The sequence below is a fragment of the Herbaspirillum camelliae genome, assembly GCF_001929405.1.
Taxonomy (GTDB): Bacteria; Pseudomonadota; Gammaproteobacteria; order Burkholderiales; family Burkholderiaceae_D; genus Herbaspirillum; species Herbaspirillum seropedicae.
Genome location: NZ_KV880769.1, coordinates 3,622,992 through 3,669,522, shown reverse-complemented (window position 1 = coordinate 3,669,522; position 46,531 = coordinate 3,622,992). Strand labels below are relative to the sequence as shown.

General features: G+C 54.2%; 39 protein-coding genes and 9 pseudogenes (1 of these 48 running past the window's edge). 15 read left to right on the top strand and 33 right to left on the bottom strand.

Translation table 11 applies throughout. The features are described from left to right. Window positions 1–37: 37 nt before the first annotated feature. A complete protein-coding gene (locus BGK68_RS16395; protein ID WP_083657825.1) occupies window positions 38–661 on the bottom strand; it encodes a class I SAM-dependent methyltransferase in 624 nt (207 codons plus the stop codon). Window positions 662–731: 70 nt separating this feature from the next. Next, window positions 732–1,082 (bottom strand): NirD/YgiW/YdeI family stress tolerance protein, encoded by a 351-nt coding sequence (locus BGK68_RS16390; RefSeq protein WP_075257921.1) that lies wholly within the window; start codon window positions 1,080–1,082, stop codon window positions 732–734. Window positions 1,083–1,245: 163 nt separating this feature from the next. Here BGK68_RS16390 and BGK68_RS16385 point away from each other — a divergent pair, with 163 nt between their 5' ends. Next, entirely contained in the window at window positions 1,246–1,908 is a 663-nt protein-coding gene (locus BGK68_RS16385) for a response regulator (RefSeq protein ID WP_075257920.1), read from the top strand. After that, window positions 1,905–3,263: an ATP-binding protein gene (locus tag BGK68_RS16380; RefSeq protein ID WP_075257919.1), complete on the top strand. Its 1,359-nt coding sequence runs from the start codon at window positions 1,905–1,907 to the stop codon at window positions 3,261–3,263. Before BGK68_RS16385 ends, BGK68_RS16380 begins: the two co-directional genes overlap by 4 nt. 47 nt (window positions 3,264–3,310) lie before the next feature. Here BGK68_RS16380 and BGK68_RS27855 read toward each other — a convergent pair whose 3' ends face one another. From BGK68_RS27855 to BGK68_RS16360, 4 genes and pseudogenes are all read right to left on the bottom strand, one after another. After that, window positions 3,311–4,015 (bottom strand): DDE-type integrase/transposase/recombinase, encoded by a 705-nt coding sequence (locus BGK68_RS27855; protein WP_075257959.1) that lies wholly within the window; start codon window positions 4,013–4,015, stop codon window positions 3,311–3,313. Next, a pseudogene (locus BGK68_RS16370) lies at window positions 4,012–4,326 on the bottom strand (transposase). The gene BGK68_RS27855 and the pseudogene BGK68_RS16370 overlap by 4 nt, the downstream one beginning before the upstream one ends. Before the next feature lie 47 nt (window positions 4,327–4,373). Next, window positions 4,374–5,585, bottom strand: a complete 1,212-nt coding sequence (locus BGK68_RS16365) for a methyl-accepting chemotaxis protein (protein ID WP_083657831.1) — start codon at window positions 5,583–5,585, stop codon at window positions 4,374–4,376. Window positions 5,586–5,709: 124 nt separating this feature from the next. Next, window positions 5,710–5,991: pseudogene (locus BGK68_RS16360) on the bottom strand (IS3 family transposase); the annotation flags it as partial. A 59-nt stretch (window positions 5,992–6,050) separates the two neighbouring features. Here BGK68_RS16360 and BGK68_RS16355 point away from each other — a divergent pair. Then, window positions 6,051–7,427: an IS30 family transposase gene (locus BGK68_RS16355; RefSeq protein WP_083657723.1), complete on the top strand. Its 1,377-nt coding sequence runs from the start codon at window positions 6,051–6,053 to the stop codon at window positions 7,425–7,427. A 7-nt stretch (window positions 7,428–7,434) separates the two neighbouring features. Here BGK68_RS16355 and BGK68_RS27555 read toward each other — a convergent pair. Together BGK68_RS27555 and ltrA are read right to left on the bottom strand one after the other, a co-directional pair. Further along, a pseudogene (locus tag BGK68_RS27555) lies at window positions 7,435–7,620 on the bottom strand (DDE-type integrase/transposase/recombinase); the annotation flags it as partial. 79 nt (window positions 7,621–7,699) lie between these two features. Continuing rightward, on the bottom strand, window positions 7,700–8,941 hold the full coding sequence (ltrA, locus tag BGK68_RS16345) for a group II intron reverse transcriptase/maturase (RefSeq protein ID WP_075257957.1): 1,242 nt from the start codon (window positions 8,939–8,941) through the stop codon (window positions 7,700–7,702). 653 nt (window positions 8,942–9,594) lie between these two features. On the opposite strand from ltrA, the pseudogene BGK68_RS16335 reads away from it, so the two are divergent. Beyond that, window positions 9,595–10,295: pseudogene (locus tag BGK68_RS16335) on the top strand (IS3 family transposase); the annotation flags it as partial. Window positions 10,296–10,712: 417 nt separating this feature from the next. Here the strand turns inward: BGK68_RS16335 and BGK68_RS16330 are convergent. From BGK68_RS16330 to BGK68_RS16310, 3 genes and pseudogenes are all read right to left on the bottom strand, one after another. Then, a protein-coding gene (locus BGK68_RS16330) for an IS3 family transposase (protein ID WP_143433002.1) occupies window positions 10,713–11,842 on the bottom strand; the annotation gives its coding sequence in 2 pieces (ribosomal slippage) (window positions 10,713–11,590 and window positions 11,590–11,842; 1,131 coding nt in all). A gap of 222 nt (window positions 11,843–12,064) precedes the next feature. Then, window positions 12,065–13,200 (bottom strand): IS3 family transposase gene (locus tag BGK68_RS16320; RefSeq protein WP_198937215.1). Its coding sequence is split into 2 segments (ribosomal slippage): window positions 12,065–12,948 and window positions 12,948–13,200, totalling 1,137 coding nucleotides; the frame shifts between segments, so codons are not numbered across the junction. A 296-nt stretch (window positions 13,201–13,496) separates the two neighbouring features. Further along, a pseudogene (locus tag BGK68_RS16310) lies at window positions 13,497–13,694 on the bottom strand (DUF2274 domain-containing protein); the annotation flags it as partial. Here BGK68_RS16310 and BGK68_RS27550 point away from each other — a divergent pair. Beyond that, on the top strand, window positions 13,671–14,009 hold the full coding sequence (locus BGK68_RS27550; RefSeq protein WP_143433083.1) for a hypothetical protein: 339 nt from the start codon (window positions 13,671–13,673) through the stop codon (window positions 14,007–14,009). The pseudogene BGK68_RS16310 and the gene BGK68_RS27550 overlap by 24 nt on opposite strands. Before the next feature lie 711 nt (window positions 14,010–14,720). Here BGK68_RS27550 and BGK68_RS16305 read toward each other — a convergent pair. Beyond that, a complete protein-coding gene (locus tag BGK68_RS16305) occupies window positions 14,721–15,611 on the bottom strand; it encodes a LysR family transcriptional regulator (protein ID WP_075257956.1) in 891 nt (296 codons plus the stop codon). A 190-nt stretch (window positions 15,612–15,801) separates the two neighbouring features. Here BGK68_RS16305 and BGK68_RS27215 point away from each other — a divergent pair. Together BGK68_RS27215 and sbnA are read left to right on the top strand one after the other, a co-directional pair. Next, window positions 15,802–16,824: pseudogene (locus BGK68_RS27215) on the top strand (IS5 family transposase); the annotation flags it as partial. Between the two features lie 322 nt (window positions 16,825–17,146). Then, window positions 17,147–18,106: a 2,3-diaminopropionate biosynthesis protein SbnA gene (gene sbnA / locus BGK68_RS16290; protein WP_075259862.1), complete on the top strand. Its 960-nt coding sequence runs from the start codon at window positions 17,147–17,149 to the stop codon at window positions 18,104–18,106. 83 nt (window positions 18,107–18,189) lie between these two features. Here sbnA and BGK68_RS28705 read toward each other — a convergent pair. The 5 genes and pseudogenes from BGK68_RS28705 to BGK68_RS27850 form a co-directional block, all read right to left on the bottom strand. Further along, window positions 18,190–18,465: pseudogene (locus BGK68_RS28705) on the bottom strand (hypothetical protein); the annotation flags it as partial. Further along, entirely contained in the window at window positions 18,423–18,773 is a 351-nt protein-coding gene (locus BGK68_RS28040; RefSeq protein WP_407645731.1) for a PLP-dependent transferase, read from the bottom strand. The pseudogene BGK68_RS28705 and the gene BGK68_RS28040, both read right to left, overlap by 43 nt. A 96-nt stretch (window positions 18,774–18,869) precedes the next feature. Further along, window positions 18,870–19,928: an extracellular solute-binding protein gene (locus tag BGK68_RS16275; protein WP_075257951.1), complete on the bottom strand. Its 1,059-nt coding sequence runs from the start codon at window positions 19,926–19,928 to the stop codon at window positions 18,870–18,872. After that, window positions 19,925–20,767, bottom strand: coding sequence for an ABC transporter permease (locus BGK68_RS16270; RefSeq protein ID WP_075257950.1), 843 nt, complete (start codon window positions 20,765–20,767; stop codon window positions 19,925–19,927). Before BGK68_RS16270 ends, BGK68_RS16275 begins: the two co-directional genes overlap by 4 nt. Further along, a complete protein-coding gene (locus tag BGK68_RS27850; protein WP_158035469.1) occupies window positions 20,764–20,907 on the bottom strand; it encodes a hypothetical protein in 144 nt (47 codons plus the stop codon). The genes BGK68_RS16270 and BGK68_RS27850 overlap by 4 nt, the downstream gene beginning before the upstream one ends. Before the next feature lie 106 nt (window positions 20,908–21,013). Between BGK68_RS27850 and BGK68_RS16255 the strand changes: the two genes are divergently transcribed. Together BGK68_RS16255 and BGK68_RS16250 are read left to right on the top strand one after the other, a co-directional pair. Next, window positions 21,014–22,149 (top strand): IS3 family transposase gene (locus BGK68_RS16255; RefSeq protein WP_198937215.1). Its coding sequence is split into 2 segments (ribosomal slippage): window positions 21,014–21,266 and window positions 21,266–22,149, totalling 1,137 coding nucleotides; the frame shifts between segments, so codons are not numbered across the junction. Between the two features lie 311 nt (window positions 22,150–22,460). Further along, a complete protein-coding gene (locus BGK68_RS16250; RefSeq protein WP_075257946.1) occupies window positions 22,461–23,153 on the top strand; it encodes a Crp/Fnr family transcriptional regulator in 693 nt (230 codons plus the stop codon). A gap of 56 nt (window positions 23,154–23,209) precedes the next feature. On the opposite strand, the gene BGK68_RS16245 is transcribed toward BGK68_RS16250, so the two are convergent. Further along, entirely contained in the window at window positions 23,210–24,865 is a 1,656-nt protein-coding gene (locus BGK68_RS16245) for an AMP-binding protein (RefSeq protein ID WP_075257945.1), read from the bottom strand. Between the two features lie 302 nt (window positions 24,866–25,167). On the opposite strand from BGK68_RS16245, the gene BGK68_RS16240 reads away from it, so the two are divergent. The 5 genes from BGK68_RS16240 to BGK68_RS16220 all read left to right on the top strand — a co-directional run bounded on the left by BGK68_RS16240 (window position 25,168) and on the right by BGK68_RS16220 (window position 29,509). After that, on the top strand, window positions 25,168–25,866 hold the full coding sequence (locus BGK68_RS16240) for a nitroreductase (RefSeq protein WP_233149322.1): 699 nt from the start codon (window positions 25,168–25,170) through the stop codon (window positions 25,864–25,866). Between the two features lie 26 nt (window positions 25,867–25,892). Next, window positions 25,893–27,242, top strand: coding sequence for an MFS transporter (locus BGK68_RS16235; RefSeq protein WP_075257943.1), 1,350 nt, complete (start codon window positions 25,893–25,895; stop codon window positions 27,240–27,242). Between the two features lie 20 nt (window positions 27,243–27,262). After that, on the top strand, window positions 27,263–28,027 hold the full coding sequence (locus BGK68_RS16230) for an SDR family NAD(P)-dependent oxidoreductase (protein ID WP_075257942.1): 765 nt from the start codon (window positions 27,263–27,265) through the stop codon (window positions 28,025–28,027). A 64-nt stretch (window positions 28,028–28,091) separates the two neighbouring features. Further along, window positions 28,092–29,285, top strand: a complete 1,194-nt coding sequence (locus tag BGK68_RS16225) for an acetyl-CoA C-acyltransferase (RefSeq protein WP_075257941.1) — start codon at window positions 28,092–28,094, stop codon at window positions 29,283–29,285. Then, on the top strand, window positions 29,282–29,509 hold the full coding sequence (locus tag BGK68_RS16220) for an enoyl-CoA hydratase-related protein (protein WP_075257940.1): 228 nt from the start codon (window positions 29,282–29,284) through the stop codon (window positions 29,507–29,509). The genes BGK68_RS16225 and BGK68_RS16220 overlap by 4 nt, the downstream gene beginning before the upstream one ends. A gap of 32 nt (window positions 29,510–29,541) precedes the next feature. Here the strand turns inward: BGK68_RS16220 and BGK68_RS28700 are convergent. The 4 genes and pseudogenes from BGK68_RS28700 to BGK68_RS28695 form a co-directional block, all read right to left on the bottom strand. Then, window positions 29,542–29,841: pseudogene (locus tag BGK68_RS28700) on the bottom strand (hypothetical protein); the annotation flags it as partial. A 45-nt stretch (window positions 29,842–29,886) separates the two neighbouring features. Continuing rightward, the gene (locus BGK68_RS16210) at window positions 29,887–31,893 is read right to left on the bottom strand and encodes an outer membrane protein (protein ID WP_075257939.1); all 2,007 of its coding nucleotides are present in this window, start codon (window positions 31,891–31,893) and stop codon (window positions 29,887–29,889) included. Continuing rightward, a complete protein-coding gene (locus tag BGK68_RS27540) occupies window positions 31,850–32,200 on the bottom strand; it encodes a hypothetical protein (RefSeq protein ID WP_143433081.1) in 351 nt (116 codons plus the stop codon). The genes BGK68_RS16210 and BGK68_RS27540 overlap by 44 nt, the downstream gene beginning before the upstream one ends. Window positions 32,201–32,278: 78 nt before the next feature. Further along, window positions 32,279–32,456 (bottom strand): annotated as a pseudogene (locus tag BGK68_RS28695) (transposase); the annotation flags it as partial. Between the two features lie 879 nt (window positions 32,457–33,335). On the opposite strand from BGK68_RS28695, the gene BGK68_RS16200 reads away from it, so the two are divergent. Then, window positions 33,336–33,650, top strand: a complete 315-nt coding sequence (locus tag BGK68_RS16200) for a transposase (RefSeq protein WP_075257938.1) — start codon at window positions 33,336–33,338, stop codon at window positions 33,648–33,650. 33 nt (window positions 33,651–33,683) lie between these two features. Here the strand turns inward: BGK68_RS16200 and BGK68_RS16195 are convergent, their stop codons facing one another. The 11 genes from BGK68_RS16195 to BGK68_RS16145 all read right to left on the bottom strand — a co-directional run. Beyond that, window positions 33,684–34,460: an IS3 family transposase gene (locus BGK68_RS16195; protein ID WP_075255802.1), complete on the bottom strand. Its 777-nt coding sequence runs from the start codon at window positions 34,458–34,460 to the stop codon at window positions 33,684–33,686. Window positions 34,461–34,501: 41 nt separating this feature from the next. Next, window positions 34,502–34,816 carry a transposase gene (locus tag BGK68_RS16190; protein WP_017455550.1) on the bottom strand — a complete coding sequence of 105 codons (315 nt, stop codon included), beginning with the start codon at window positions 34,814–34,816 and terminating at the stop codon, window positions 34,502–34,504. A 166-nt stretch (window positions 34,817–34,982) separates the two neighbouring features. Beyond that, on the bottom strand, window positions 34,983–36,497 hold the full coding sequence (locus tag BGK68_RS16185; RefSeq protein WP_075257937.1) for a leucyl aminopeptidase: 1,515 nt from the start codon (window positions 36,495–36,497) through the stop codon (window positions 34,983–34,985). Window positions 36,498–36,585: 88 nt separating this feature from the next. Next, window positions 36,586–38,058, bottom strand: a complete 1,473-nt coding sequence (gene tldD, locus BGK68_RS16180) for a metalloprotease TldD (protein WP_075257936.1) — start codon at window positions 38,056–38,058, stop codon at window positions 36,586–36,588. Window positions 38,059–38,100: 42 nt separating this feature from the next. Continuing rightward, window positions 38,101–39,438, bottom strand: a complete 1,338-nt coding sequence (locus tag BGK68_RS16175; RefSeq protein WP_075257935.1) for a TldD/PmbA family protein — start codon at window positions 39,436–39,438, stop codon at window positions 38,101–38,103. Window positions 39,439–39,752: 314 nt separating this feature from the next. Next, window positions 39,753–40,154: an ExbD/TolR family protein gene (locus tag BGK68_RS16170; RefSeq protein ID WP_075257934.1), complete on the bottom strand. Its 402-nt coding sequence runs from the start codon at window positions 40,152–40,154 to the stop codon at window positions 39,753–39,755. A gap of 1 nt (window position 40,155) precedes the next feature. Continuing rightward, window positions 40,156–40,875 carry a MotA/TolQ/ExbB proton channel family protein gene (locus tag BGK68_RS16165; RefSeq protein ID WP_143433077.1) on the bottom strand — a complete coding sequence of 240 codons (720 nt, stop codon included), beginning with the start codon at window positions 40,873–40,875 and terminating at the stop codon, window positions 40,156–40,158. A 43-nt stretch (window positions 40,876–40,918) separates the two neighbouring features. Next, window positions 40,919–41,680, bottom strand: a complete 762-nt coding sequence (locus BGK68_RS16160) for an energy transducer TonB (protein ID WP_143433075.1) — start codon at window positions 41,678–41,680, stop codon at window positions 40,919–40,921. Continuing rightward, window positions 41,677–43,461, bottom strand: coding sequence for an ABC transporter ATP-binding protein/permease (locus BGK68_RS16155; RefSeq protein ID WP_075257932.1), 1,785 nt, complete (start codon window positions 43,459–43,461; stop codon window positions 41,677–41,679). Before BGK68_RS16155 ends, BGK68_RS16160 begins: the two co-directional genes overlap by 4 nt. After that, window positions 43,458–45,203: an ABC transporter ATP-binding protein/permease gene (locus BGK68_RS16150; RefSeq protein ID WP_075257931.1), complete on the bottom strand. Its 1,746-nt coding sequence runs from the start codon at window positions 45,201–45,203 to the stop codon at window positions 43,458–43,460. The genes BGK68_RS16155 and BGK68_RS16150 overlap by 4 nt, the downstream gene beginning before the upstream one ends. A 141-nt stretch (window positions 45,204–45,344) precedes the next feature. After that, window positions 45,345–46,531, bottom strand: partial view of a TonB-dependent siderophore receptor gene (locus BGK68_RS16145; protein WP_075257930.1) — the 3' portion only. 1,285 nt of this gene lie beyond the right edge of the window; the window shows 1,187 of its 2,472 coding nt (coding positions 1,286–2,472); its start codon lies off the right edge, out of view; it ends in the stop codon at window positions 45,345–45,347.

Genomic DNA, 46,531 nt, shown 5'->3' with positions numbered 1-46,531 from the left:
CAAGATAAAAACACATTTTTTCGAATGTGAACATACCCTAACCTATCTTAAACAACACCACTCTTGCTGGAGGAAAATTAAGCCAAGCGATAGCAGAATCCTGAAAGGCGAAGCGAGATGATAGGTGACGCAATGGTCCCCACAAGGCATACGTGAACTGTACGAGCCACGCTCCATGTGGTGCTAGCTTGCACCACTGACTGACGATAGTCTCAGCATCTTCAAACGGTAGAGAGCGCAGTGGGATACTGGAAACTATCGCATCAATTTTGATACTAGCAGGAATAAAATCTCGGCAATCGGCGGCGTCCGCGAGCACGACGCGCAATTGTGGAAAGCGCTTTTGTAGATATTCAAAAAGCACTTGTGAACGCTCTACGATCAGTAGCCGCTCTGGCTCGACGCCGTGATCAAGCAAAGCTTGCGTAACTACCCCAGTTCCAGCCCCAAGTTCAACGATGAGACCCGATCCTCCCACTGGCATAGCGGCGGCCATCTTGATGCCAAGTTGACGAGAGCTTGGCCATGGGGCTCCTGTTGTTGCTGGATTAGAGAAGAGCTCGCGTATGAACAATAGCGGTCCAACGTTCTGTGCAAACACGAGAGTGCGATCTTTGCACTGTCGAAAAAATGACATCAATAAACTGCGCTGAAAGCGCATACCCTATCTCCGTAATCCATTAAACACCACAGCATTAATGCCATTTCTTCCAGAAGAACGCATCGACTTTTTATTGCAATACCTTGAACGAACGCACCTCAAGCTTGGAGTCGCCTACCATTTCTTTGTCATATTTACCCGTGAGTTCGACTACTGTCTTTTCGTTGACCGATACTCCTGCAGGCCAATGCTTTTTATCGATTTTGACGAGCACTTCGCCGGTCTCATCGCGGAAACGGTATGTTTCGTCCCCAAGCTGCTGGATTAGGTAGCCGCGTATCACTACGCGCTGGTCATCCTTAGCATTGGCGCTCAATTCCTTGGCCGTAATAACCGACGGCGTTGCGCCAGGACCGGCATATTGTGCGTTAGCGGACATTACTACGCATGTTAGTAAGCTCGCAAGAATCAAGGTTCGCATCGTTTTTGCTCCTTTAGGTGGATTGAAAAAATAAAACCGATGAAATGCATTCTAGAAAAACAAAAATGAAGCCTGACTTAAGAAAATCGTTTCAATATACTTCTTCAGTCAATCTGAAACGATCATGTTCTGAAATACCAAATTCAAAGCGGGAGAAACGACGATGCGAATTCTGTTGATTGAAGACGACCCAATCATTGGGAACGGTTTACAACTAGGTCTGCGCCGGCAAGGCTACGCTGTCGACTGGGTTCAGGACGGCGCGGCCGCCAGTCTCGCTAGGCGCACTGTCCCTTATGAATTGCTCTTGCTCGATCTAGGCTTGCCGCATCAGGATGGAATGTCTATCCTGATGCAGATGCGTAATACTGAAGATGCAACGCCCGTCATCATCATCACGGCACGTGATGCTGTCTCCGATCGTGTGACCGGACTGGACGGCGGCGCCGACGATTACCTCGTCAAACCTTTTGCATTAGAGGAACTGCTGGCACGCATCCGACTGGTTACCCGACGTCAGGTCGGACGCATACAGTCAGTTATGACAGCAGGCGTCTTGCGCATCGATACAGCGCAACGCCGTTGTTGGCAAGCTGAACAGGAAATTTCCATTACCGCGCGCGAGTTTTCACTCCTCGAAGCTCTGATGCGTGAACCCGGCACCGTGGTCAGCCGTGAGCAGTTGGAAGAAAGCCTTTTCGGCTGGAACGAAGAGGTGGAAAGCAATGCCATTCAGGTGCACGTTTACAACCTGCGGCGCAAGTTTGGAGCTGACGTTATCCGCAATGTACGCGGCGTCGGCTATCGGATCGGAGTAGATCAATGAACGCCATTCCATTGAGCATGCGTCAGTGGTACATGTCGTCACTTCGGCGTAGATTGCTGTTGTGGCTGGTGCCTGCAACGTTGGTGGCGGGTATGCTTGCAAGTGCGGCCACCTGGTGGAAGTCGGTGTCCGACTTGAACGATCTTCTCGACGACCAGATGAAAGTCATTGGACGGCATATCCAAGTGGACAAAGAGGGCAAGCTGAATCTGGTTGGGAAAGACCGCAAGGGCCGCCTCTCTGGCCAACGGGCCGATGGGGTACTGCTGCAAGTCTGGCATGGAGGGGAGCTTCGCTTTAGTTCAGATGACGACGCCACCCTCCCAGCCCCAGGTCAGACGGGGCTCAACGAGATAGAGGCCAACAATGTAGTCTGGAAGACTTATGTCAGTCGCACCGGCGACATCGCAATCCGCGTTGCCCAAGCCAAAAATGCTCGCTGGACCGCCATCGCTGAGGTAGCAGTACATCTGTTCTGGCCGGTGCTGTCTATCTTGCCCATAGTGGCCTTGCTGCTGTGGTTCGGCATCGGTTATGGCTTGCGCCCCTTGCGACAGGTTTCAAGTGGTCTGGAACATCGAGACGCGAACAATTTTCAGACTATCAGCACAGCAGGAATTCCTAGCGAAGTCATTCCTTTAGTCACCTCCATCAACGATCTCCTAGTGCGTTTAGAACGGGCGTTTACCACGCAGAAGAATTTCATCGCCGATGCAGCGCATGAACTACGTACCCCGATCACAGGGCTTAGTTTGCAGGTCGGGCTGCTACCCCAAGCGGCCAACGCCGAGGAACACCATGCCATTATGATGCAGATTCAAAATGGAACTGCAAGGCTTGGACGCCTGGCGTCACAATTGCTGACATTAGCCCGTCTGGATCCAGAAAGTCATACTATGTCCACCGGCAATGTCGACTTGCATATGCTGGCAAAAGCCGTGGTGGCCGAACGTTCGCTCATCGCGGAAGCCGTTCCTGTAGATCTCGGCATCGATGAGCTATCGCAAACAGTCCAAATCAACGGCAACAGCGAAGAATTGCGGATATTACTCAACAATTTGGTCGATAACGCCGTCCGCTATAGTGGTACTCACGCTAGGGTTGATGTCGGTGCATTTCGCTCCGGTGCGTTTGCAATCCTTCAAGTACGCGACACTGGACCAGGAATCGCACCCGCTGAGCTAAAGCGCGTGGGTGAGCGGTTCTACCGCGGCACCGCCTCGGGTATGATCGGCAGCGGCCTTGGCCTGTCGATCGTGCATCGAATTGCGGAACAACATAAGGCTAGCGTCAGCATCGGAAACGGCGTAGAAAATCGCGGTCTATTAGTTAGAGTTGCGTTCCATCTTCCCTAAAAAAGCGCGGGCCATTGACAGATGCAAGTTGTGGCACAGATAAAATATCAGCCGATATCGAAATCCGAAACGACCTCAGGAAGCCTCCGGATCACGCGTTCAACCATGCCGTTCTGCTGCGGGCAATACGGAGTAATAAACTCTTGTTGGAGACCGTAACTACGAACCAAGGCTGTGTAATTGCGGCTGGTGAAGACGAGGCCATTGTCGCAACGGAGCAAGAACGGCGCGGTAACATGGCCAAGCGAACCGTAGCGCGTGATCAGGGCCTGTTCCAATGCCGATTCCGCCGTCTTCGGTTTCCCTGAGCGCGACAGATGCCAGCCCAGCAATTCACGCGTATGGCGATCGATCACCAGTGCTAGTACGGCCCAGCCATCGCGTCCAGCCCAGATACGGCACAGGTCTGTCGCCCAACGCTGATCTGGGGCCGTAGCCACCGACGGCAGAGCCTTTACCCTTGGCCGAAAGCCAATCGGGCGTTTCTTGACCTGCCAACCTTTGAGTTGGAAGATGCGCTGCACGGTATTTTTTTTGAAGTCCAACAAGGCTGCCACGGTGCGGTAGCCGAAGGACGGCTCTTCAAGAATCATCTTCTTGATCGGTTCGGCAAAGCGCTCCTGCACCTTGCGCGCGCTCTTCACCGGCCTGTAATAGGCCGTGCGTCGTGGAATGTCGAACCATTGGCAAATCTTGCTTACCGCGACATCGAAGCCGTCTTGCTTGAGTCCCTGGCGGATGGTCTCGATCACTTGTCTTCCTCGCCCAGCAGGGACGCCAATTTTTTTCTGTCGCGCAACTCCAGCATGGCTTCGCCGTACGCTTCCTGGAGTTCCTTGAGCTGTCGCTCGTACTACTCTTTGACGTCCAGGGGCTTGGCACGCAAGGCGTTCTCCATTCCTTTGCGCCCCTCGTCGACCCATTCTTCAATCTCTGATGGCGGGATACCGAACGCCCGGCTGGCTTCCGCCACCGTCTTCTTACCCTGGACGATTTCCATTACCAGCGCCGCTTTACGCTTGGCCGTCCAACGCTTGAATTCTTCTTCCATGACCATGCTCATTTGATGTCCTTTCAGCATTATCTACTGAGCAGGTTTTCAGCGGGTCATTACACTACCGCAAAGCCGCGCCCCTGCTCGCCAGCACGCGCTGCTTCCACTGCGGCATTGAGTGCCAGAATGTTAGTCTGAAAGGCTATACCGTCGATAACGCCGATAATGTCTACGATTTTGTGCGAACTTTGTTCAATGGCTTGCATGGTCTGCACCACCGCACTGACCATTTCGCCGCCCTTGCTGGCAACACTCGATGCATCAACCGCTAACTGATTAGCATGCCGAACGTTATCGGCATTCTTTTGCACAGTGGCGGTAATTTCTTCCATCGATGCGGCAGTCTCCTCAAGGGAGCTAGCCTGCTCTTCTGTACGTTCTGACAAATCACGGTTGCCGTTGGCAATTTCAGTCGTCCCCACCGTAATGGTGCTGGTGCCGAGTCGCACCTCGGACACGATACCTGCCAGGTTGTCATTCATTTCCTTAAGCGCATGCAATAATTGTGCAGTTTCGTCCCTGCCTGAAACCGTCACCTCGGAGCGCAAGTCACCGGCGGCTACCGTCTGTGCAATCCTTACTGCTTCACCCAACGGGCGCACGATGCTGCGGACCAACCACCATGTCACCACCGCGCCTCCCAGCAACGACAACAACATCGATACCAGCAGCAGCGTTCGCGCATGCCGGTAATCCATCAGACTGTTCTCTGCAATAGTAGTGCGCATCTGCTTGCCGTGCGCCAACACGGCAACGACGATGTCATCAATCATCTTTGTGGGCAGGCGGTCCACGCCTTGTACCAATTCGTCTACCCGTGCCACAGAAGCGGGATCTTCAGGGGCATATTGCTTCAGTGCTTCGAGGTATTTAGCCAGCAGCTCGGCATGCGCCTCTTGCGCCTTGCGAACTATCGTGGCGTCCATGCCGATCTGCGGCATCAACTTTTCCAGAGTTTTAAGGGAGGTTTGAGTAGTGCCGCTTTCATTGATGAAAGCCTGACGATACTGGGCGAACGCAGCCGGGTCCTTGCCGCGTAGCAAAGTGTTCTTCCACTCCTGCACTTGAATCTTGAATTGCACCTGAGAACTGCGGGCCGCATCCACTGATTGTTCAATCAGTGCGCCCTTGTCCATTGCATCTTGACCCTGGCCAAAGATTCCGTCGACCGTGAGCCATCCGCGAATACCAACAAAAGCGGTCGCTGCCAATAGCAATGCCGCCAGCAAGCCTAACCTAAGGCCTATCTTGAAGTCGTTGAGTTTCATAATTTAGTCCTATTTCCTTATCAGATGTGCAATAGCGCAATGCACAAGATAAGGGCTAGAGGGATAAAGCGTTATCAGAGAATACCTGAGGCATGGCCTTCCCCCAGTGTCACGGACACTTCCGCTAGGCGCATTTTAGATTTTCAAACTGTACTGGGCTGAGATAGCCGAGGGTGGAATGGCGCCGACGTGGATTGCAAAACCTTTCTATGTAGTCGAACACGTCAGCACGTAAATCATCTCTTGTGCGGTAATGCTTTTTGCTTAGGCGCTCAGTCTTGAGCGTCGAGAAGAAACTCTCCATGGCGGCATTGTCCCAGCAGTTACCACGACAGCTCATGCTGCAGACGATGCCGTGAGACTCAAGCAAACGCTGGAAGTCCTCGCTGGTGTACTGGGCAGATTCAATCGGTGGTCGCAACACCTTTAATCAAAGAGGTGTTTATGGGACGACCAGTGGGATGGATGTACAAGTTGACGGGGCGAGGGGCGATGCGATCACCAGGTGCGCCGTCGCATCGCCGGGACACCGAGCGGCGATTCTGGGAGCAAATCGCAACAGGTATTACGAGTGAGAAGGCTGCTGAGGCGGTCGGTGTGTCACCGGCAGTAGGGACGCGTTGGTTCCGTCACAATGGTGGTATGCCACTTTCTATGTTAAGCCCGTTATCCGGGAGATACTTGTCGTTTTCAGAGCGAGAAGAGATCGGACTTCTTTCGTGCCAAGGCATCGGAGTAAGAGCGATTGCTCGCCGTATTGGGCGCAGCGCGTCGACGGTTTCCCGGGAGCTGAAACGCAACGTTGCAACTCGTGCTGGTCGACTTGAGTATCGAGCGTCGGTGGCGCAGTGGAAGACTGAACTCGTCGCAAAGAGACCCAAGCCTTCGAAGCTAGTAACTAATCCACGGTTGCACGATTACGTCCAAGACCGTCTGGAGGGCAAGGTTCGCGGTGCTGATGGCCGTGACGTTTCTGGTCCTCGGCAAGCGCCGTTCATAGGCAGAAACAAGCCGCATCGCGGTGACCGTAAATGGGTCAATGGTTGGTCGCCTGAGCAGATTTCCAACCGGCTGCAAATCGACTTTCCGAATGACAAGTCCATGCGAATCTCTCACGAAGCCATTTACCAAGCACTTTATATCCAGGGTCGAGGAGCTCTTAAGCGAGAGCTAGTTAGCTGTCTGCGCACTGGTCGGGCGTTGCGCGTGCCGAGGGCTAGAGCACAAGCCAAAGTTTGGGCGCACGTTAGCGAGGATGTAATGATCACTAACCGTCCTGCAGAAGCCCAAGATCGTGCCGTACCAGGGCATTGGGAAGGGGATCTGATCATTGGCCTGAACCGGTCTGCAATCGGGACGCTGGTCGAGCGATCAAGCCGATTCACTATGCTCGTCCACCTACCGCGCGAGGAAGGCTACGGATTGATACCAAGGACGAAAAATGGTCCTGCGCTGGCTGGCTACGGAGCTGTTACGATGGCTAATGCGCTCAGAAATGCAGTGGCTGACATGCCTGCTCTTTTGTGGCAATCATTGACCTGGGATCGTGGCAAAGAACTATCTGATCACGCCCGCTTCACGGTCGAATCCGGGGTAAAGGTATTTTTTGCCGACCCGTACAGTCCATGGCAGCGTGGCACAAACGAAAATACGAACGGTCTTTTGCGACAATACTTCCCAAAGGGTACCGACTTGTCTCGGTGGAGCGTTCGCGAGATCCAGGCCGTTGCTAATACACTCAACTCCAGACCTCGAAAAACGCTTGGTTGGAAGACACCGGCCGAAGCACTGGACGAGTATCTAAAATCTGTTCAACAATCTGGTGTTGCGACGACCGGTTGAATCTACCCTGGGAGCCTTGGTAGGAATGATGTATCACGGCCCGGGGCTGCCCTCGACGAAACACTGCCATCAGTAAGGCATCCATCACCAGTTGCGCCGTCATCGTCGGTTGCATCGACCAGACGACGACTCGTCGTGAGTACAGGTCCAGGACGACTGCGACGAACAACCAGCCTTCACCAGTCCAGACATAAGGGTGAGTAGACCGCAGGAATTTCACCTGCGGCCCCTCGCAGAACCGGACGTGAGCCTCTCGACTCATCCGGCTCCCATCATCCGGCCTTTGGTACACATCCCAATCTCCAATGCCAGAAGGCGTCCGGAAACTTCAGCGCAAGTCGCCCGAGAGCTTGCCGGGCTCGCGTTTTATGCCGAGCCAGACGTTTGTACTTGCGCATCAGCCAGCGCGTCAGATAGTCATTCAGGTGCTTCCACACGGCAGACATAGCCGACTCGTAGAATCGACCATAATACTGATGCCAGCCACGGAGTATCGGATTGAACATGGCCGACAGATCAGCCAGGCTCTTGTCACATTTCAGCTGAAGATGCCAACCGCGTATCGTCTGTCGCATTGCCTTGAGGGCGTCGCGACTGACTGCGGGTGCGAAATTCACATAGACACGGTCATACTTATCGACCGCTTTACGCGGCCGGAAGGTATAGCCAAGAAACGTGAATTGCACACAATGGAAATCTCCCTGCCGATTGATGTCCTTGCAGTACACGATCCGGGTTTTCTTGGGATGCAATTCAAGCCCGCACTGACGAAACCGCTCACCGACCTTCTCCACGGCAAACTTGGCCTGCGCCAGACTCCGGCAGTGCATAACGCCGTCATCGGCATAGCGGCAGAACCGCACACTACTAAGGTGACGACCTATCCAACTGTCGAACGCATAGTGCAGAAACAGATTGGCCAGCAAAGGACTGACGACACCACCTTGCGGGGTGCCCCCCGTCCTTTCCATCAACTCGCCGTCCGGCATTTGCATTGGCGCTTTCAGCCAACGATCGACGTATAGCAAGACCCATGGTGTCTGGCAGTGCTTTCTGAGCGCACGCATCAGCAGTTCGTGGTCGATGTTGTCAAACAAGCCTTTGATATCGAACTCAACCACCCAATCGTATTCCCAGCTTCTACGCCTCACCATGGCAATCGCATCGTGCGCCGAGCGCCCGGGACGATAACCATAGGAATTGGCATGGAAGATCGGATCAATGACTGGTTCAAGCAGTTGCTTGACCACCGTTTGCGCCACCCTGTCGGCCACCGTCGGTACACCCAGCATGCGAATCCCGCCAGACTTCTTCGAGATAGCCACGCCTTTCACCGGCGGCGGAAAGTAGCTTCCAGAACACAGACGATTCCAGAGCTTGTACAGGTTGTTACTCAGATTTGCCTCGAATTGCCCAATCGACTCTTGATCTATTCCCGCTGATCCTCCATTTGCTTTCACACTCAAATAGGCTTCCCAGACAAGCGCCTTGGGAATGTCGTAAGGCTTGGTCATTGGGCGACGCTCCTCCCGCTTTCGCGGTTGACGTCACACAATGCCGGGATGACGCAGCCCCTTCGCTCCACCACCATTACAGCGGCTTCAACACTACTACGAGCTGCTCCGTCCCTTGGTGGCGCATCGCTACTATCGGCCTCGCCTTGAGAGCTTGTACCTTTCGCTTTACATCGCCACCGAAGGTTCCCGCAGTTCAACGTAAGAGCCCGAATCAGGCTGACGCTGCCTCTATGCCGGACACCGCTTGGCCCGTAAGCAGGTAACGGCCAAACTAATCGCGGGGCAACATCACTCCCCGGTTTTGATGTCATCTGAGTACTTTCGACACTTTAACGGCAGTTCACGGTTGTTCGTCTTCCTTGATCCATACCTGATGCCTCGTGGCACCTTTTCCATAACGCTCACGACACAGACTTTTGACCTGCGCCGCTTATGGTGGTTTGCAACCCACTCCTGCAAGCCGATTGCGAGGGGCCATACCCTCATCTCTTACGCCGCTTGCTGCGGCACACTGAAGTCCGCTGCCCACTTCTGATTCGGCCCAGTTGCTTCAAATTGCCGGTCCAACAGATTCGGCGCAATCGAGTGCACCTCCACCTCAAGCCGCCCCGGTATAAGATGGCGCTTGTGCCGTGCGCTGATACGTAGGCAAGCATAAGGCTGAGAACAACGAAATTGCAGACTGGCTGAGACGCTTGACCGACAACCATCGGAGTTGGGGTTTCGGGCTGCGTTACTTGTATCTGCGCAACGTGCGTGGATTCGCCTGGAATCACGAGCGGGTATATCGGATTTATCGATGGCTGGAATTGAATCTGCGTATCAAGCAGCGCAAGCGCTTGGTGCGGCAGAAACCTAAACCACCTGGTGTTCCCGCCGACGCTAACGAAACCTGGTCGATGAACTTAATGCACGATCAACTGGCTGATGGCCGCAGCATTCGCGTGTTCAACGTCATTGACGACTTTAACAGGGAGGCTCTGGGTATCGAGGTGGACTTCTCACTGCCGTTGGAGAGCGTGATCCGCAGCTTGAAACAAATCATCGAATGGCGAGGAAAGCCTGCAATGATTCGCTGTGATAACAGTCCTGAATACCTAAGTGCAGCCATTACAGAATGGGCGCTGCAGGCCGGAATTGTGCTGCACTATATTCAGCCTGGAAATCCTCAGCAGAACGCCTACGTTAAGCGATTCAACAGAACAGTGCGCTACGAATGCCTATCTCAGTATCACTGGGATGATCTGGACCACGTGAGCGATTCGCCACCGCCTGGATGTGGACCTATAACCATAAACGCCCTAATATGGCCTTGGGCGGAATCACACCGATATTGATTAATTTGACTTGATTGATGGTGTCCATCACAACATTTTTTAGAGGATATTATGGAGAACTTGCCATTCGTATTGGAAATTTCCTTTATTGAGAAGTTATCTCTTTCTGTGGAAAAGGGTATATTGACGCTAAGTTGTTTAGCTAAAAGCTCCGAAAATCAGAGCAAGATACAAATCCATCTATCCCGCGACGCCATCTTTCAACTTTCGGAGCACTTTTTAGAGATGAAGCAGCTTCTATCAGAAAGACCTGTGATAGATTCATACGCAAATCATGAAAAACGGGAGAGACGACGTTAGGTCGTCAAAACTAATACTAGATCTAGGTTGATCCCAGGCTTTGATGGCGCACTCTGTTGTGGTCAAGTAATTTCGGACACGACGATAAGTTCTTTCTCTGCCATTGATCCGCTACGGAACGCCGGACCATTTTAAGAGTTAGTTTTCGGCGTTAAAATTTCTTGCTCCAGACCTGAATCCCTTACCCGACTTGCGAATTCGAGTGGTGTCATGTCATTGAGAGCAGAGTGAGGCCTGCTCTCATTGTAGTCCCTGCGCCAATCCTCAATGATCGCCTTGGCCTCTGCCAAGGAGCTGAACCAATGCACATTGAGGCATTCATCCCGGAATGATCCGTTAAACGTCTCGATATGGCAATTGTCGGTTGGCTTTCCAAGGCGGCTAAAGTCGATACGCACGCCGTAGTGGTAAGCCCATAGGTCCATCAAGCGCCCAGAGAATTCGCTTCCGTTATCTACAAATACATACTTCGGTGCACCGCGTTGCGCCACCAAGCGATTGAGCATCTCGACCACATGTTCGCCTCTGAGCTTTTGCCCTACCTCGATGGCCAATGATTCCTTGCTGAACACGTCAACGATCGTCAACGTTCTGAACTTCACCCCGTTTGATAGCTGATCGGCCACAAAGTCCATGCTCCAGGCCTCGTTGGGGCGTTTTGGCTGCACCTTGGCCTGGCGCGTCACCACCATCTTGCGTCGTTTGGGCAACTTCGAACGCAACTGCAATTGTTCTTCACGGTAGATCCGATAAGCTTGATGCCGCCCTAACTGCCAACCCTCTCGCCCCAACAATACATGGATGCGCCGATAACCGTAGCGCACACGGGTGCCGGCAATTTCATGCATGCGCCGGCGCAGCGCCAACTGCGGATCCCTGACGCTGCGGTAGTAATAGTTGCTGCGCAAATGTTGCATCAACCTGCAGGCCCGACGTATCTGAATGCCGTAGTGACTGACGATATAGTCCACTACTTCATTCTTCAACGCGGGCCGGGCCATTTTTTTGCAGCGACATCCTGCAAGATCGCTTTATCCAGACTCAGCTCCGCAACCAGCTTTTTGAGCCTTGCGTTTTCCTCTTGGAGTTGCTTGAACTCACGGACCTGATCCGACTGCAAGCCGGCGTATTGCTTCTTCCAGCGATAAAACGTCTGTTCCGAAATACCCACGTTGCGGATCACTTCGGCAACAGGCATTCCTAGTTCCGCCTGCTTCAGCACCGCCACGATCTGCTCCACTGAAAAACGCTTTTTCTTCATGGCAAACCTCCTTTTCCGTTAAGGCACAGTTTGCCGAAAAACTCAATCCAGGTTCGGTCCGATTTCGTCGATGCAGATCACCATTGTGCGTTCATAGACGTGACGCTACACCCGAATTAGTACCGGTCAGAAGTAGAAATTTCCGGCTTTTGACCGTACCCCAAAAACAGTATCACCCATTATTAGAATTTTCCGACTTCTGACCGTACCCCAAAAACAGTATCACCCATTATTAGAATTTTCCGACTTCTGGACGCCGGCCCAATGGCCATTTTCCCTTGCCTGGCGGGCGAATTCAGCCGGCGTCGCCCACTGCAATGCAGAGTGGGGACGGCTCTCATTATAGTCCTGGCGCCAGGCATCGATTTTGCCGCTGGCGTCTTCGAGCGACAGAAACCAATGGGTGTTCAGGCATTGCTGCCGGAACCGCCCGTTGAAGCTCTCGATCTTGGCGTTATCCGTTGGCGTACCAGGTCGACTGAAGTCGAGCTCGACGCCGTTTTCATATGCCCACCGATCCATCGCCTTTGAAATGAATTCGCTGCCGTTGTCGACCTTGATCGTCGCGGGCAAGCCTCGCTGCAGCGTGATGCGGTTTAAGGTGTTCACGACATCTTCCCCCTTTAAGCTCTGTCCGATATCAATGGCCAGGCACTCGCGCGTGTAGTTGTCCACGACCGTCAGTGCGCGCAACTTCCTGCCATCGAACAGCGCATCAGCAACAAAGTCCATGCTCCAGATCTGGTTCATTGCGGTAACAAGATGCTTGGGCTGACGCAGTCGCGCGGACTTATTGCGCTTGGGGCGTTTCAGCCGCAACGACAAGCCTTCCTGCTGATACAGCCGGTAGACACGCTTATGATTATCTGGCCAGCCTTCTCGCTGCAACATGACGTGTATGCGGCGATAGCCGTAGTGCACACGTGTGGCAGCAATCTCCTTGATGCGCATTGTCAACCCTGCTGCATCTCGCCTCCTTGCCTGGTACTTGTAGACCGAGAGCGACATGTCGAACAGCGCACAAGCTTGACGTATGCTCGCGCAATAACGATCGCGCAATTCGTCAACCAGAGACCGCTTGCGCGAAGGCTTCAGAGCTTTTTTGAGAGAACATCCTGCAGCATCGCCTTATCCAGGCTGAGATCGGCAACCAGTTTTTTAAGCTTGTTGTTCTCCTCTTCAAGCTGCCGAAGGCGACGTAGTTCTGACGGCCCGAGTCCGCCAAATTTCTTCTTCCAGTTGTAGAAGGTCGCATCGCTGATACCCAGCTTTCTGCAAACCTCCTCCACCGGCGTGCCGAGTTCGTTCTGTTTCAGTGCGAACGCGATTTGCTGCTCAGTAAATTTGCTCTTCTTCACGACATGACTCCCATTTCATATGATGAAAAAATCACGTCGGAAATTCTACTTTTAAATGCTACTGTTTATTGGGGTAGGGTCACATTGGCGGTGACCCCTGATTACATCCGGTTGGATGAATGACGGCAACTCAAGTGCAAGCGGTGGCCATTATTTTATTGATCTCGTTTCCCGCATCAGAGGCTACACACAACCTCTGTCACCCCGAGGTCGAGTTTTTAGGTGCCGAACCATACTCCTCGCAGCGCCCGATGTAACCGGGGCAGAGTGTCATGCAGCGGACTGGTAGCGCGGTGTCAACCAGTACAGGGGATCAGGCGCACGTGCTCATGGTCAGCCGTCAAGTAAGGGGGGCTGGTTGGAGGCTTGACCTTGTCCCTCTTCCTGAACGCCCGATCTCCCGTCATGAAGGCTTCGAGCATGTATGGGATTAAGCTGGCCGCATCGACCGCTTCGCCACAGGTTTGAGCATGGACCTTGTTAGATTTGGAAAGGGCTTTAATCCACTGTCGCCGAACGCCCTCAGCACGCTAGTCGAATACGCAACAACGCTGGTGACAGGTGTTGTTCCTTCGATTCTTTATCCACGTATTTTATCAATCCAGAACGGCAGGAATAAAACACCTGCGACACCTGCAGAATTATGTGCGGTTGAATTCACAAGCTCGCCTACGCTAGGCGTTGCCATTAAGCTTCTTGAAGCCTTTTCCACCCAGAACGGCAGCCATGTGTACCGCCCCGAGATGCTTCGATGCATCTTGCGTACAGGTCCGGGAGCGCAATCGTCACTTGGGCCGCAGTATTTCTAAGCGGGCAGTTGGCAGGACTCTGCTCTTGAAAGGTCTGGAGTCAGATATGGCGGTAGTGCTTCAACCAGAGAAAATGTCAGCGCAAGACCTTTATGTCGCAGTTTCTCGCGGCGCAAAGCAACTTGTTATCTGCTCCGAAAATCCAGTTCTTAAGCCGCCGGCGCCTGCATAAGTTACACTACGCTCTTCAGCTCACTCCCAAGTTAGCAACCGTCATGAAACTCGTGTGCGGTCAGCCAGAGCCTTAGTTTCAAAAGCCACGACGAGACAAACCGCCCAGAGGGTATGGAAGCATGAAAGCTCGATCTTCATCACAAAAAGCTACGGTCACCATTAATGGGACGGTCATGGAGATATGGGTTTCCAAGTCTGGTCAGGCCGCTTGGCGTGCACGAGGCTTCTTCAATAGCAATCACATAGAGACGACTGGTGAGTCGATTTCCGATGCAGCTGCGGCATGGAAGATGCAAGCGACGCTCAGCACCCGTACCTCCCCCTTTAGTGACTAAAGTCTAGTGGATTTGTTACTTGTGGCACTTCTTTAAGATAAATTCATACCCAATCCCCTTTCGTGGTTGCCACGGTTGAAGAAGAGTCAACGCTGGCGGAAGAACTGCGAATGCACGCTCAACACCAGCTCACAGTTCATCCACCTGGCATTCCTGGCGCTGCTACTCAAAAAAATCGTGAACAGGTTCTGAGAAGAGCCCTTCACCCTTTAACTTGGGAGTGTAGGCGGGCAATGAACCGTTCAAGCAGCGGCGATAAAGCGTTGTCGCTTGGGCGAAGTAAATAGGTTGTGATGATGGCCGAATCCACTGCCAAAGGCCGGGCGACGACACCTGAACGCTGACTGGTGGCAATTCTGGCGGCCGTCGTGAATGCTATGCCATAGCCTGCGCCCACCAGCGTGAGCATCATGTCCAGAGAGGATGCGTGCTCGACAATGTTCGGTTCTCGCTCCAGTGATCGCAGAAGGCGTGTCAGTTCACGGTAGTACCCTTCGCATACTTGGGGGTCACACAAGATCAGGGGATGACCATTGAGCTTGTGAAGTGGAATCGCCTTGTGGGCAAGCAGCTCGTGGCGAGCAGGCACCGCAATCATCAACGGATCTTGCCAGATCGGTTCGGTGACGATGCCTTCTCCCACATCGGCCGTGTGCGCTAACCCTATTGTGAAATCACCGGATCGTAGGCCGCGCAACTGTTCGGCCAGGGGAACTTCGGATAGTCGTACTTCAATTTCGGGCTCTTCCTCGCGGCAATGGGCGAGGAACGAAGACAGTCGCCAATCGACCGAACCATCGGATATGGCGATGCGCAGGCAGCCTCTCAGGCCCGCCGCGACAGCCTTGACGTTTTCCTGTGCCTGCTCCAAAACCGTGAATAGCCTACGAACGTCGTGTAAGAAGGCAGCGCCAGCAGGCGTCAACTGAGTTCCACGCCGATCACGGTCGAAGAGGATCACGCCTATCTCTTCCTCAAGCTCCTTGATGGCTCGCGAAAGCGGAGGTTGCTCGATATGCAGCCGTTCAGCGGCGCGGGTGAAATGTAGCTCCTCGGCCAAGACCAGAAAGCACCGAAGGTGTCGCAGTTCCATTTGGGCTTTGCTCCCAGAGAGAGTGTGTGTATCCAATAACAAATGTCCGCTGTCAAGTTCCGCGTGGAAGCTGACAGCGCCCCAAAGGCTTTTTAGGCCAATAGCTTAGCAGGCTGCTGAAATACCAATCTCTGCCGTAGACTCTTCAGATTCCCAATGGATCACACCGACGCGCGGAAGTGATGTGTTCATGGAGCAGTTGTTCACGGTCAGGCGGCTGTCCAGCTTGGTGTGAAATACGCAGGCTGGAGTCGTTCTTGCCGGTCGACCATCCGTCGCGCCCAATCTGGGTGATGTTCAATGAAGCGTTGGTGCGGCTGGACGGATTGTTTGCCGGGATGTATGCCGACAGATCACGGGGCGGCCGGCCGAGCATCGCCCCGGAGAAGCTGTCAGTACAACCTGTTGTTGCGCTGGTTCATAGGGTTGTCGATGGACGATGCAGTGTGGGTGCCGCGACGGCATTCAGCAAGAACCGCGATCGGTTGATCGCCCATAATGCGGTGATTGCGCTGTTCAACGAGGTAATTGGAGCTTGCAGATGGCGGGAGCTGGCTGTCGGGTGAGCACTTTAGCGTGGACGGGACGTTGATCCAGACCTGGCCCGAGCATAAGAACTTCAGGCGCAAGGATGATGATAGGTGATGGGTGATGGCGACGATTTTCGAGACAGTCCCGCAGCAATGACACGCACGTCTCCACGAGCGATCCCGATGCACGCCTGTATCGCAAGGGCAACACGGCCAGCGAACTGCGTTAGATCTTGCACACCTTGAGCGACAACCGGCATGGACTGATCGACAATGCGCGAGTGACGCGGGTCGATGGCTATGCCGAATGCGAAGCGGCCAAGACGATGATCGCCGATGCCCGGCATGCCGACCGACCCGGGAGCGGTCGTGACCGTCGGTGCGGACAAGGGCTACGACGCGGCGGAGTTTATCGAAGCTCTGCAAGCAATCAAGATGCTGGCGTACGTGGCGCAGAACACCTCGAGACGGCGTTCTGCGGTGCCTGATACGGTAGCTGGCCAGTGAGGTTTTTCCGTTTCCCAGCGCAAATTGATTGACAGGGCTTTGGCTGGGCCAAGGTGGTGGGACGGATCCGGCAGGCGCCAGTGCGCGGCCTAGAGAAGGTGGGCCAGATGTTTGTGTTGAACATGGCGGCCTACAACCTGGTGCGCATGCGAACCCTGGGACAGCTTTGCCCACAACATGGGCAAGCGGCATGGCATCTCACCGGCGGCAGGCCACGCCATCGCGAGAGGATGCCGGTCCTGAGCAGTTTGCTTGATCAACAGGTCAAGCCGAATCCACCACACGCCTGTCTGCAGATCAGTGCGATGAGTATTTTCAGCAGCCTGTTAGGGCAGTTCCTGTTCATCTTTCGGTTTCAGCGCGACGAGCGCATCTACCTGCGGCAGCGCCAGCAACGTCACTTGGCGGCATGAACTTCACTTAAGTCATCGTTCATGGTAGGTGTGGTGCATTTCAGCATGGAATACTTAAAATTGATCCCAGTATATGGAGATAGCCATGATTGGCTCAAATCTAGAAGACCTCATTTGCGATCATATGTTTTTTGATATTTCCAGATATCTAAGTGGACGTCAAAATAGTGTCTATCTAAAAATTGAAGCATTCAACCCTGCTGGATCCATCAAAATAAAGACTGCCAGATATTTACTTGACGAGGCATTGAAGCGAAGTGGCGAATCGATTAGCGGTGTCATCGAATCTTCATCAGGAAACCTTGGCATCGCCTTAGCGATGCTGTGCGCCGCTCGCGGCATTCATTTTGAATGCGTTGTGGATGTCAATGCGCTCGAGGCGAAACTTGCGCTAATGCGGTACTTCAACGCCGCAGTCACGGTAATCACCGAACCTGACGCGAACGGTGGATACTTGGGAAGTCGGATCGAGTACATCAAGCGCAAGGTTGAAAAGACGCCAGGCCTAGTCTGGACGAATCAATACGCCAACAAAGCTAACATCCTGGCCCACTACCAATTAACAGCGACGGCGATCCATGAGGAATTCCCCGCCCTCGACTACTTGTTCGTGGGCACCGGCACAACGGGAACGCTTTTCGGATGCACAAGCTTCTTCTCCCACCACGCCCCCGAGACAAAAATCGTAGCCATCGATTCCGCCGGATCGGTGACATTCGGAGACAAGGCTGGCGAGCGATTCGTTCCAGGGATCGGTACGAGCCAGCGACCCCCTATCGCCGACTCGGGGAGTCCGTCGCCCGCCGCGATCCTGCACGTCGCTGAAAGCGAGGGGGGCGCGGTTTGCCGGCGCTTTTCCAAGCAAACGGGACTACTGATAGGCGGATCGACCGGCAGCGTGATCGCGGGCTTTGAGCGATACGCTTCCGAGCACCAACTGCGAGACGCGACAGTCGTATTGATTTCTCCCGACCTGGGAAACGCCTATCTGTCAACCGTGTACAACGACGCTTGGGTTCAAGCGCATTTCTCCATATTGGAATGATCGCCTGGGGCCGGGGTATTCGAATCCAGCACCGTCTGATGGCTCATTAACCCAGGAAATTAGTGGCACCGCCCAGATGGAGGCTACTCACCTCCATCGGGCAGCAGGGCATCCAGGAACCCTTGAAGATCGCTCTGAATCTCCGTCTCATCTTCGACACCGACACCGACACCGACACTGACGCGGACGATCGGCCCGGCCTGAGATAGCAATGTGGCCCCAATGGGGCGCAACAGATCAAGGGACAAGGGTGCGATCAGGCTGCGCGTCCCGCCCCAAGACGCACCAATGGCGAAAATGCCAAGCCCGCTCAAGGCTACATCAAGACGCTCTTCGGTGCCGGGTATGAGGACGATGCTGAAGACTCCACTGGCTCCCTGAAAGTCCCGGCTCCAACTTGCATGGCCGGGGCATAGACGGTATCGGGGATCAGCACTTCGCCGCCCGGCGCTAGCAGGGCGAGCATGGGCACGGTGACCGCGGCCAGCCCCGAAGGCACGAGATGCGTGCGTGCACCGCGATGCAGCGCGCTGATCTGCGCCTCCAACGTACGTGTCGTCGGCGCTCCATAGAGACCATAGGAATAACCGTCCGGTCCACGCTCCTTGCGGCGGGCAAAACTCTCCCCGTCGGCATAGACGATGGTCGATGCACGATAGGTCGGCACCGAAAGGCTTTCAAACCCATCCGTCGATACCTGTGGATGGTGAACACAACGGGTTGCGTCAAGCAAGGCGACTCCTTCTGGTTTCTGTCTCAGGCTTCACTTTTGCAGCCAAGCATTCCAGCGTTCGAGCATCATTGCGCGATTGGCGTTGATCCAGTCGAAGTCAGGGACGATGAGCGATGCGTATATGTCCGGCTTGATTGGCATGTTGGCCTGATCCGCCGGGCTCATCTTCTCCATCGCAGCCGTACTCGGTGGGGTGCACCCGAGGTTAGTGCAGTGCCGAGCCATGCCGTCGGTGGCGTTCTCGATGTAGCCAAGGAGCTTCATTGCGTTGGCGTGGTTCGGCGCACCCTTCACAAGGGTGGCGCGGTCGGACACCAGCACTCCTTCCTTGAGCGAGAACTTGAGGTTTCGGCCCTCCCTGATCAAAGGCGTTGCTCGCGTTTGCCAGACCATCCCCATCACGTACTCGCCGGTGCGATAGCCCTGCTGACTGGCATCCCCGCTTTTCCACCACAACGTGATGTGCGGTCTCAGCGCGTCGAGCTTCCTCAGTGCGCGATCGACATCAAGCGGGAACAGCTTGGTCGGCGCGACGCCATCGGCAACCAGTGCTGCCGCCAAAATGCGCCAGGGGTCATTAAAGTTGGGGAAGGTCCGACCGCCGGGGAAGCGCTTGACATCCCACACGTCGCGCCAAGTAGATGGCCCGCCATCCGGGAGCTTGTCCCCGTTCCAGACGATATAGGTCAGACCGGAGTTGACCTTCACGCCCGCAGCATCGCACGCCCCTGGCAGCAGGTCCTTGCGCCCCGAGAACGCCTTGCAGAACACAGACACGTCCTCGGTCATTGCGCGCACATCGTTGCTATGCGCCTCGATGTCGCCAAGTACGGCAATGTCCCAGGTCACTGCGCCCACCTGGTTCATTGCCTTGAGCTTGGTGATCTGCTCCTGAGCAGATGCGGTGACCACCCGGACCTTGATGCCGGTCTCCTTGGTGAACTCATCGAAGAAACTGCTACGCAGGCTCTGCTCGTACATGCCACCGGTTGCGGCGACCACGACGGTTTCTTCCGCATGCGCAGGTGCGAGCACGAGGTTGCCTAGAATGAAAGCGCCAAACGCTACGCATGATGTTGAGAGCTTCATGCCTGGATTTCCTTCTCAGAGGGCATAGTGGAACGACGCGTCCGGATGGCTGCGGCCAATGTCATCGTCACCACCGACACTACGATCATGAGGGTGGAGACGGCGGCGATGACGGGGGTGAGGTTGAAGTCGATGTCCTCGAAGAACTTGCGGGTGAGCGTCTTGCCACCCACATCGGAGATGAACAGTGACACCGTGGCTTCATCGAACGAGGCGAGAAAGGCGAAGATGGCCCCCGCGACAACACCGGGCGAGATCGATGGAAGTACCACATCGAAGAAAGCACGGCTGCGCGAGGCACCGCAGTTCAGTGCCGCAAACTCCAGCATCGGATCGAAGCCGCGCAGCGCGGCCGATACTGTGATGACGACATAGGGGACGCCGAGCATCGTGTGGGCAAGCAGGAAGCCGGTAGTCGTGCCCACCAGTCTGAGCGGTGCCAACGCCAGGTAGAGCGCAATGGCCAACACGATGTGGGGTAGGACGAGCGGGCTCAAGCTCAGGGCATACAGCAGTCCCGAGCCAGGCAAGCGGCCACGGGCTAGCCCAACCGCAGCAGCCGTTCCGATCAGCGTCGAGCCAACCATCGAACCGATCGCGATTTTCAAGCTGAAGACCGTTGCCTCGATCCACGCTGGATCGCTCAAGTAGCGGCTGAACCATTTCAGGCTCAGCCCACTCGGTGGAAACTCGATGTAGTCGGCTTTGCCGAACGACATCGGGATGACGATCAGCGTTGGCGTCACCAAGAACAGCAAGACCAGGCACACCAGGCACGCAAGCACCAGCTCGCGGCCCATCCGCTTGGGCATGCTAGGGGGTATGGATGAGGTGTTCATAAGCCTTTTGACAGAGCAAGGAACCGCCGGAACACGATCACCACGACGAGCGTCCCGGTGAGCAGCAGCAGCGACAGGGCACTGGCAAAGGGCCAGTCCAGAAGTTCGGTGGCCTGCTGACTAATCAAGGTCGCCGCCATCAATGTGTCGGGGCCACCCACGAGTGACCCTACCCCAATAAACAGTAGCATTTAAAAGTAGAATTTCCGACGTGATTTTTTCATCATATGAAATGGGAGTCATGTCGTGAAGAAGAGCAAATTTACTGAGCAGCAAATCGCGTTCGCACTGAAACAGAACGAACTCGGCACGCCGGTGGAGGAGGTTTGCAGAAAGCTGGGTATCAGCGATGCGACCTTCTACAACTGGAAGAAGAAATTTGGCGGACTCGGGCCGTCAGAACTACGTCGCCTTCGGCAGCTTGAAGAGGAGAACAACAAGCTTAAAAAACTGGTTGCCGATCTCAGCCTGGATAAGGCGATGCTGCAGGATGTTCTCTCAAAAAAGCTCTGAAGCCTTCGCGCAAGCGGTCTCTGGTTGACGAATTGCGCGATCGTTATTGCGCGAGCATACGTCAAGCTTGTGCGCTGTTCGACATGTCGCTCTCGGTCTACAAGTACCAGGCAAGGAGGCGAGATGCAGCAGGGTTGACAATGCGCATCAAGGAGATTGCTGCCACACGTGTGCACTACGGCTATCGCCGCATACACGTCATGTTGCAGCGAGAAGGCTGGCCAGATAATCATAAGCGTGTCTACCGGCTGTATCAGCAGGAAGGCTTGTCGTTGCGGCTGAAACGCCCCAAGCGCAATAAGTCCGCGCGACTGCGTCAGCCCAAGCATCTTGTTACCGCAATGAACCAGATCTGGAGCATGGACTTTGTTGCTGATGCGCTGTTCGATGGCAGGAAGTTGCGCGCACTGACGGTCGTGGACAACTACACGCGCGAGTGCCTGGCCATTGATATCGGACAGAGCTTAAAGGGGGAAGATGTCGTGAACACCTTAAACCGCATCACGCTGCAGCGAGGCTTGCCCGCGACGATCAAGGTCGACAACGGCAGCGAATTCATTTCAAAGGCGATGGATCGGTGGGCATATGAAAACGGCGTCGAGCTCGACTTCAGTCGACCTGGTACGCCAACGGATAACGCCAAGATCGAGAGCTTCAACGGGCGGTTCCGGCAGCAATGCCTGAACACCCATTGGTTTCTGTCGCTCGAAGACGCCAGCGGCAAAATCGATGCCTGGCGCCAGGACTATAATGAGAGCCGTCCCCACTCTGCATTGCAGTGGGCGACGCCGGCTGAATTCGCCCGCCAGGCAAGGGAAAATGGCCATTGGGCCGGCGTCCAGAAGTCGGAAAATTCTAATAATGGGTGATACTGTTTTTGGGGTACGGTCAGAAGTCGGAAAATTCTAATAATGGGTGATACTGTTTTTGGGGTACGGTCATGGTAACCCCTCTCTAGTTCTAAACTGTCCAATTCCCGGGGGCAGGTCAGTGAGCGGGCTTTTTTCTTTCCATTGCACGTCCGCTCCTGATCGATAGACGGCATCTAAAAATCCCAATAATGCACCGTGCAGCTTGCACATCAAGCCATTGCGCTGCTGCGACGCGACAAAGATGTTGGATTGCCGGGTCCACAGATGATGCATACTACCGGCAATTGTATGCATTGGATCAGTTGCACATGACGCTGTCTCCTGAACTAACCGCCTTTCTGGAAAAATCACGCTGGCCGGCTACTTTGACTGCTGGACAGATGGATCGCTTGCGCCACGACATTTACGAACGTACTTATTCCAGCGGCTCTATTATCTTTCCACGAGGAACTCCGGCAGATCACTGGTTTGGGCTCATCGAGGGGATGGTCAAAGTAGATACTGTTTCTCCTGATGGACGGTCAACGACATTTGCCGGCGTTCCTGGTGGCGCTTGGTTTGGCGAGGGGGCCGTCTTGAAAAATGAACCTCGCCCTTATTCGATTGTGGCTATTCGCGACAGCAAATTGGCGTTTGTGCCGCGAACAACATTTGAGTGGCTATTGGAGCAAAGTACCTCCTTCAGCCGTTTCGTGATCGATCAATTGAATTGGCGTTGTGGTTACTACGTTGCGTTGATCGAGAACCGGCGTCTACGTGAAGCTCCCGCTCGTGTTGCATTTTGTCTCTCTGAATTGTTCAATCCACAGCTCTATCCCTCGACCGAATCAACGTTGCAGCTATCTCAGGAGGAGATAGGTCGACTTTGCGGGCTGTCACGCCAAAATACCAATCGGGCACTTCGTGAACTGGCGAACGCCAAAATGCTCGCTGTCGAATATGGATCCGTCGTGATTTTGGATCTTCCGCGGCTGCGAGAATTTGCCCGCCAAGATGAATAGGATTGATCGGAATGTTGCGGAGAAGGGAAAACGGCGCCTTATGGCGCCGTTGTTTGTTATGCCTTCGCAAGCTCCGTGATCGCGGATTTGCTGCCAGCTTGTTCGCGTAGCTTGAATTTCTGAATCTTGCCCGTCCCAGTTTTTGGTAGAGTGCAGAAGACGACGCGCTTCGGACACTTGAATTTTGCCAGTCGCTCTTTGCAAAATTCAATAATCTCAGACTCGCTTGGCTCTATGACGCCGGCCTTAAGTTCGATAAATGCGCAGGGCGTCTCGCCCCATTTTGCATCTGGCTGCGATACGACTGCGGCAATCAGGACAGCTGGGTGTCGATGAAGAGTATCCTCGACTTCAACCGAGGAGATGTTCTCTCCTCCAGAGATAATTACGTCTTTTGCACGATCAGTAATCTGGACGTAGCCGTCCGGATGGACTACTGCGACATCCCCAGTATGGAACCAGCCTCCCGAGAAAGCATTCTTCGTAGCTTCCTCGTTCTTCAAATAGCCCTTCATGACAATGTTGCCTTTGAGAAGCAATTCACCTTGAGTATGGCCATCAAACGGCACGGGTTCCAACGTATCGGGATCAGCGACAATGAGTGACTCTAGTGCCGCAGAACGGTTTCCTTGTCGTGCCATCAACCTCGACTGCTCGTCCTTATCCAATGTTGCCCACTCCGGATTGATGTAGCAGCTGACAGGGGTACCCGACGCTTCCGTAATTCCATAGACGTGTTCGACATCAAATCCCAACGAAAGAACAGCCTTGAGAACAGCTGCCGGTGGCGGTGAGCCAGCGGTTCTCACACGGACGGTGCGTGGGAGCGACCGTTTCTCCGAATCCGGCGCACTTGCAATCGACGCCAACACAATGGGAGCGACACAGAAATGATCAACGCCATGATCAGCGATAGCATCGAAGATGTTTTTGGCAGTGACCTTACGCATGCAAACGTGGGTGCCAGCCGCAGCGGTGATTGCCCAAGTAAAGCACCATCCGTTCGCATGGAACATGGGCAGCGTCCACAGATAGGTCGGATTCCGCGGCATCCCCCAATCGGTCAGCTGCAACATACTCATCACGTAGGTGCCCCGGTGACTGGGCACCACTCCCTTTGGATCAGAAGTCGTTCCTGATGTGTAGTTGAGGGCGATCGCATCACATTCATCTGTCGGCCAGACACCAGAAAAGTCATCGTCGCCTTCAGCCAGCAGGGCTTCATAGTCGATTTCTCCGATCGCGTCACCTTGCGGTGCCTTCAGGTCATTGATGTCTACGATCAGCGGCTTATTTGGAAGACCAACCAAAGCTTGCGAAACCAAAGTGGAAAATTCGCGATCAACCAGCAGAATCTTGCATTCGCCATGCTTCAGGATGAATCGGACCCCGTCCGGATCTAGCCTGCAGTTGATGCTGTTCAACACAGCCCCGCTAAGTGGTACGCCAAAATGGGCCTCCAGCATTGCGGGCGTATTGGGCGCCAGTATTGAGACAGTATCGCCACTTTGGACTCCCCTTTTGCTCAATGCACTCGCCAGACGCCGACAGCGCTGACGCGTTTCGTGCCAAGTCTGGTTGAAGTCACCATGTACAACAGCGATTCGGTCGGGGTATTGATCCGCACTTCTGTCGAGGAAGTGTAAGGGCGTCAACGGTACATAGTTAGCCGGCGTACGGGGAAGCTCTTTCCCGTAGATGGAATTTTGCATCTCGTGTCTCCTGAATTATTTAAATTTATTGGATGCTGCGATCTCTCGCGGATATTCCAGAGAAGAACAGCCTCTGTTTAGCGACTAATGTAGGGGGGGGACTACGGCGCAAGACTGTCTCGAACAAGACATTGCACATGATTTGCCATCACTTCGGTTCCAAATGTCTTGAACAAGACAATGTCTTAAACAGGACAGCGCGTATCAAACATCGCCATTACTCTCCGTCCATACGTCGATCGGTCATCGACGAAATAAAAAAACACCAGGAGATAAAGATGGACCGAGAAGGACCGCCCCCGATGGACAAAGAATCATTGCGTGAGGCCGTTGAGTGGGCAATCGTGACACGCCGCAGCATTCGCGCTTTTCTTCCCACCGAAGTTCCCAGAGAGACGATTGAGGAAATCCTGGACGTGGCGAGGTTTGCTGCGACCGGCGTAAATCTCCAACCGTGGAATGTGCATGTGGTAACGGGATCAGCCAAAGATCGGCTATGCGCCGCCATCCACGAAGTGGATAACAACCACGAACTCTCCACCGCACATAAGGATGAGTGGGAGTACTACCCGACTGAGTGGGTATTTCCCTATATCGATCGAAGAAGGGATGTCGGCTGGAGTCTGTATGGCTTGCTGAATATCCAAAAAGGAGACAAGGCGCGGATGCATATCCAGCACGGCAGGAACTATTCGTTCTTCGATGCTCCGGTTGGCCTTCTCTTCACTGTCAATCGAGTCATGCAGCAAGGAAGCCTGCTAGACGTTGGCATGTTTATGCAGAACATCATGGTAGCCGCACGTGCCCATGGCCTTGACACCTGTCCGCAGGCCGCGTTCATGAAGTACCACAAGATCATCAGTGTCGAGCTAGGCATTCCACCTGAGGAAATGTTCATTGTCGGTATGAGCCTTGGCTATGCAGATACAGAAAAAATCGAAAATACGCTGATCACAAAACGAGAAGGAGTTGCTTCATTCACGAAGTTTTATTGCAAGTAGTACCTACAAAAAATAAGGAGGAAGACATGCAACAAATCGACGTAATCAAAGTGGCCAACGGGGCCAAATACAACAGCTTTCACCGATTGATCTTATTTTGGGGAGTGTTGATTCTAGTCCTCGACGGGTATGACCTAGCCGTTGTGGGCGCCGCCCTTCCATCAATCATGAAGGAAATGGGCGTGGATGCCTCCAAAGCGGGGGTGATGGCCAGTTCGGCACTATTCGGCATGATGTTTGGCGCGATGTTCTTCGGAACACTCGCCGACAAAATTGGCCGCCCGCTGATGCTGGCAGTTGGTATTGCGACGTTCAGCATCTTCACTGCAGCGGCAGGCTTGGCACACGACCCGATCAGTTTCAGTGTGCTGCGTTTCCTCGCCGGTTTAGGAATTGGCGGCGTACTTCCCGTCGTTACCGCGCAAATGGGGGAGTTTTCACCGGTCAAAGTCCGAGCGCGTCTTGTGACAATCGTATTCGCTGGATACTCCGTCGGCGGTGTTCTGGTTGCATTGACTGGTAAGCAGTTGATTGAAGCGTACGGATGGCAATCGGTCTTCTTCGTAGCCGGCGTCCCCGTTTTGTTGATCCCCTTCATCCTAAAAACAATGCCGGAGTCGATGGCAACGCTACATCGTAAGGGGCGCCAGGACAAGCTGGCAGACGTCATTCGCAAGATCGACCCGGAACTTCGCTTGTCCGGTAACGAAGAGTTCATTCTTCCGGTGACTGAGCGAGTAGACAATGCGCCCGTAAAGATGCTCTTCGCGAACGGCCGGGGCTTCAGCACCTTGATGATTTGGATCGCCTACTTCACAGGGCTCTTCATGGTCTATTCGCTGAGTTCATGGCTAACCAAACTCATGGGTATGGCCGGCTATAGCCTCGGTTCCGCCCTGAACTTCGTGCTGGTCTTCAATTTTGGGGCAATGGTGGGAGCGATTGGTGGTGGCTGGTTGGGAGACAAATTCAATATCAAGCATGTTCTCGTGGTCTTCTACATCGTAGGTGCCCTGTCACTGACCTTGATGGGATACACCAAGGAAACTTGGCTGTTGTTCGTCGTTGTTTTCGTGGTTGGCGCCTCTACCCTCGGTACGCAACTCCTGGCTTACGCATATGCCGGCGAATTCTATCCGGTCGCTATTCGTTCAACCGGAGTCGGCTTTGCATCGGGTGTGGGGCGGCTAGGGGCGATCATCGCACCGGTGCTCATCGGCGCACTGGTCGCTCTGCAGCTTCCTCTGGAGCAAAACTTCCTGGGCATTGCGTTGGCCGGCCTCGTAGGCGCCGTAGCAGTCATGCTCATTAACCACAATCTGGCCGGTGATCGTTCTGTTGCGAAACCATCGGTAAGCGCGCAAACGGTTTCATAAGAAAGATCCAAGGAGCAGTGATGGGAATTAAAGCAGGTGTGTATGTAGTGACCGGTGGAGCATCGGGGCTTGGTTCTGCCACGGCAAGGGCATTAGTTGCCGCTGGTGGCTTGGTCGTGTTGGCTGATATAAATCCAGTTGCTGGAGCAAAAGCCGAAGCCTCACTTGGAGGGCACGCGAAATTCATTCAAACAGACGTTACAAGCGAGAGCAGCGCGGTTGAAGCATTTGCGGCCGCAAAGTCGATGGGGCCGATAGCCGGCCTTATCAACTGCGCGGGCATCGCGCCGGCAGAAAAGTTGCTGGGGAAGGCTGGCCCCCACAGCCTAGACAGCTTCGTCCGAGCTTTAAATATTAATTTGGTCGGTACTTTCAACATGGCGAGGTTCGCCGCTCAGGCAATGAGCGGGAATGATCCAGATGAAACCGGAGAGCGCGGCGTCATTGTCAACACGGCTTCGGTCGCAGCCTTTGACGGTCAAATGGGGCAGGCAGCCTATGCCGCATCAAAAGGAGGCGTTGTGGCAATGACCTTGCCGCTAGCGCGAGATCTGGCGAAATACGGCATTCGCGTCGTCACAATTGCCCCTGGCATTTTCGAGACGCCAATGATGCTTGAAATGCCCAGCGAAGTTCTCGAATCGCTGGGAAAAACAGTACCGTTCCCTCCTCGCTTAGGCAAACCGGTCGAATACTCTTCGCTCGTAACTCACGTGTTGGAAAACCGTTACCTGAACGGCGAAATCATTCGTCTGGATGGTTCTCTCCGGATGGCCGCGAAGTGATTTTTCGGTTTCCATTCACTCTCTCGTCCTTCTCTCGCCGTTTGTCCAGCATCAGGAGCAACAAATGTCGCACGATCCAGTTGTCATCATCTCTGTCGCCCGCACTCCTATGGGGAGCTTCCAGGGAGCTTTCGCCGATTTGTCCGGCCCGCAGCTCGGTGGCTACGCTATCCAGGCGGCGATCGCCAGAGCACACATCGATCCGGAGCTGGTCGACCAAGCCTTGATGGGCTGTGTGTTGCAAGCTGGTTTGGGACAAGCACCAGCCCGTCAAGCGGCGCTGCGAGCAGGTCAGCCTTCCAGTGTTACCTGTGCGACCATTCATAAGGTCTGCGGCTCAGCCATGATGTCGGTGATGCTTGGTCACGACATCATTCTGGCTGGCACTTCATCTATCGTTGTGGCAGGTGGGATGGAGTCAATGACCAATGCGCCATACCTGCTACCTAAGGCGCGCCGCGGCTACCGGCTTGGCCATGAAAAGATACTTGACCACATGTTCTTGGACGGGTTGGAGGATGCATATTCAGAAGAGAATCGCGGCCGCCTGATGGGATGCTTTGCTGAGGAGTGCGCAGAGAGCTATCGTTTTTCGCGGGATGATCAAGATGCTTACGCCATCCGCTCGACTATTCGTGCAAAGAACGCCAGCATGGAAGGAAGTTTCGACTGGGAGATTGTTCCTGTGAGCGTTGAAGGAAAAAAGGGTGCCACCGTGGTCGACAAAGATGAAGGGCCCTTCGCTGTGAATCTGGAGCGAGTACCTTCCCTGAAACCAGCATTCAAGCCTGGTGGTACTGTGACTGCAGCGAACTCGTCGTCCATTTCTGATGGGGCGGCTGCGTTGGTACTGACTCGTGCGTCAATGGCAGAAAAACTAGGGCTTGAACCTGTTGCCCGCATCCTCGCTCACACTGGCTACGCCGGCAAGCCGGAGAAATTCCCGTCGGCACCCGTTGGCGCCATTACGAAGCTATTCGGAAAGACGAAGCTGTCTGCCGATACAGTTGATCTCTTTGAGATCAATGAGGCATTTGCAGTGGTGCCAATGGCTGCAGCTTTCGATCTAGGACTCGATTTGGAGCGGGTAAATGTTCATGGAGGAGCATGTGCTCTGGGTCATCCAATCGGCGCATCAGGAGCGCGTATCTTGGTGACCTTGCTGGGCGCCTTGAGAAAATCTGGCGGTAAAACGGGTGTTGCCAGCTTGTGCATTGGTGGCGGCGAGGCTACTGCTCTGGCAGTGGAGATGCTGTGACTAGCAACACTACGTCGTTCACCTGTATCAATAGTCAGATTGAGGGGAAAGTCGGACTGATTACCCTTGATCGCCCTGCGCAACTCAATGCTTTGAGTGACGGTGTAATGAACGAATTGAGCGCAGCGCTCGATAACTTCGAAAATAACGAAAACATAGGCCGTATTGTCTTGGCTGGGTTTGAAAAGTCATCGAGCGAGCTTGGCGAACGCTTTTCTGGATAAGCGAGTTCGCTGACATCGGATCGGATGTAACGGCGAACTGTGTTGCGGGAAATGTCGAGCCTGCGGGCGATTTCCAGGATTGAGATGCGGTCTCTGATGTACCAGCGTCGAATAATTCCAAGCAGGGCCACGTCTATCACTCCGTTCTCCCGCTCGCTGTCATGAGCAGGATTGTGGTCTAAACTGCAGTGCCCCCTCAGGCTGAACCAAGGCCTGACGATGAAGTGATACGCTTGTCGAGCCTTCTCAGGAGGAGCGACATCAAAGCAGTGAGTGAAGTGACGGATGCGTCTCGAATACTTTATCAGTCCATGTGATGAAGGCCCGGGCATATGAAATCTTAAGTCGGACAGTTAGTTTTTTCAGATCGACACTTCCTAGAAACGGTAATTCACGCCAAGTATGAAGATATCTAGCGCGCTATTAGTCGAAAGAGGCTGTTTCTTGATATCGGCTGCAGCGTCGTAAAGATTGTTGTCAGCATGCACTCCTCCGATGTGATTGTATTCGGCGTAGACGCTCATATGCTCATCGAAACGATGTTCAATACCGGCACCGGTCAACCATCCAATTTTTGATTGCCGCTTTGAATCAATTTTTGCGCCCTTGTAAGATGCAAAGCTACGGCCATTAATAGCTAGGCTCCCCTCCACAAGTGCTGAGCCCGCCGTACCGTATACTAACGTTCCATTGCTTCCCCATCCCAGTCGCGCTGCAGCAATGTAAATGTGGTCGAGATTTCTCATGCAATTGAGACCACGCAAGCCCGAGAAACAGGTATTTTCTCCTGAAACATCACTACGCAATGTGGTAAATGAAACACCCGCAATCCATTTTTTAAAGCTTTGATCATACCCTACTCGCACTCCCATAATGGCGCCAGCTGATGTGACATCATCGCCGAATCCTGCGTAATTAACGTTTCCTCCCGGCGTTAACGTATTTCCAAAAGGATCTTCCCAGTGATCCTTGAGTCGAGCAGCCCCCATCAAACCGCCTACGTAAAGACCTGTCCAGGAATTTATATTACTTGTCCCAAATGTATCCAACTTTCGGGAAGCACTCGCCCCCCCGATTTGATATGTCATTTGCAGGAACAGGTCTAGTTGATCATCAGTGTAAGATGCCTCAAGCTGAGAGGGTCTCCCGTTTGGAGTAAGGTCAATAGCGGTCGCTCTGCCAAACTTACTACGAAAAGAAAAATAACGTGCGCCAAAACCCAAACTTAAAGCATTTGTAATGCTGTAATTAAGAGATGCCTCAACCGACGTACCAGTGCCATGCCCTTCGTCTTTCACGATGAACTGCCTGGCCAAGTGGTCGTCTTCTCCATCAAATTTCACTTTTGGGATATAGGCTGCGTTTGCATCTATCCAGATCCGTTCCGATAATTTTAGGCGAGTGTCAACACCAATTTTCCACATTCTCAATCGTGACTCTCGGCTTACATAGTCATAGTCATCCGCATATCCTGTGCACGGGGTAGCAGCGGCCAGCTGACACAGCCCGGCTGTTCTGAAGCTATAATTCCGACGTTCATGACCCACGAATATCCCCAAACGTGAACCTCCTGTTTCCATGAGGTTATACCCTCCGAGCAGTTCGAAGCTATTACGCAGTCCATCAATGTCGGTCTGGGTCATAGAGTAGCCGCCTCCCGGCGCTGGAAAATCTTCATCATACATGTGCCCCGACTTTACCCTGCCCGATTGGAAAGATAGCTTGCCGAAAAAATGATTGACATGATTGAGTCGCAAAAAAGTCTCACCGTAATTTGACTCTAACTCATCCCATGTCAGTCGAGATGACAGCACATGGCGGATAGGTACCGAAGGCGAGTTAAACAAAGGCTGTGGAGCGCCATACGTACCATACCCCGTGCCAACCTTGAAGCCAGCTTCCAGCATGAAGTCGGATGCTGGCGAAAGATTCCAATGCGGGGTAACGCTTTCATTGAAGTTATAACTCAGACCCACCATCCACATTTTGGTATGCAACGAATTGGACTGCTTGTATCCTGCGCCGTCTACATCTGTCCAGGTTCTGCTAGTAATGCTCCCAAAGTCGTTATAGACGTACTTTGCTTCTAACGCCAGATTCTCGCTCAAAGGTATCGCAACGCCTGCACCAACGACATATCCCATTCGGATTTTATTAAGGCGAGTTTGATGAGAGTCGGAAAGAGTATCGGTGAGAGTATGCTCAACATTCACTTTAGCGATTGCTGGACCTGCCGTTACATATAACAACCAATCATTGGGGAGGACCACGCCTACTTTAGGATGTAGCGAAGCTGTCCATAGAATCTGGGTTGAAGCCGTAGCCGCAAAGTTATCATCATTAAACGTATAATTTGGGTAAGGTTGCCCCCCCCGAATTTCCAACTGATGTAAGTCCTGAGATTACATCAGCCTCCAATCCCACAACGAGTCCATTACGTCGAAAGTTGTAACCGACAAACGTGCCAAGAGTAGGTTTTGAAGTTTGAGTATCAAAAATACCGCGCGGGCCAGTATCATTATAAAGTTTTACATTAGGGTCACCATCTGGCTTAATCTGATCGATGGTCTTTGCTTGAGAAAAACCGCCCATGAAGCCGATATAGGCCCCCGTCCATTTAGACTCGGATGATATCCGTATTGGCTCAAGAGGTAATGTCCCATCATCCGCCGAAAAGGCTGGCTCGCTCATAACTATTGTGATGAGACATACCAAACATCTTATTTTGGACAAAACGCTTCCTCCCTTTTTGCTTTAAATTAAAGCGTGTTATGAACTTTCGCTGGGCATTATCTTGTTCAGCATTAGCATCGCAAATACGACAAAGTGCAATCCGGATAGGGTTTCAGGAAGCCGTTCGTAGTACCGAGTCAATCGCCGAAGATCGTTTTAACCAACCAAAGCTACGTTCCACCACCCACCGACGCGGCAACAAGACGAATATCTTCTTGGCCTCATGCAACTTGATGACATGAAAATTGATGCTTTTGCCTGCACGGCTTGCGCCGAATCCTCTCTCGTATAGCCCTGATCGACAAAGGCTGTCGTGACGGCATCTCCAGTGACAGCTGAACCTGCCGGGCCAGTTCACCCACCTGCGCACGCTTCTTCGCATTGGCCTGTATTACTCGCACGTTCAAGGTGGACCAGCGTATCGACGGCATGTGCGCCTTTGCCTTTCTTGCGTTTGTACCGTCGTAGCCGTCACGTGGACTGTCCTCACAGGAGGCTCGGAGAAGTCGCGACGGCCGAATTCGCAAGGAAGTACTGGCTGAGCGGAACGCTAGTTACTTAAAATAAGCTGGTGACTAACTCCAGCGCTGGCGACAAAAAGCAAGCCCGGTCACTGTTTTGGGCGGTTGAGGCGAAGCATGCCGTGATGGAAGTCGGATACATTGTCGTCAGCTTAGCGGCGAGTTCATTGCTTCCCACAGCAGAAACAACATTTGGATGGCGCCAGCGGAAAATGTAGCTCCGTACAACACCCAGACAGCAGCGCGAACGGCGACGTGGCGCACTCTGCGGCGTAGGCGGGAGACAGTCGAGTGCAGGCCGCTTGTTGCGCGTGCACGCGCCGGCCCGATGCGGTACGGTAAGCTCATAGCGTGGTTACTCCAGATATAAGTTCGGTAATTACATGCCACTTAATGGATGAGTTCCGAACTCGCCAATATGAAAGAAGACCTTTCCGAAGAAGATTTCCTTTTTCTATAACCTTTGTCTAACTAAAAGAGAAAAATCCCACAGTCTTAGAAAAATTTATTTCCATGTTTGTGTAATGACCCACTGAAAACCTACTCAGTAGATAATCCTGAAAGGACATCAAATGAGCATGGTCATGGAAGAAGAATTCAAGCGTTGGACAGCCAAGCGCAAAGCGGCGCTGGTAATGGAAATCGTCCAGGGTAAGACGACGGTAGCCGAGGCCAGCCGGGCGTTCGATATCCCACCGTCAGAGATCGAGGAATGGGTCGACGAGGGGCGCAAAGGAATGGAGAACGCCTTGCGTGCAAAGCCACTGGACGTCAAAGAACAGTACGAGCGACAGCTCAAGGAACTCCAGGAAGCCTATGGCGAAGCCATGCTGGAGTTGCGCGCCAGAAAAAAATTGGCGTCCCTGTTGGGCGAGGAAGACAAGTGATCGAGTGTAATGACCCAGCGAAACCTGCTCAAGTTATGCGGCTAAAGCAAACGCCTCAGCCGGTGTCTTCATGCCCAGCGCCTGATGCGGCCGGCGGTGGTTATAGAAGCCGATCCAGTCACCAATGATGCGACTGGCGTGCTGCAATGTTTCGAAGCGATGTCGATGAGCGCATTGCTCCTTTAGGGTTCTGATGACGCGTTCGACCATGCCATTCTGCTGTGGGCAATGCGGCGTGATGAACTCTTGCTGAAGCCCGTAACTGCGGACCAACGCGGTGTAACTACGGCTGGTGAACACCAAGCCGTTATCTGAGCGCAGCAAGAACGGCGCCGTCACGCGACCCAGTGAGCCATAACGCGCGATCAGCGCTTGCTCCAAGGCCGACTCTGCCGTCTTCGACTTGCCCGAACGCGACAGATGCCAGCCCAGTAATTCCCGCGTGTGGCAATCAATCACCAAGGCTAGCACCGCCCAGCCATCTCGCCCTGTCCAGATCCGACACAGATCGGTTGCCCAGCGCTGGTCTGGTCCTGTGGCTACCGACGGCAAGGCCTTCACCCTGGGCCGGAAACCAATAGGACGCTTCTTGACCTGCCAACCTTTGATCTGGAAGATCCTCTGCACCGTGTTCTTATTGAACCCGAGCAGGCCAGCCACCGTGCGATAGCCGAAGGACGGCTCTTCCAGGATCATCTTGCGAATGGGTTCGGCAAAGCGCTCCTGCACCTTGGGCTCAGCCTTCACCGGCTTGTAGTAAGCGCTGCGCCTGGCAATCCCAAACCACGCGCATATCTTGCTGACAGCCACATCGAAACCGTCTTGTTTGAGTCCCTGGCGGATGGTCTCGATTACTTGTCTTCCTCGCCCAACAGGGACGCCAATTTTTTTCTGGCGCGCAGCTCCAGCATGGCTTCTCCGTAGGCTTCCTGCAGCTCCTTGAGTTGCCGCTCGTACTGTTCTCTCACATCCAGCGGCTTGGCGCGCAGGGCGTTCTCCATCCCTTTGCGGCCTTCATCGACCCATTCTTCGATCTCGGATGGCGGGATATCAAACGACCGGCTAGCCTCGGCTACCGTCGTCTTTCCCTGGATGATTTCCATCACCAGCGCCGCTTTGCGCTTGGCTGTCCAACGTTTGAATTCTTCTTCCATGACCTTGCTCATTTTGATTCCCTTTTAGGATTATCTACTGAGCAGGTTTTTAGTGGGTCATTACAGTAGCGTGCTAATCAGGAGCATCTTTCCATAGCGATTATTCTCGCCTAAATTGGTGTCCGAGTTAATTAGTCAACTATACGCTGCCCGCGTATTCGAAGATTCCGTTAGTTCCTCACTCTTTTAGACTGGCCACTTGGTCCAGCAACCAGTTGGTCAGCAGCGGCACCGGACGACCGGTGGCGCCCTTGGCCGCGCCGCTCTTCCAGGCCGTGCCGGCGATATCCAGGTGGGCCCAGGTGTACTTGCGCGTGAAGCGCTCCAGGAAGCAGGCGGCGGTGACGCTGCCGGCTGGCTGGCCGCCGATATTGGCGATATCGGCGAAGTTGGACTTGAGCTGTTCCTGGTAGATGTCCTGGATCGGCATGCGCCATGCCGTGTCGCCGGTGCTGCGGCCGGCCGCCAGCAGTTGGTCGGCGAGCTGGTCGTGAGCGGCATCTTCGCGGGTGAACAGGCCCGTGTTGTGGTGGCCCAGGGCGACGATGCAGGCGCCGGTCAGGGTGGCGATATCCACCACCGCAGCCGGCTTGAAACGCTCCACGTAGGTTAGTGCGTCGCACAGGATCAAGCGGCCTTCGGCGTCCGTGTTGAGCACCTCGATGGTCTGGCCGGACATCGACGTGACGACGTCGCCCGGCTTGGTGGCGCTGCCCGAAGGCATGTTCTCGCAGGTTGGGATGACGCCGATGACGTTCAGTTTCAGGCCCAGTTCGGCAATGGTGCGGAAGGTGCCCAGCACCGAAGCCGCGCCGCACATGTCGTACTTCATCTCGTCCATGTTCAGGCCCGGCTTGAGCGAGATGCCGCCGGTGTCAAACGTGATGCCCTTGCCCACCAGCACCACTGGCGCGTCCTTGCTGCGACCGCCCAGGTGCTTGAGCACGATGAACTTGGGCGGCTCGTCGCTGCCATTGGTGACCGACAGGAAGCTGCCCATCTTGAGCGCTTCGAGTTGCTTGCGTTCGAGCACTTCGACGCCCAGCTTGAAATCCTTGGCCAGCTTCTTGGCGGTATTGGCCAGGTAGCTCGGGGTGCAGAAATTGCCGGGCAGGTTGCCCAGGTCCTTGGTCAGCGCCATGCCGTTGGCCAGCGCCACCGCCTCGGCCAATGCGGTCTTTGCCGTGGATGCATCGGCAACCGATGTCAGAAAGGCAATTTTCTTGACGCCGGCAGGAGCCGGGTCTTTCTTGCTCTTGAGCGCATCGGCGCGATACACCGAGTCGCGTCCGGCCAGCACCACGTTGCGGATCGCCCAGCCCAGGTCGCGGCCCTTGACCTGGTCCAGCGGCAGCAGCAGGGCGGCGTCGTCGCAGCCCAGCGTGGCCAGCGCGCGCACCAATCCAGCGGTGGCGGCGGCGAAGTTCTTGTCGGACAGTTCGTCCTGCGGGCCCAGCCCCAGCAGCACGACGCGCTCGGCGGCCACGCCGGTGAGTCCGCGCAGCAGCAGGGTGCTGCCGGCCTTGCCGGTGATGTCGCCCGACTTCAGGGCAGCGCTGATCGCACCCAGCTTGTCCAGGGCGGCGGCTGCACGGTCCAGTTTGCGGTTTTCGTGGATGCCGACGACCAGTGCGCCAGTCTTGACGGCAGTTACAGCGGTTTTTGCGTCTAATGTTTTAGTGCTAAAGTTCATCGCCAGTTCAATGTTTTATTTATTCAGGAAGTTATAGTTTTTAAATAAGCTTTTAGCGCTTTGTAACGCCAACTGACAGATTCCACATTTAGGCGGTACCGCCTACAGTCATACTGTCAATACGCAATGTCGGTTGCCCTACTCCTACCGGCAAGCTCTGGCCCTGCTTGATGCATACCCCGCGGGCAAGATCAATCTGAAGATCATTACCCACAAGTTTGATATGCGTCAGTGCGTCGGCCCCGTCGCCAACCACGGTCGCCCCCTTGAGCGGTGCAGTGAGGCGACCAGCTTCAATCAGAAAAGCCTCGGATGCGGAGAACATGAAACGCCCGCTACTGATGTCGACCTGGCCTCCACCCAGGCTGGCAATATATATTCCATGCCTGACCGAGGCGATGATTTCGTCCGGATCGACGTCGCCTGCACACATATACGTGTTGGTCATACGTGGCATGGGTAAGACGTCGTAGGACTGCCGCCGACCATTGCCGGTGGATTTTTCCTGCATCAGACGGGCATTCAATATATCTTGCATGTAGCCCTTGAGAATGCCGTCTTCGACCAAGGTCGTGCACTGCCCTGGTACGCCTTCATCATCCATGTTCAAAGAGCCGCGCCCTGCAATGACTGTCGCGTCATCAACGATGGTGACGCCGCGGGCAGCGACGCGCTCGCCGATGCGGCCAGAGAATGCCGACGATCCACGCCGGTTGAAATCCCCTTCCAGGCCATGCCCGATGGCCTCATGCAATAGCACGCCATTCCAACCCGGTCCGATAACCACATTCATGGTGCCGGCGGGGGTAGCACGCGCATCCAGTTTCACCAGGGCCGCATCCACGGTCTCCTTGACAAGTTGCCTTATCCTTGGCTCATCCATCGCAGCTGGATCGCTGCGGCCTCCCAATGCACGTGAAGCACTCTCACGGCGGCCATGAGCCATCACCTGCACCGTCAAATCCAGACGTATTAGCGGCCGCACATCTCCCCCTAAAAAACCATCGTACCGTGCCAGCATGATTAGGTCGCGGGAGAGAGACAAACTGGCATTGACCTCAACGACCCTGGAATCATAAGCGCGTGCTAGCGCATTCACTGTCTCCAATAAAGAAATCTTCCCGTCGGCACTAAGCGCCAATAACGGATCAAGGGGGGCATAGTAAGTTTTTTTTCCTCCCTCTATACGTATTGCCGCGACAGGACTCGCTGCCTGGGCACGCGAGCTCGACACCGCATCAGCCGCACGCATGATGGACGCCAAGTCCAGACTGGACGCAGTCGCCAACAGGCTCTGGTCTCCATGCAACACGCGCAAACCGAAACCGAGATCCTGGTCGTATCTGCCACGATTCACCCGCCCTCCTTCCAGGGCCCAATGTTCGAACTCCGAGGATTTCACATACAAATCGGCAAAATCGCCGCCCTTGCTCAATGCGGTACGCAATCCGGCAAACAAATGCGTTTCATCCAGACCATAGGGTGTCATTAGACCTGCACGGGCAATTGCCAATGCGCTTACGTTGATTGACACATGACTTGCTTGAATGCTTTTTTCCATTGCCAATTGATCCCTTGATTTAAGAAAACGAGCAGCATATTTTCATATGCCCCCGATACGCATGGCCTCGATCAACCAGGAACCGGTCGTCATGCCTTTGCGCGTCAAAATATCGTTGCCGACTGTCAACAAGCCAGCACACATGGTCGCTAGGTGGCTTGCCACGGTGACTCCCGCTACGGGATGAACGATCTCGCCGTCCTTGACCCAGAAACCTTGTACTGCCGCCGAAAAATCACCAGTAACCGTATTTGATCCTCCGCCCATCAAGCCAGTGACAAGCAGGCCCCTGTCCAGTCGCTGCAACATCCCGCCGAAATCGTCAGATGACCTGGTCGCCTGGCTGGACACAACCAGGTTAGATGGTCCAGACTGGTGCCTGGAAAGAGGCAGTCCCATCCGTCGGGATCCATAGAGCCCCAGACAATAGCTGCGTAATCGTCCTTCCTGGACCAACCATCGGGAACGCAGGCCGATACCATCCGAGTCAAACGTCCGGCTCGCCAAGCCTCTCTTCATAAGCGGGTCGTCAAGAATATTCAGGTGTTCAGGGAACAACAAGTCATCCAGGCGCCCGGCCAGGAATGAAGCATTCTGATACAGCGGCCGCGCAGAAATGGCATCCAGGAGATTGCCCAGAATCTCAGCTGCGGCCAGCGGCTCAAACAATACCGGCACGGTTTGCGTGGAAACGGTGCGGGTGCCTAACCGTTGCAAAGTACGCTCGCTGGCAAGACGCCCTACCTCTTCCGGAGAAGATAGATCGGAAGCGCAACGCACACTGTCCCACCAGAAGCCGACTTCCTTCTGGTCATTTTTGATGGCGACGGCTTGACACATCAACGAGTGCAGGGTCGACGCCTCGCTTCGCAGGAAGCCATCACTGTTGGCGTAACATTGCCGGGTTCGGGAAAACGACACTGTTGCGCGCTCGGTCTGTGCAATGCGACGGTCTGCCATCAACGCTGCTTCTTCCATGCGCTTTGCCTGCGCTACGGCATCTTGCAGGTTCATTGCCACCGGTTGATCCAGCTGCAGATCGGGAAAATGGGTTGCATAATCCTGCGGATCAGGCAAGCCAACGAATTCATCTTCGGCGGTGATCGCGACGATTGCCATACCTCGCGCGACCAAGGTTTTTATGCCCGCTTCCGAATAATCCGACGCCGCCACTGTTGCCATGCGATGCCCCCGCATCATCGTAAGATGCAGACGAGTCTTGCGACGCATGGTCTGTTCGTTTGGCGCGCCATCATGAACACCCGCCATCATGACATCCTGGTCGACCATTTGCGCAATGACTGCCTCGGCACCAGCACGACGTGCACAGTCGATCGCTTTTTGAACGGTAAGTTCGCAATCGTTTTGCCACGGTTCCATACGGTTATTCACGTCAATAGATGATGGGCGATTCAATTTTGATTACCCGAAATAACGACCTTCAAACATTGGCAAGAATTCCTTATCATTGCCATCCATTCGCACTGAACCCCGCTTCGGTGAAGATCAGGCTTTCCTGTTAAAAAAAGACATCGATCAGGAGAAAATTTTTCTGTCATCGTCATTACCTCTTCATCAAATAAACTTGCCGCTACCGGGATCAAGCCCTCAACTGCGGCCCCGTAGGGGGATTCTGGCTAATGCCGCCAAAATTCAGGCCCATCTCCCTGGCCAGACCATCATGACGTGCCATCCTATCGGGCGGTAATGACCGATAGTCGTGTGACGCCGGCCCGCTCGACTGCCGCCATGGCTTTCGCGACGTTACGGTATTGCGTTTCCTGATCGGCTTCTAAACGGATGCGTAGGTCTGGATTATCCTGATGTTGCCGACTTAAGCTTGACTCAATGGCGGCCGAATCGACCAACGCTCCATTCAGGTAAAATTGCCCCTGCGCATTCACGCTGATCACTGTCGGCGCCTTTTCCTGAGAAGCGGCTATCGCGCCTGTCCGCGGCAGATTCACCTTGATTGAATTGGTCATGAGCGGAGCTGCAACGATGAAGACGACCAACAACACCAGCATGACATCGACCAATGGTGTCACGTTCATCTCACTGAGCACATCATCGTCATCTTGATTGGTGATTGCCATGTCAGGCACTCCCTTCAACAACCAGCTCTTGCAGTTCAGCGACCGGCTGGCGGCTGACGGTAAAATGGCTGCGTTGTGCCAGATCTTCGAAATCGTGAGCAAAATCCTCCATGCGCGACAGCGCCAGTTTTAGTCGACGTATGAAAAAGTTATAAATCAATACTGCCGGCACTGCGACGCCGATACCCACGGCTGTGGCGATCAATGCATGACCAATCGGACCGGCGACGCTATCCAGACTAGCAGAGCCCGACAGGCCAATCTTCTGCAACGCCTCCATGATTCCCCATACCGTCCCGAACAAGCCAACAAAAGGAGCAGTGCTGCCGATACTGGCCAGAATTGCCAGTCCGCTCTCCAAGGCGCGTCGTTCTTGGCGGATCTGATTGTGCAAATAGCGTTCTACCCGCTCCTCGACATGCACAGAGCGGGCTAGTTGCCCGGTGTTGATACTCGGCCCAAAAGCAAGATGCATTGCATCGAAACCGGCACGTGCAGTACGTGCAAGTCCTCCATCATATTGCTGCGAGCACTCTGCTGCTGATAGCATATCTGTTGCATTCCAGAATTTCTCATGAAACTGCTGATCGCCGCGCTTGCGATGAATAAACTGCGCGGTTTTCATCAGCAGAATGGCCCAGGTCGCAATAGAAAAAAGCACTAATATCCACAATACGCCAGGGACAATCAGATTAAAAAGTGGATGGTTTGTATCGGTCATAATGTCTGCTCCATATTGGATTGCATAAGAAAAACGTCGTCGCCTAACGACGTGGCAGCTTGAAATTAATCGTCTGCATGGCAACGCCTTCGATGGGAACCGCTCCCCGCTTGGCAGGAATAAAATGCCATCGGCGAACAGTTTCCAAGGCTGCATCATCGAGCGCTTCATCTCCACTGGAGTGAACAATCTGGACAGTCCCTGCCCTGCCATCAGGCAATACTTGTATGCGCAGCGAAACCTGTCCCTCACTCCGATTCCGCAATGACGACGAGGGATAGGCCGGTGCCGGATTGCCCAGGCTGGCCAGGCCCGAGATCGCCGGTGTGAACTGGGGAGCATCAGGTTGACCGGTTGCAGGAGCAAGCGGTGGTGTCGGCAGGGGCGGCGCCGGCGCAGGGGCGGCGATAGACGTTGTCGGCAACGGATTTTCCGACGGATGATCGATAGCAGGATTGGTCTGTGGCTTGGCTGGTGCAACCGTTGTCTTCTTTGGCTGCACCTTGGGCTCCGACCTGGATGGGATATCGGATTTTTCCTTACGGACCGGCGTTTGCGGCGCTGCTGGCACCTGGCTCCGTGATGGCGCGCCGGAAGCTGGTGCGGCCTCCATCTCGATCACCATCTCTACACCACGTACTGCATGCGCAGGCGCGCCGGGTGTTGACCAGGAAATGAATGTGATGCAGAAAAAATGCAGTGCAATGGAAACCGCGACAGCGCCACACACTAGCCACCATGACAGCCCCGTCGCTTGCTTGTCTAGCCCGCCCCATGGGCGCTCATTGAATTCAACGCTACTCATGAATCGGACTCCATGTGGACTGAAGATGCGCAGGGCTGATCGGTGGATGCCAACAACCATTTACCTCCCGCCTGCAAGGTCAGGACGAGTTTGTGATATTTCATGATCCCCATTCGATGTCCTACGCTGACAAACCGTGACTGGCTTTTTTCCAGCAATTGGTAAAGGTGCGCTTCGGTTTCGCCATCAACGGCACTGGTAGCTTCATCGAGCAGCACAAGACTAGGGCGTGCAATCAGCACTCTTGCGAACGCCAGGCGCTGCTGCTCACCAAGCGACAGGATCTGGGCCCAATCCCGGTTGACATCCAATCCGCCGTGCAGCACCGGCAGGTGCGCCAACCGCACGGCATCAAGTGCTGCCAGCAACTGCACTTCTGCGGCACTCCCGCCATGCGGATAAAGCAATTGCATGCGTAACGTACCCAAGGTCACATAGGGTTGTTGTGGCAAAAAAAGGCACTCCTGCGGGGGTGGCATCACGATACGCCCGGCACCACGTGTCCAGAGCCCCGCCATGGCGCGTAGCAATGAGCTTTTACCGACGCCGGTCTGGCCAATGATGATCAGGTTCTCGCCGCAGCCAAGGTACAGGTTCAAATGTTGTACAAGTGTCTGCTCTCCACCCGGCGTGGCAAGGCAGAGATCGTGGATGGACACCGTGTCATGCTGATGCTGCAATTGCAGCTGGTTGGTCGCCCACTGGGCTTGCTGCCCTCGTACCGCATCTGCGCGCTCTAGAACCTGAACAATGCGCACAACATGAGGGGCCACGCCGGAAAAAGGCGCAAGTACGCCAAGCACGGCACGTGCCGAAGACGCGACCGTCAACGATACGGCGATTCCTTGAGTCAGCGTCCCAAAATCAATCTCACCACTGAACAGTCTGGGCGCAAGCAGCAAATAGGGAAGCGCCACCCATACGATCCCGAACATGATGAGAGACATGTCTGTGACCAGCCGTTGAAAAAGCGTCGCGATCAAGTGCCGGCGCACCCACGCAGACACTTTGATGCCGATTTGAGCCTGCTCGATCGGCTCCCCTTCATAAAACGCTATGGCCTCGGCATTCATGCGAACATGTGCCAGACTGTAGCGAAAATCACCGTCTGCCATTGCTGCGGAATATCGCAACCTCACCAGTGGCAAGTAACCGACATAAGTGAGAATGGCCTGGATAACGCTGAGACCGACGACCACAATGGCCAGCCTGGTATCAATCGAACCCAAGACGGCACCCGCAGCAATGAATGCTCCGACAGATCCCAATACGATGGTGGGCAAGCTAAAAAACAACACGACGACCGTCGATAAACTTTCCTGAAGACGTTGATCAGGATTATCCAGTCCGCCGTGCTGGGCGATTTCATAATAGACCCGGTCAGCCAGGTAACGGCCTACCAGTCGTTCGGTAAGCCAGATCCGCCAAGCCTTGCTGACCCAGGAACTGACAATGTTCGCCAGGCCTGGCAGCACCATCCCTGCAGTGAAAATGACGACATATAATATAAAGGCCTGCTGAAATACCGGCCATTGGTGTTCGACCAAGGCATTGGTCGCATCTTTCATAACAAACGAGCCACGTAATGCAAGAGCAGTACCCAAGGCGGTCTGAGCCAGCATCGCAATCAGGCCGATCCAGTACGGCCATGCAGTACGACGGCACCAGAAAGGTACGAAGCAACGCGCCAAGCGACGCAGCAACAGCATATCCAGGCGCAAATCGGCCTTGCTGGCCGACGAGCCTATGACGGGATCGACTTTGTCGGACTGCGTTTTCATACGAGCACCACGCTGTCATGCGATGTTGATCCGAGCGTCCAGGTCCCATCGGAGGAAAGTGTCAGCATGTGCGTATGAAACGCAGCAAGGGCCAGGCGATGCGCGACGCTGACATAACTCACGCCGCTGGTGGCCAAGAGAGCATACAGATGTGCCTCAGTTTCGGCGTCGACGGCACTGGTCGCCTCATCAAGGAACACGATTTTTGGATCCAGAACCAAAATGCGCGCGAATGCGATGCGTTGCTGCTCGCCAGGGGATAATATATTCGACCAATCCTTTACCGCCGACAGACCACCATGAAGTCCTGGGAGATGCGACAAACGCACGGCTTGAAGTGCCTTCAGCAATACCTCATCAGTTACCGTAACACTTTGTGGATAACATAGTTGCGTACGCAGATCTGCGACAGTGAAGTAAGGACGTTGAGGAAGAAACAGCGTGACATCGGCAGACGGCATGACGATCTGCCCTTGCCCCCGTTTCCATAGCCCCCCCATCACCCGCAATAACGAACTCTTACCGACACCTGTTGGTCCGGCAATGAGCAGCGTAATCCCGTCTCCCACAGTGGCATTAAGATGCTTGACAAGCTGCTGCATGCCATTCGGTGTCTGCACGGACACGTCATCGAGTATGACGCATCGACCGCCACGTATCATACGGATATGTCCGGCGTTATTGTTTTCAGCATCCTTTTCCATCGCATCCAATCGTTCCTGCAGCGGACTAAGCCGTGACACCTGCATGGCCAGCCGGCCAACTCCCGACACGATCATCGCCACCAGTCTGATTACGTCGTGCATGATCACTGTCATTGACATTGCCTGTGCCAGGCTGCCATAGCTTAATTCGCCTGCCGCCACGCGGGGGGCAAGCAACACATAGGGCAATACCATCCAGGCAATCGCCAGTATGGTTTCGACACTGATATCAAGTGCTGCAACATAACGGTCAAAGCGAAACTGCTGATCAGCGGCAGAACGTGTACTGCTCATGATGTTCTGCTGCTCAACAGCTTCGCCGCGATAGAAGGCAATCGCCTCGGCATGGTCGCGAACATGCACCAGATCGTGGCGCAAATTGCCCTCCGCTATCTGGGTGCCGACCTGACGCCGGATCAAGGGTGATGCTGTCAAGTAGGCCGCACCTATCTGAAACAACGCCAGCGCAGGAACGACGAAGGCAAAATTAATATCCAGCGAAATGAATACAGCAAAAACGGCAACCAGGCGTGATGTCAGGCTGACCGTCGAACCGACGATTTGCAGCGTGGTTTCGATGAAGGGTTGTACATTCTCAGCAATTCTTTGATCTGGGTTATCGAGATCGCCACACAGTGCAATATCATAGTAGACGCGCTTGGAGAGGTATTTGCCGACAATGTCGTTAGCCATCCAGCGGCTCCAATTGGCCTGTATCAAGGCACTCAGAACGATACGCGCTTGCGGCAAGAGATTTTGTGATGCATAGGCCAGCGTGTAAATCAGCAGTCCCGACTGGAATGCCGACCAGTCGCGGGCAAGCAGTGCGTCCGTCATCTGCTTGAGAAGCACGGAGACATGCACAATCAAAAACGACATGGCAACACCATAACTGGCTACCAGAAGCAGGCCCAGCCAAGCTGGCCAAGCCTGCCATCGTCGCCAATACGGCACCCACAGCCTGACAATGCGCACGAGTAGGCGCCAATCAAGCCTTGCGTCCGGACCGGAGAAGGTCGAGGGCGATTCGTGCGTCATATGACTTGTAATGCAAATCCCACCATTAGAAGGTTTGCCACACCTTCCGACATATCGCTCGAATTCGACAAGATGACGTGCGAAAAATAAGAAAAATGGCGCTGCTTGACTGTGACCAGACAAGGGGGACGATGCTCGGTATCAGTCGAACGCATACTTCGCCTGCAACAAGAAATTGCGTCCCTCGCCGATACCAATGTAGGAAGAGCTATAGCTTGGCAAGTAATAATACTTGTTGAGAATATTATTGAACTTCGCCTGGAATGACCATCGGCCCATATCGTAGCCAAGCATTGCATCGACGACCACATTTCCGGCGACATTGAACAGCGTATTTTGGTCGGAGATTGAATTGACCTTGCTACTCGAATTGCCGTGGGCACCCAGCCCGGCCGTGACGTTCGACAATGCTCCGCGCTGGAAACGATAGCTGGCCCATACACTGGCAGTGTATTTTGGAACACCAGCCAGCGGCTGTGTGTACAAGGGATCCTGAAATTCGGCTGTAGTACGTGAGAAAGAGGCGATCAGATTGAGACCGGTAACAATTTCGCCTTGCGCATCCAGCTCAAATCCTTTACTGACCTGGCCGGGAACCAGGGAAACGAAGTCACAACCGAGGACCGGGTCGCACACTGACACATTGGTGGCCTGCAAGTTGAAATAGGAAGCGTTCAATGTCATCCTCTTATCAAACAGAAAGAACCGGGTACCAAATTCATATTGCGAACGATGCTCGGGCGTTGCTACCGCCCCAGTAGAAGCAACGATAGAATTGATTGGCAAGAAGCCTACGGACCGATTGGCATACAACGTCATGATTGAGGAAACATCATAGGCACCGCCAGCAATCCATGACATGCCTTTCGGCTGGAAGACAGTTGCACTTGTTTGTCCACTCAATACGTTCTCATAACGATTGCGGTCATAACGGGCTTGTGCAAACAAATGCAGGCGGTTATTCACCATGTCCAGCTTTTCCAATACGTAATAACCCACGCCGGTCCCCTTCCGGTGATAGCGGGACTCCTGGGAGCTCGAACCTTGCTCGAATAAAGGTTGCTGGGGCAGACCAGTGAGGGGGTTGACATTGACAAAGCTGCCCGTTGCGCTGCGCTCGGCCGTTCTCATGGAGGCATAGTCGAGCCCGAACTTGGTCGTGCTACTCACGAAACCTGCGGTATATTTCAACGTGATATCAGCCTGGTTCGTAAGCTGCTTGTAATCACGCAAGTAGTAGTTTTGCCTGGCGCGATAGATGCCCGCAGGTACGCCTCTGCTCGTAGTAGTGAGCCATGAATACGTATTATTGTCATCGGACTCATCCT

What these genes read in the sequence shown, in the direction of transcription:
- BGK68_RS16395 (WP_083657825.1), bottom strand. Translation starts at nt 661, where the DNA reads ATGCGCTTTCAGCGCAGTTTATTGATGTCATTTTTTCGACAGTGCAAA.
- BGK68_RS16355 (WP_083657723.1), top strand. Translation starts at nt 6,051, where the DNA reads ATGTACAAGTTGACGGGGCGAGGGGCGATGCGATCACCAGGTGCGCCG.
- BGK68_RS16200 (WP_075257938.1), top strand. Translation starts at nt 33,336, where the DNA reads ATGAGCATGGTCATGGAAGAAGAATTCAAGCGTTGGACAGCCAAGCGC.
- BGK68_RS16160 (WP_143433075.1), bottom strand. Translation starts at nt 41,680, where the DNA reads ATGAGTAGCGTTGAATTCAATGAGCGCCCATGGGGCGGGCTAGACAAG.
- BGK68_RS16240 (WP_233149322.1), top strand. Translation starts at nt 25,168, where the DNA reads ATGGACAAAGAATCATTGCGTGAGGCCGTTGAGTGGGCAATCGTGACA.
- BGK68_RS16175 (WP_075257935.1), bottom strand. Translation starts at nt 39,438, where the DNA reads ATGGAACCGTGGCAAAACGATTGCGAACTTACCGTTCAAAAAGCGATC.
- BGK68_RS16275 (WP_075257951.1), bottom strand. Translation starts at nt 19,928, where the DNA reads ATGAAGCTCTCAACATCATGCGTAGCGTTTGGCGCTTTCATTCTAGGC.
- BGK68_RS16235 (WP_075257943.1), top strand. Translation starts at nt 25,893, where the DNA reads ATGCAACAAATCGACGTAATCAAAGTGGCCAACGGGGCCAAATACAAC.
- BGK68_RS16225 (WP_075257941.1), top strand. Translation starts at nt 28,092, where the DNA reads ATGTCGCACGATCCAGTTGTCATCATCTCTGTCGCCCGCACTCCTATG.
- BGK68_RS27540 (WP_143433081.1), bottom strand. Translation starts at nt 32,200, where the DNA reads ATGAGCGAGCCAGCCTTTTCGGCGGATGATGGGACATTACCTCTTGAG.
- sbnA (WP_075259862.1), top strand. Translation starts at nt 17,147, where the DNA reads ATGATTGGCTCAAATCTAGAAGACCTCATTTGCGATCATATGTTTTTT.
- BGK68_RS16185 (WP_075257937.1), bottom strand. Translation starts at nt 36,497, where the DNA reads ATGAACTTTAGCACTAAAACATTAGACGCAAAAACCGCTGTAACTGCC.
- BGK68_RS16390 (WP_075257921.1), bottom strand. Translation starts at nt 1,082, where the DNA reads ATGCGAACCTTGATTCTTGCGAGCTTACTAACATGCGTAGTAATGTCC.
- BGK68_RS16155 (WP_075257932.1), bottom strand. Translation starts at nt 43,461, where the DNA reads ATGAAAACGCAGTCCGACAAAGTCGATCCCGTCATAGGCTCGTCGGCC.
- BGK68_RS16270 (WP_075257950.1), bottom strand. Translation starts at nt 20,767, where the DNA reads ATGAACACCTCATCCATACCCCCTAGCATGCCCAAGCGGATGGGCCGC.
- BGK68_RS16190 (WP_017455550.1), bottom strand. Translation starts at nt 34,816, where the DNA reads ATGAGCAAGGTCATGGAAGAAGAATTCAAACGTTGGACAGCCAAGCGC.
- BGK68_RS16230 (WP_075257942.1), top strand. Translation starts at nt 27,263, where the DNA reads ATGGGAATTAAAGCAGGTGTGTATGTAGTGACCGGTGGAGCATCGGGG.
- tldD (WP_075257936.1), bottom strand. Translation starts at nt 38,058, where the DNA reads ATGGAAAAAAGCATTCAAGCAAGTCATGTGTCAATCAACGTAAGCGCA.
- BGK68_RS16365 (WP_083657831.1), bottom strand. Translation starts at nt 5,585, where the DNA reads ATGAAACTCAACGACTTCAAGATAGGCCTTAGGTTAGGCTTGCTGGCG.
- BGK68_RS16305 (WP_075257956.1), bottom strand. Translation starts at nt 15,611, where the DNA reads ATGGAACTGCGACACCTTCGGTGCTTTCTGGTCTTGGCCGAGGAGCTA.
- BGK68_RS16165 (WP_143433077.1), bottom strand. Translation starts at nt 40,875, where the DNA reads ATGACCGATACAAACCATCCACTTTTTAATCTGATTGTCCCTGGCGTA.
- BGK68_RS16245 (WP_075257945.1), bottom strand. Translation starts at nt 24,865, where the DNA reads ATGCAAAATTCCATCTACGGGAAAGAGCTTCCCCGTACGCCGGCTAAC.
- BGK68_RS16385 (WP_075257920.1), top strand. Translation starts at nt 1,246, where the DNA reads ATGCGAATTCTGTTGATTGAAGACGACCCAATCATTGGGAACGGTTTA.
- BGK68_RS16250 (WP_075257946.1), top strand. Translation starts at nt 22,461, where the DNA reads ATGACGCTGTCTCCTGAACTAACCGCCTTTCTGGAAAAATCACGCTGG.
- BGK68_RS27850 (WP_158035469.1), bottom strand. Translation starts at nt 20,907, where the DNA reads ATGGCGGCGACCTTGATTAGTCAGCAGGCCACCGAACTTCTGGACTGG.
- BGK68_RS16150 (WP_075257931.1), bottom strand. Translation starts at nt 45,203, where the DNA reads ATGACGCACGAATCGCCCTCGACCTTCTCCGGTCCGGACGCAAGGCTT.
- ltrA (WP_075257957.1), bottom strand. Translation starts at nt 8,941, where the DNA reads ATGACCAAGCCTTACGACATTCCCAAGGCGCTTGTCTGGGAAGCCTAT.
- BGK68_RS16170 (WP_075257934.1), bottom strand. Translation starts at nt 40,154, where the DNA reads ATGGCAATCACCAATCAAGATGACGATGATGTGCTCAGTGAGATGAAC.
- BGK68_RS16380 (WP_075257919.1), top strand. Translation starts at nt 1,905, where the DNA reads ATGAACGCCATTCCATTGAGCATGCGTCAGTGGTACATGTCGTCACTT.
- BGK68_RS27550 (WP_143433083.1), top strand. Translation starts at nt 13,671, where the DNA reads ATGGACCTTGTTAGATTTGGAAAGGGCTTTAATCCACTGTCGCCGAAC.